This window comes from Paenibacillus sp. GYB003 (assembly GCF_036577625.1).
Taxonomy (GTDB): domain Bacteria; phylum Bacillota; class Bacilli; order Paenibacillales; family NBRC-103111; genus Paenibacillus_AB.
The window spans coordinates 56,073-112,781 of the sequence record NZ_JARBDC010000032.1; the positions used below are offsets into that span (position 1 = coordinate 56,073).

55 protein-coding genes, 1 tRNA gene, 1 pseudogene and 1 other annotated feature (2 of these 58 running past the window's edge) are annotated in these 56,709 nt (G+C 57.1%); of the genes and pseudogenes, 17 read left to right on the forward strand and 40 right to left on the reverse strand.

Going from position 1 to position 56,709, the window contains the following annotated elements; genetic code table 11:
* From PV407_RS11110 to PV407_RS11120, 3 genes are all read right to left on the reverse strand, one after another.
* Positions 1-329 carry the 5' portion of a helix-turn-helix transcriptional regulator gene (locus PV407_RS11110; protein ID WP_442951646.1) on the reverse strand. 292 nt of this gene lie to the left of the window's left edge, so the window shows 329 of its 621 coding nt (coding positions 1-329); its start codon is at positions 327-329; its stop codon lies beyond the left edge, outside the window.
* 172 nt (positions 330-501) lie between these two features.
* Positions 502-933 carry a DUF86 domain-containing protein gene (locus PV407_RS11115; RefSeq protein ID WP_332089989.1) on the reverse strand — a complete coding sequence of 144 codons (432 nt, stop codon included), beginning with the start codon at positions 931-933 and terminating at the stop codon, positions 502-504.
* 10 nt (positions 934-943) lie between these two features.
* Positions 944-1,084 (reverse strand): hypothetical protein, encoded by a 141-nt coding sequence (locus tag PV407_RS11120; RefSeq protein WP_332089990.1) that lies wholly within the window; start codon positions 1,082-1,084, stop codon positions 944-946.
* Positions 1,085-1,537: 453 nt separating this feature from the next.
* On the opposite strand from PV407_RS11120, the gene PV407_RS11125 reads away from it, so the two are divergent.
* Positions 1,538-1,972, forward strand: coding sequence for a LytTR family DNA-binding domain-containing protein (locus PV407_RS11125; protein WP_332089991.1), 435 nt, complete (start codon positions 1,538-1,540; stop codon positions 1,970-1,972).
* Positions 1,973-2,025: 53 nt separating this feature from the next.
* On the opposite strand, the gene PV407_RS11130 is transcribed toward PV407_RS11125, so the two are convergent.
* From PV407_RS11130 to mobA, 3 genes are all read right to left on the reverse strand, one after another.
* The gene (locus PV407_RS11130) at positions 2,026-2,202 is read right to left on the reverse strand and encodes a hypothetical protein (protein WP_332089992.1); all 177 of its coding nucleotides are present in this window, start codon (positions 2,200-2,202) and stop codon (positions 2,026-2,028) included.
* A 144-nt stretch (positions 2,203-2,346) separates the two neighbouring features.
* Positions 2,347-2,748: a phage holin family protein gene (locus PV407_RS11135; protein WP_332089993.1), complete on the reverse strand. Its 402-nt coding sequence runs from the start codon at positions 2,746-2,748 to the stop codon at positions 2,347-2,349.
* A 221-nt stretch (positions 2,749-2,969) separates the two neighbouring features.
* Entirely contained in the window at positions 2,970-3,584 is a 615-nt protein-coding gene (mobA, locus tag PV407_RS11140) for a molybdenum cofactor guanylyltransferase (RefSeq protein WP_332089994.1), read from the reverse strand.
* Between the two features lie 213 nt (positions 3,585-3,797).
* Here mobA and ilvD point away from each other — a divergent pair, with 213 nt between their 5' ends.
* On the forward strand, positions 3,798-5,483 hold the full coding sequence (gene ilvD / locus PV407_RS11145) for a dihydroxy-acid dehydratase (protein ID WP_332089995.1): 1,686 nt from the start codon (positions 3,798-3,800) through the stop codon (positions 5,481-5,483).
* Positions 5,484-5,547: 64 nt separating this feature from the next.
* On the opposite strand, the gene PV407_RS11150 is transcribed toward ilvD, so the two are convergent.
* Positions 5,548-6,042 carry a hypothetical protein gene (locus PV407_RS11150; protein ID WP_332089996.1) on the reverse strand — a complete coding sequence of 165 codons (495 nt, stop codon included), beginning with the start codon at positions 6,040-6,042 and terminating at the stop codon, positions 5,548-5,550.
* Between the two features lie 214 nt (positions 6,043-6,256).
* Between PV407_RS11150 and PV407_RS11155 the strand changes: the two genes are divergently transcribed.
* A tRNA-Ala gene (locus tag PV407_RS11155) sits at positions 6,257-6,329 on the forward strand.
* Positions 6,330-6,816: 487 nt separating this feature from the next.
* Here the strand turns inward: PV407_RS11155 and PV407_RS11160 are convergent.
* Entirely contained in the window at positions 6,817-7,542 is a 726-nt protein-coding gene (locus tag PV407_RS11160) for a transcriptional regulator (protein WP_332090084.1), read from the reverse strand.
* A gap of 487 nt (positions 7,543-8,029) precedes the next feature.
* On the opposite strand from PV407_RS11160, the gene PV407_RS11165 reads away from it, so the two are divergent.
* From PV407_RS11165 to PV407_RS11175, 3 genes are all read left to right on the forward strand, one after another.
* Positions 8,030-8,461, forward strand: a complete 432-nt coding sequence (locus PV407_RS11165; protein WP_332089997.1) for an SRPBCC domain-containing protein — start codon at positions 8,030-8,032, stop codon at positions 8,459-8,461.
* A complete protein-coding gene (locus PV407_RS11170; RefSeq protein ID WP_332089998.1) occupies positions 8,458-9,042 on the forward strand; it encodes a DUF1697 domain-containing protein in 585 nt (194 codons plus the stop codon). The genes PV407_RS11165 and PV407_RS11170 overlap by 4 nt, the downstream gene beginning before the upstream one ends.
* 487 nt (positions 9,043-9,529) lie before the next feature.
* A complete protein-coding gene (locus tag PV407_RS11175; protein WP_332089999.1) occupies positions 9,530-9,913 on the forward strand; it encodes a DoxX family protein in 384 nt (127 codons plus the stop codon).
* Between the two features lie 185 nt (positions 9,914-10,098).
* Here PV407_RS11175 and PV407_RS11180 read toward each other — a convergent pair whose 3' ends face one another.
* Positions 10,099-11,010: a LysR family transcriptional regulator gene (locus tag PV407_RS11180; protein WP_332090000.1), complete on the reverse strand. Its 912-nt coding sequence runs from the start codon at positions 11,008-11,010 to the stop codon at positions 10,099-10,101.
* 132 nt (positions 11,011-11,142) lie between these two features.
* On the opposite strand from PV407_RS11180, the gene PV407_RS11185 reads away from it, so the two are divergent.
* Complete coding sequence (locus PV407_RS11185; RefSeq protein ID WP_332090001.1) at positions 11,143-11,814, forward strand: O-methyltransferase; 672 nt, start codon at positions 11,143-11,145, stop codon at positions 11,812-11,814.
* A gap of 107 nt (positions 11,815-11,921) precedes the next feature.
* On the opposite strand, the gene PV407_RS11190 is transcribed toward PV407_RS11185, so the two are convergent.
* Positions 11,922-12,596: a cupin domain-containing protein gene (locus tag PV407_RS11190; protein WP_332090002.1), complete on the reverse strand. Its 675-nt coding sequence runs from the start codon at positions 12,594-12,596 to the stop codon at positions 11,922-11,924.
* Between the two features lie 281 nt (positions 12,597-12,877).
* Here PV407_RS11190 and PV407_RS11195 point away from each other — a divergent pair, with 281 nt between their 5' ends.
* From PV407_RS11195 to PV407_RS11205, 3 genes are all read left to right on the forward strand, one after another.
* Positions 12,878-13,417, forward strand: coding sequence for a PadR family transcriptional regulator (locus PV407_RS11195; RefSeq protein ID WP_332090003.1), 540 nt, complete (start codon positions 12,878-12,880; stop codon positions 13,415-13,417).
* Positions 13,418-13,419: 2 nt separating this feature from the next.
* Positions 13,420-14,592: an MFS transporter gene (locus PV407_RS11200; protein WP_332090004.1), complete on the forward strand. Its 1,173-nt coding sequence runs from the start codon at positions 13,420-13,422 to the stop codon at positions 14,590-14,592.
* Positions 14,593-14,719: 127 nt separating this feature from the next.
* Positions 14,720-15,766, forward strand: coding sequence for a YkvI family membrane protein (locus PV407_RS11205; protein WP_332090005.1), 1,047 nt, complete (start codon positions 14,720-14,722; stop codon positions 15,764-15,766).
* A 42-nt stretch (positions 15,767-15,808) separates the two neighbouring features.
* Here the strand turns inward: PV407_RS11205 and PV407_RS11210 are convergent, their stop codons facing one another.
* From PV407_RS11210 to PV407_RS11235, 6 genes and pseudogenes are all read right to left on the reverse strand, one after another.
* Entirely contained in the window at positions 15,809-17,401 is a 1,593-nt protein-coding gene (locus PV407_RS11210) for an alkaline phosphatase family protein (protein ID WP_332090006.1), read from the reverse strand.
* Positions 17,402-17,539: 138 nt separating this feature from the next.
* Positions 17,540-18,130, reverse strand: coding sequence for a C39 family peptidase (locus tag PV407_RS11215; protein WP_332090007.1), 591 nt, complete (start codon positions 18,128-18,130; stop codon positions 17,540-17,542).
* Between the two features lie 250 nt (positions 18,131-18,380).
* A complete protein-coding gene (locus tag PV407_RS11220; RefSeq protein WP_332090008.1) occupies positions 18,381-18,593 on the reverse strand; it encodes a hypothetical protein in 213 nt (70 codons plus the stop codon).
* Positions 18,594-18,614: 21 nt separating this feature from the next.
* Positions 18,615-19,196 carry a YhcN/YlaJ family sporulation lipoprotein gene (locus PV407_RS11225; RefSeq protein WP_332090009.1) on the reverse strand — a complete coding sequence of 194 codons (582 nt, stop codon included), beginning with the start codon at positions 19,194-19,196 and terminating at the stop codon, positions 18,615-18,617.
* Positions 19,197-19,285: 89 nt separating this feature from the next.
* Complete coding sequence (locus tag PV407_RS11230) at positions 19,286-20,896, reverse strand: 2-hydroxyglutaryl-CoA dehydratase (RefSeq protein WP_332090010.1); 1,611 nt, start codon at positions 20,894-20,896, stop codon at positions 19,286-19,288.
* 31 nt (positions 20,897-20,927) lie between these two features.
* Positions 20,928-24,399, reverse strand: a pseudogene (locus PV407_RS11235) (BadF/BadG/BcrA/BcrD ATPase family protein).
* A 207-nt stretch (positions 24,400-24,606) separates the two neighbouring features.
* Between PV407_RS11235 and cls the strand changes: the two are divergent.
* The gene (gene cls / locus PV407_RS11240) at positions 24,607-25,971 is read left to right on the forward strand and encodes a cardiolipin synthase (RefSeq protein WP_332090011.1); all 1,365 of its coding nucleotides are present in this window, start codon (positions 24,607-24,609) and stop codon (positions 25,969-25,971) included.
* A 50-nt stretch (positions 25,972-26,021) separates the two neighbouring features.
* Here the strand turns inward: cls and PV407_RS11245 are convergent, their stop codons facing one another.
* A complete protein-coding gene (locus PV407_RS11245; protein ID WP_332090012.1) occupies positions 26,022-27,029 on the reverse strand; it encodes a metal-dependent hydrolase in 1,008 nt (335 codons plus the stop codon).
* 143 nt (positions 27,030-27,172) lie between these two features.
* A complete protein-coding gene (locus PV407_RS11250; protein WP_332090013.1) occupies positions 27,173-28,033 on the reverse strand; it encodes a DUF421 domain-containing protein in 861 nt (286 codons plus the stop codon).
* A 207-nt stretch (positions 28,034-28,240) separates the two neighbouring features.
* Between PV407_RS11250 and PV407_RS11255 the strand changes: the two genes are divergently transcribed.
* The 3 genes from PV407_RS11255 (at position 28,241) to PV407_RS11265 (ending at position 31,186) form a co-directional block, all read left to right on the forward strand.
* The gene (locus PV407_RS11255; protein ID WP_332090014.1) at positions 28,241-28,447 is read left to right on the forward strand and encodes a DUF1657 domain-containing protein; all 207 of its coding nucleotides are present in this window, start codon (positions 28,241-28,243) and stop codon (positions 28,445-28,447) included.
* 92 nt (positions 28,448-28,539) lie between these two features.
* Positions 28,540-29,229, forward strand: a complete 690-nt coding sequence (locus PV407_RS11260) for a class I SAM-dependent methyltransferase (protein WP_332090015.1) — start codon at positions 28,540-28,542, stop codon at positions 29,227-29,229.
* A gap of 94 nt (positions 29,230-29,323) precedes the next feature.
* Positions 29,324-29,556, forward strand: a binding site (T-box leader).
* Positions 29,557-29,653: 97 nt separating this feature from the next.
* A complete protein-coding gene (locus PV407_RS11265; protein ID WP_332090016.1) occupies positions 29,654-31,186 on the forward strand; it encodes a 2-isopropylmalate synthase in 1,533 nt (510 codons plus the stop codon).
* 72 nt (positions 31,187-31,258) lie between these two features.
* Here PV407_RS11265 and PV407_RS11270 read toward each other — a convergent pair whose 3' ends face one another.
* The 7 genes from PV407_RS11270 to PV407_RS11300 form a co-directional block, all read right to left on the reverse strand.
* The gene (locus PV407_RS11270) at positions 31,259-31,474 is read right to left on the reverse strand and encodes a CLC_0170 family protein (protein ID WP_332090017.1); all 216 of its coding nucleotides are present in this window, start codon (positions 31,472-31,474) and stop codon (positions 31,259-31,261) included.
* A 54-nt stretch (positions 31,475-31,528) separates the two neighbouring features.
* Positions 31,529-32,710, reverse strand: coding sequence for a Ger(x)C family spore germination protein (locus PV407_RS11275; protein WP_332090085.1), 1,182 nt, complete (start codon positions 32,708-32,710; stop codon positions 31,529-31,531).
* A 28-nt stretch (positions 32,711-32,738) separates the two neighbouring features.
* On the reverse strand, positions 32,739-34,025 hold the full coding sequence (locus PV407_RS11280; RefSeq protein WP_332090018.1) for a GerAB/ArcD/ProY family transporter: 1,287 nt from the start codon (positions 34,023-34,025) through the stop codon (positions 32,739-32,741).
* Positions 33,973-35,676, reverse strand: a complete 1,704-nt coding sequence (locus PV407_RS11285; RefSeq protein WP_332090019.1) for a spore germination protein — start codon at positions 35,674-35,676, stop codon at positions 33,973-33,975. Before PV407_RS11285 ends, PV407_RS11280 begins: the two co-directional genes overlap by 53 nt.
* An 893-nt stretch (positions 35,677-36,569) precedes the next feature.
* A complete protein-coding gene (locus tag PV407_RS11290) occupies positions 36,570-37,625 on the reverse strand; it encodes a CobW family GTP-binding protein (RefSeq protein ID WP_332090020.1) in 1,056 nt (351 codons plus the stop codon).
* 210 nt (positions 37,626-37,835) lie between these two features.
* Positions 37,836-39,491, reverse strand: coding sequence for a DUF4179 domain-containing protein (locus PV407_RS11295; RefSeq protein ID WP_332090021.1), 1,656 nt, complete (start codon positions 39,489-39,491; stop codon positions 37,836-37,838).
* Complete coding sequence (locus PV407_RS11300) at positions 39,481-40,002, reverse strand: RNA polymerase sigma factor (RefSeq protein ID WP_332090022.1); 522 nt, start codon at positions 40,000-40,002, stop codon at positions 39,481-39,483. Before PV407_RS11300 ends, PV407_RS11295 begins: the two co-directional genes overlap by 11 nt.
* A gap of 173 nt (positions 40,003-40,175) precedes the next feature.
* Between PV407_RS11300 and PV407_RS11305 the strand changes: the two genes are divergently transcribed.
* A complete protein-coding gene (locus PV407_RS11305; RefSeq protein ID WP_332090023.1) occupies positions 40,176-40,361 on the forward strand; it encodes a hypothetical protein in 186 nt (61 codons plus the stop codon).
* A gap of 409 nt (positions 40,362-40,770) precedes the next feature.
* Here PV407_RS11305 and nrdR read toward each other — a convergent pair whose 3' ends face one another.
* Entirely contained in the window at positions 40,771-41,244 is a 474-nt protein-coding gene (gene nrdR / locus PV407_RS11310; RefSeq protein ID WP_332090024.1) for a transcriptional regulator NrdR, read from the reverse strand.
* Positions 41,245-41,454: 210 nt separating this feature from the next.
* Between nrdR and PV407_RS11315 the strand changes: the two genes are divergently transcribed.
* A complete protein-coding gene (locus PV407_RS11315) occupies positions 41,455-41,673 on the forward strand; it encodes an alpha/beta-type small acid-soluble spore protein (protein WP_332090025.1) in 219 nt (72 codons plus the stop codon).
* Positions 41,674-41,777: 104 nt separating this feature from the next.
* Here PV407_RS11315 and PV407_RS11320 read toward each other — a convergent pair whose 3' ends face one another.
* Genes PV407_RS11320 through PV407_RS11330 form a run of 3 tightly spaced genes read right to left on the reverse strand, consistent with a single transcriptional unit; the run spans position 41,778 to position 43,690 of the window.
* Positions 41,778-42,371, reverse strand: a complete 594-nt coding sequence (locus PV407_RS11320; protein WP_332090026.1) for a lytic transglycosylase domain-containing protein — start codon at positions 42,369-42,371, stop codon at positions 41,778-41,780.
* Complete coding sequence (gene coaE / locus PV407_RS11325) at positions 42,368-42,964, reverse strand: dephospho-CoA kinase (RefSeq protein ID WP_332090027.1); 597 nt, start codon at positions 42,962-42,964, stop codon at positions 42,368-42,370. The genes PV407_RS11320 and coaE overlap by 4 nt, the downstream gene beginning before the upstream one ends.
* A gap of 15 nt (positions 42,965-42,979) precedes the next feature.
* Positions 42,980-43,690: an MntP/YtaF family protein gene (locus PV407_RS11330; protein WP_332090028.1), complete on the reverse strand. Its 711-nt coding sequence runs from the start codon at positions 43,688-43,690 to the stop codon at positions 42,980-42,982.
* 213 nt (positions 43,691-43,903) lie between these two features.
* On the opposite strand from PV407_RS11330, the gene PV407_RS11335 reads away from it, so the two are divergent.
* Positions 43,904-45,010 carry a hypothetical protein gene (locus PV407_RS11335; protein WP_332090029.1) on the forward strand — a complete coding sequence of 369 codons (1,107 nt, stop codon included), beginning with the start codon at positions 43,904-43,906 and terminating at the stop codon, positions 45,008-45,010.
* Positions 45,011-45,060: 50 nt separating this feature from the next.
* Here the strand turns inward: PV407_RS11335 and PV407_RS11340 are convergent, their stop codons facing one another.
* The 11 genes from PV407_RS11340 to polA all read right to left on the reverse strand — a co-directional run.
* Positions 45,061-45,678, reverse strand: coding sequence for a PulJ/GspJ family protein (locus PV407_RS11340; RefSeq protein ID WP_332090030.1), 618 nt, complete (start codon positions 45,676-45,678; stop codon positions 45,061-45,063).
* Positions 45,679-45,683: 5 nt separating this feature from the next.
* Positions 45,684-46,103 carry a type IV pilus modification PilV family protein gene (locus PV407_RS11345; protein ID WP_332090031.1) on the reverse strand — a complete coding sequence of 140 codons (420 nt, stop codon included), beginning with the start codon at positions 46,101-46,103 and terminating at the stop codon, positions 45,684-45,686.
* A 16-nt stretch (positions 46,104-46,119) separates the two neighbouring features.
* Positions 46,120-46,947, reverse strand: a complete 828-nt coding sequence (locus PV407_RS11350; RefSeq protein ID WP_332090032.1) for a hypothetical protein — start codon at positions 46,945-46,947, stop codon at positions 46,120-46,122.
* A 7-nt stretch (positions 46,948-46,954) separates the two neighbouring features.
* Positions 46,955-47,542 (reverse strand): PilN domain-containing protein, encoded by a 588-nt coding sequence (locus PV407_RS11355; protein WP_332090033.1) that lies wholly within the window; start codon positions 47,540-47,542, stop codon positions 46,955-46,957.
* Between the two features lie 3 nt (positions 47,543-47,545).
* The gene (pilM, locus tag PV407_RS11360) at positions 47,546-48,637 is read right to left on the reverse strand and encodes a type IV pilus biogenesis protein PilM (RefSeq protein WP_332090034.1); all 1,092 of its coding nucleotides are present in this window, start codon (positions 48,635-48,637) and stop codon (positions 47,546-47,548) included.
* A gap of 40 nt (positions 48,638-48,677) precedes the next feature.
* Positions 48,678-49,454: a prepilin peptidase gene (locus PV407_RS11365; RefSeq protein WP_332090035.1), complete on the reverse strand. Its 777-nt coding sequence runs from the start codon at positions 49,452-49,454 to the stop codon at positions 48,678-48,680.
* A gap of 90 nt (positions 49,455-49,544) precedes the next feature.
* Positions 49,545-49,979 carry a type II secretion system protein gene (locus PV407_RS11370; protein ID WP_332090036.1) on the reverse strand — a complete coding sequence of 145 codons (435 nt, stop codon included), beginning with the start codon at positions 49,977-49,979 and terminating at the stop codon, positions 49,545-49,547.
* 56 nt (positions 49,980-50,035) lie between these two features.
* Positions 50,036-51,247, reverse strand: coding sequence for a type II secretion system F family protein (locus PV407_RS11375; RefSeq protein ID WP_332090037.1), 1,212 nt, complete (start codon positions 51,245-51,247; stop codon positions 50,036-50,038).
* 285 nt (positions 51,248-51,532) lie between these two features.
* Positions 51,533-53,197: a GspE/PulE family protein gene (locus PV407_RS11380; RefSeq protein ID WP_332090038.1), complete on the reverse strand. Its 1,665-nt coding sequence runs from the start codon at positions 53,195-53,197 to the stop codon at positions 51,533-51,535.
* A 102-nt stretch (positions 53,198-53,299) separates the two neighbouring features.
* The gene (gene mutM / locus PV407_RS11385) at positions 53,300-54,148 is read right to left on the reverse strand and encodes a DNA-formamidopyrimidine glycosylase (protein WP_332090039.1); all 849 of its coding nucleotides are present in this window, start codon (positions 54,146-54,148) and stop codon (positions 53,300-53,302) included.
* 21 nt (positions 54,149-54,169) lie between these two features.
* Positions 54,170-56,709, reverse strand: partial view of a DNA polymerase I gene (gene polA, locus PV407_RS11390; protein WP_332090040.1) — the 3' portion only. The gene runs 118 nt beyond the window's last position; the window shows 2,540 of its 2,658 coding nt (coding positions 119-2,658); its start codon lies beyond the right edge, outside the window — the gene reads right to left on this strand; the stop codon is at positions 54,170-54,172.

Here is a 56,709-nt window from a genome sequence, read left to right on the forward strand (position 1 = left end):
TTGTGAAGCAGCCGCTCCTTCCGCTTGCCGAACAGCTCGGCGACAAGCCCGCCGTCGATCTCGCCCAGCAAATCGAGCGCCAGCGTATGGTAATTTTTCGGGAACAAATCTTCTGCCGCTTCGGTCAAACGATATACGTGCATCGGCCTGCCCATGCTTTGCCGAACGATATGCGAATCGATATAGCCGTCCCGCTCGAGCGTGTTCAAGTGGCGCCGTACGGCCATCTCGGTGATAGCCAGCCGTTTGGCCATTTCGCTTACGCCGAGGGGTCCGCTGGTCTTGAGCATTTTAACGATCGTTTTTCTGGTGGAGGATTCCTGTTCCATATCCAACTCGCTCACGCCCCCCCTTGTCTGCTGGCGCACCCGAACAGGCGGATACGCGCTTATCGTCATTTTACCGCAAAAACGGACATTCGTAAATTAGTAAACAACATTGTTTCAAAAATAGGCGGAAGCGGAGGCGCATCGCCTCGGATGCATGCCCGCCGCTGCCCTTTTATGCCAATTCTTTCTCGATAAACCGCCGGACCGACTCGCCGAATTCGGTCAACAGCTCCGGCAGCCGGGCCGTAAGCGGATGAAGCTTGTCCCTTTCGGCGCGGGCGTATTCCTGCACGAGCGGCTTGCGCAATCGAACGAGCTGCTGCAGCGGCTCGTACAGCTCTTTCGCGAACACGCCTTCTCCGTAAACGATATCCACGATATCCTCGTAGCTGCTCGCGTCCCGCATCAAAAAACCGTCGATCAGCAAGCTGCCCACATCGGTTACGAGCTCGACGGACAAGTGCAGCACGCGCTCCTGCGCCAGCATCCGGATCAAGTCCGGCCGGTCGCCCTCCCATTCCGCCGCCAGCCTTTCGGCCGCTTCGGACAGCACCGGAATCATATTCAGCCTTTCGCCGATCTGCTCATGATTGACATAATACATACCGTTCCCCCTACTTTCCGCCGCGCTTGCGCTTGTTCCATTTGGCCCATACGATGACCGCGATAAAAGTAAGCGCGATAATGAGCACTACGAACATCGCCTGCCCGATGTCTTCCATTTCCAGCTTCGCTGCCGCCGGCAACCCGTACATTCGTTTCACCATCCTACCGATTGAAAAGCGGCCGATCCGTCGAAAAAGCCGCTGTCGTCTTCATCAGTTTAGCTTTGCCGGTTGCCGTCGTCAAGAAAACGCGCGAGCGCCGGACCGCGCGGAAGCCGTCGGCGAAAACGGCGTTTTCGGCGTCCCGTCTTCGCGTTCCGTCCTGCTTTTCGCTGTAAATCTACCTTTTTTAACAATTATCGTGTATAGTTAAACTAGAACATTCGCATGCGGCACGAGGAGAGGGAAGCGAAGAATGGTCGGAATTTGGGTGTTGCTCGGCATCATGACGGTCGTTATTATCGGCATTTTCATCTATGCCTTGAATAAAGGGTACTCGAAGAAATGGGACGAATGAACCGCAAAAGCGCCGATCGGGGATTGTCACACTTTGGGAATTGTTGTAAAATAGAGGCGGAATAGACTTTAACGGAGGAAAAAGCCATGATGATCCCCGTCCTGAAAGCAAAAAACGAGCAGGAAACGGAGCTCGTAATGCTCGACTTAAACGACGTTTTGTATATCAACATCGAGAAACGAAACATCGTCTACCATACGCTCGACGAGAAATATTACCATCTGTCCACGTTGTCCGAGCTTTACGATCATTTCTTCGACTGCGGCTTCGATCTGCTGGACAAAACGAATCTCGTCAATTTGAATAAAATCAAAAAGCTCGACAGCAAGCAGGGCAAAATTTACTTCGAAGAACATCCGACCAGCGACAGCAAATACGCCACGGTAGCCTTCATCAAGCAAAAGATGTTCCACAACGTCATCTCCCGCGCAATCGCCAACAATACGAACACAAGCCTGGAGTACAGCGCCAAGCCGACTGGCGACAATTTCCGCATCGTCCCCCGAACTTCGGAAGACTAATCGAGCAGACGCCCATTATGCGTAAAAAAGAACCTTTCCGAAGAAAGGTTCTTTCATTTTGTTTCCGCGAGGCTGCCGTTCATGTAGACGGTCCGGATCGGCTGGGCGGCCTCTTTCATAATTTCCAGCTGCTTGAAGCAGCGGCTGAGCACGAGCAGCTTCTCCTCCGCCTCGTGCTTCGTCAGCGGCGAGCCGAGTTTTTTCCCTTTGTAGCTTATGTAGTAAGGCATGCTCTCCAGCCTCCTTTGCATTCTTTCTTTCAAGCGGCTCTGATGGTGACCTTCTACTAATGTATACGTGCGCCGAACGAAAAATGTTACCGTAGCATAAATATTTTTTTTACGTTTTTTGATATATTTCGACATTCGTTCCGGTTATTTCGTGTCGTCCTGCTTATTTTTCAGCACTTCGATGAGCTTGCGTACCCGGTCCGGCAGCGGCAATCCCAGCTTTCCGCAATTTTCGGTTATCGAGACCAGTTCGTTAGCCATATAAAAATAAATAAACCCGACCATAAACAGGTTCGTGCCGAGCAGCAAATCGAACCGATGGCCGATCATGACGATGACGACCATCAACCCTTTTTTCCATATGCCCCAAAACCCTTTCAGGCTGTTCAATCCTCTTCCTTGCTTTAACGAAGCGGCTATTCCCGTCGCATAGTCGACCGCGATCAATAGAAAAAACAGCTGCACCAACTCACTCCAGCCCCCGAACATGTAGTTTAACGCCGCTCCGACGATGCCGACCGCACTGCTGAAGCCGAATTGCTGCATGGCGACCGATCCCTCCCCCCGCCTTGTTTCTATCAGAATATGCGCAAAATAATAGAAACGTGACGGGTTCTCCGGCGGAAATCGACGCCTTCGCGCCGCTTTACGGCCGAAACGAAAAAAGCTTTGTCTCTCAATGGAGACAAAGCTTTCAACTTCCCGGCTTTATGACGTTTGAAACAGGGCGGCCGCCGGTCGCCGGTCGGATGCGCCGCCGCAGCCGCTCAGCCGCGCCGCGAGGCGTCCGCATCCATCCGCAGCGCTTCGCTCCACTCCTCGGGCGTATTCGCGTTGACCGCAAACCGCGAATCGATGCCGCGTTCGACGAATTCGTCTTCCTCGGCCGCCTCCCAGCGAACGGCATCGAGCAGCGCCGTCACGCGAAGCGTCCCCGCCTCCAGCAGCTTGCGAACGGCCGCCGCGCACGCCGTTCGATACACCGCATGGAGCGGCTGCAGCCGGCCCGCGATTCGCGGCACGACGGCGTCCAGCTCCGGCCGCAGCCGGCTCCGCATGTACGCGGCGGCGTCCGCCGAAACGAACGGCATGTCGCAGCCGACGATCCATGCGCATTCGCCGCGGGCGGCGGACAGCGCCGCGTGAATGCCGCCGAGCGGGCCCGAATCGGGGTAGACGTCCTTGGCGACCCGCACGGATTCGCCGGCCAACCCCGCAAACGGGCCGCCGTCGTTCGCGACGATCACGATTTCTCCGCATACCGGAGACATCAGGCGAATTTGCCGCTCGACGAGCGTTTCCCCGCCGATCGTCAGAAGCGCCTTCGGGCGCCCGCCCATTCTTCGGTTTTTCCCGCCCGCCAGCACGACTCCGGTCAGCATGCGCGAGTCTCCCCTTTCGTGTTCGATTCGATAGAATCTATTTCGATTTGATCTCCGCTTGTTCCTGCGCTGCCGCCGAACCCGCTTCCCGAATAAAACTGTGACGGAAATAGAGCATATTTCGCTTTTTTTTGATAAGATAGAATATAGTTATTTTATTCGACGCATCCGTGCCGAACTACTTCATGTTGGAATCGAGGAGGAACATGCTTTATGTCTAAAGCCAAAATGAGATCGGACATGATCAAGCGGGGATTCGACCGCGCGCCTCACCGCAGCTTGCTGCGCGCCGCGGGCGTTAAGGAAGAGGATTTCGACAAACCGTTTATCGCGGTATGCAACTCGTATCTCGACATCGTACCGGGTCACGTCCATTTGCAGGAATTCGGCCGCATCGTCAAGGAAGCGATTCGCGAAGCGGGCGGCGTTCCGTTCGAATTCAATACGATCGGCGTCGACGACGGGATCGCGATGGGCCATATCGGCATGCGCTACTCGCTGGCGAGCCGCGAAATTATCGCCGACTCCGTGGAAACGATGGTGAACGCGCATTGGTTCGACGGCATGGTGTGCATCCCGAACTGCGACAAAATTACGCCGGGGATGATGATGGCCGCCCTGCGCGTCAACATCCCGACGATCTTCGTCAGCGGCGGGCCGATGAAAGCCGGACGGACGAAGGACGGCCGCGCCATCTCGCTCACCTCCGTCTTCGAAGGCGTCGGCGCTTACATGACCGGCAAAATCGACGAGAAAAGCTTGGAGGAGCTCGAGCAATACGGCTGTCCGACGTGCGGCTCGTGCTCGGGCATGTTTACCGCCAACTCGATGAACTGTCTCGCCGAGGTGCTCGGCCTTGCGCTGCCGGGCAACGGCACCATTCTCGCCGTCGCACCGGAACGCCGCGAATTCGTGAAAAAATCGGCGAAGCAGCTGATGGAGCTCATCAAGCTGGACCTGAAGCCGCGCGACATCGTGACGAAAGCTTCGATCGACAACGCGTTCGCGCTCGACATGGCGATGGGCGGCTCCACGAACACGGTGCTGCATACGCTCGCGCTGGCGCGCGAAGCGGAGATCGACTATCCGATCGAGCGCATCAACGAAGTGGCGAAGCGCGTTCCGTACTTGTGCAAGCTCGCGCCGGCATCCGACCATCACATCGAAGATTTGCACAATGCGGGCGGCGTCAGCGCGATCATCAACGAGCTGTTCAAGAAGGAAGGCGCTCTGGACGGCAGCGTGATGACCGTATCCGGCAAGACGCTTCGCGAAAACGTCGCCGGCTGCGACATTACCGATCCGACCGTCATCCGGTCGATCGAGGATCCGCACAGCAAGGAAGGCGGCCTGTCCGTCATGTTCGGCAACCTCGCCCCGAACGGCTCGATCATCAAAGTCGGCGCGGTCGACAAATCGGTCGGCGGCTACCATCGCGGACCGGCGATTTGCTTCGACTCGCAGGACGAAGCGCTGGCCGGCATCGCGAACGGCAAAGTGAAGGAAGGCCACGTCGTCGTCATCCGCTACGAAGGGCCGAAAGGCGGTCCGGGCATGCCGGAAATGCTCGCCCCGACGTCGCAAATCGTCGGCATGGGCCTCGGCACGAAGGTCGGGCTCATCACGGACGGCCGGTTCTCCGGCGCCTCCCGCGGCATCTCGATCGGCCACGTTTCCCCGGAAGCGGCCGAGGGCGGTCCGATCGCGTTCGTGCGCGACGGCGACATGATCGAGCTCGACATGAACAACCGGACGATTACGCTCGAGGTCAGCGACGAGGAGCTGGAACGCCGCCGCGCGGAGTGGAAAGGCTTCGAGCCGAAAATCAAACGCGGCTATCTCGCCCGTTACTCCGCTCTCGTTACGAACGCCAGCCAGGGCGGCGTCATGAAAATGTAAGACGAAATGGAAGAACGAATTGCAAAAACCCGGCCAAGCCGGGTTTTTTGCATTCGCCAAGCCATCAATTCGCCCCCTTCGCTTTGGTCTCTTGCCGCTTGGCCAAATGGCGGACGATCGGGTACAGCGCGTTCAGGTCGTCGATCGGCAATCGGTCGATCAGCAGCAAAAGCTCTTCCTTGATTGGAAGCTCTTTAGGGCCGGATTCCTTCCCGGCGGTCGATTCCGGGTTATGCTTGTCCGTCTGCCCGACCGAAGGTTCCGCATGCTCCTGCTCTTGCTGCTCCTGCCGCTTCTTGCTCCCGTCCTCGGGTCGAACCGATTCGCCGACGTCGGCCTCGGTCCGCTTCGTTTCGGCCGACAGCGCATCCTCGATTTGCGTCAGCGAAATATTTTCGACGCTTTTTTTATCCTCGTCGTAAAACAAAATCGTTTGCCGTTCCGCATCGAACGAGTATACTCTCCCATGCGCCACTTTCTTGTGCCCGGCATGGATGTAGTGCATCTCGATGATGCATTGCGAATTTTTCCATTGGTTCAATAAATCCAATATGCCCATTCGCCGCTACCCCGCTTGCATCCAGTTTCTATTGCTATTTTACTATATCATTCCCGAATCCAATGTAAAGATTGGAAAGCATTTTACCGGTCCGAAGACGAGCGATTACGGTCATTTCGGATTGGGAAAACAAACTGTCAAAAACCAGTTGCAAACGATAGGACGGATGTTGTATACTAAAAAAGTCGCTTGAACGAGCAGCATCAAATCGCCTGGGGCCATAGCTCAGCTGGGAGAGCGCATCGCTGGCAGCGATGAGGTCAGGGGTTCGATCCCCCTTGGCTCCATAACAAACGAAAGCTCCACTCGAAAGAGTGGGGCTTTCGTTTGTTACAGAAGTTGGGGAGCGAACCCCTGCAGGGGTTCAGACCGCGCGGACGTAGCGTAGCGAAGGAGCACGGCATCGAAATCTTCCGCTGCGATCGGCTTCGTCGAAACCGCATCTCCGCAAAGTAAATCAGGATTCTCGATATCCCCCTTGGCTCCATAACAAAAAACGCGGACCTATTGGTTCGCGTTTTTATTATGTCCAAGGGCCGGAGCGAACCCCTGCAAGGGGTTCAGACCGCGCGCACGCAGCGTCGCCGAAGAGCGTAACGGACACCACGGACGCTAATATGCGAAAAACAGCCGATTTCAAATTTTAACGGTCACCACAGCGCTTATTCATCCCGAAACGGTGACGAAAGAAGCATTTTTCACGAAATAGCTGCATCTGTGTCCTTTAAAACTCAAATTTCTCGAAAATGGCCTCAATAGCGGCCGCCATGTCCGTTAGCCCCTACCCCTAGCCCTTCCGCCTTCCGCCTTCCGCCCTGCCCCGTCCCGCGTTCGGTTTGCTTCGGCGCTCTCCTCCAAACGCAGCCGATAAGTGCGATATCGCTGCCTGCCGCTGGCAACCGACAGCATATTTCGCTCGACCAGCCCATGCAAAATACGCCGGGTATGCCGCTCGGAAAGCCGAAGATGACCGGCAAGATCGGCTGCGGAAAAAGAATGCGGCAAACGGCGAGCGAAGCGAATCGTTTCCGCTTCGGCCCAATCCAAATCGGACGACAGAGGGGTGGAGACGAACTTTCCGATAAAGGCCAGTATGAGCTGCTTGCAATATTCCGGCTCTTCGACTATGGAGAGATAGGCGACGGAGAGCAGGGTCCAATCATCAAGCACTAGCATCGAATGCTTTTTGCACAAATCTTTGAAGCGGGTAACCCCGATATCCCGGGCGTGCGATCGAAAGTCTTGGATCTCGATGCAGCCTTTGGCGCCCCCCGGCATATACGCAAGGTCGAGATAACGAACGGCGTTGTACATATCCCGGACCTCCCATTCGGGGTACAGATGGTCCAAATTCCCGACGGCCGGGAACCAACAGGATCGCAGAAACTCCACGGTGCCGTGAGTCAAACCCTTTTCGAGAAGCTCGCGTCTTCTCTGATTTTTCTCGTCCGCCATGTTCCGCTGCAGCCACTCCTCGTACGTTTTCGCAAATAGGCTCATTGCCCAAATCCCCCTTTCGCCGGCAAACAAAAAAGCCGCTTCAATACGGCAGCCTCAGATGGATGCTCGTATTCAAGCGGCATGTGCTTCACGCCGATACCCGTTACGATAAAAGTATACACGATTCTTTAAAATACCTCAATACGCCGGACACCTCGCAAGGTTTTGACGCGAATGGGGTCAACAATCGTTGTTGTCTCGCAGTAGGGATCACGACGAAGAGACCGTGCTCCGGTTGTGGCGCGAGGCGGTCGAAACCGGCGGCTCCTTCTTTAACGGCCCGAACAGCGTCGTCAGCAGGGTGAACTTAAAGCGGCGGTTGCGGGAAGATGGCGGCCCCGTCGAACCGAGGTTCGCGCCCCCTTCTCGCGTTGACGGGGCGTTTCGTGGTAACATGAAACAACCGGTACGAACCGATCCGGCATTATACGATGCAAAGGATGTGAGCATATGGTCAACCACGAATCCGGCGGCAACAGCTTGACTTATGAGGTGTCGATCGCCGCCGGGCCCGGAGCGGGTATGGGAGGCGATCGCAACTTCCGAAGGGACCAAAGCGACGTTGTTCGGTTGCCGCATCGAGTCCGCTTTCGAACCCGGCGCGCGGGTCGAGTTTCGCGGTCCCGGCCCGGACGGCGACGACACGCTGCACGTGTACGGTTTCGTTAAGCGATTCGAGCCGTGCGTCGAATTCCGCTACGAGCAGCATCCGGCTCCGGCTTACAACGAGCATCACGAATCCGTATTTTGCGACATGACGTACAAACTGATCGCGGAAAACGATACGACCCGCCTGCTCCTGACGTGCGAATGGTCCGCCGGGAACCCGGGGTACGAGCATGCGAAAGCCGAATATCCGGCGTCGTCCTATATGGATGCGATCAAGCGGTTCGCCGAATCGAAGGCGGCGACGCCATGACGATCCATATCGCGCTGCTTCGGGGAATCAACGTCGGCGGCAAAAACAAGATCAAGATGGCGGATTTAAGGGAAGCGCTCGGCAAGCTCGGGCTCGCCCGGGTTCAAACGTACATCCAGAGCGGGAACATCTTGTTCGAATCGGACGAGGACGAAGCGGCGCTGCGGGAGCGGATCGAACGGGGAATCGAGAGCTCGTTCGGCCTTCCCATCAAGGTCGTGCTGAGAACGTCGGAGGAACTTGGCAAAATCGCCGCAAGCCGCCCGTTTTCGGACGAGCAAATCGCCGAGGCGGACGCCTCCGGGGAGGGCGAAAGCTTGTACGTCGCGATGCTGGCAAGCGAGCCGCCGACCGAGCGAATCGGCAAGCTTAAAGCCGCTAGCGACATTACGGGCGACCTGTTCCATATCGAGGGCCGGGATATCTATTTGCTGTTTCGCGGCAGCGTCCGCGATTCGAAGCTGATGGTCCCGGTGGAGAAGCTGGGCGTAACGACGACTACGCGCAACTGGAAAACGGTAAGCAAGCTCGCGGAACTGGCAGGCGAAATGGCGCGCGTCGCGGCGAAGCAGCCGACATAGACGCTTCCCTGCGGACAGGCTGCCCGGGTGCCGGCTTTCCGAAGCCGGCAATCCGTGTTGCCGGCCGCCGACGATCGGGCAACGACCTTTAACGAACTTAGCGATCGTTATCGGGGCCGAATGCGGGGGTTGCATGTTGTAATGAACCCCAATAACGCTATTTCCGGCAAATCGGACCGTTTTCTTCCATTTTCGGCTCAATACCGATATCCCGGTTCGTTAGCTTGGAAAAACGATCGTTTTTCCGCCCATAAGCATCTTAGGATTCGTTAGACATCGCTCCGCGCGCGCTTCCCCAGCCTCCTTTTGCGACCGAATGATTTTGAGCGACGACCGGCGCTCCGTTGGCGGCAGCGGCGGCTCGTAGACCATTGCGGCGTCGTCCGGACGGCCGGCGGGCAAGTTGCGAAAATGGCAATCCGGAAGAAATATCGCTTCTTCGTTTATGCTACGATTAACGTACATTACTCGAAAAGGTGGATAAACGATGGGAAACACGAATTCGAAAGGCCGGCTTTGGACCGGCCGCATAATGAGCGGCATCGTCATTTTGTTCATGCTGTTCGACGGCATCTCCAAGCTGTTCAAGCCCGCCGTCGTGGTGGAGGGGACGACGACGCTCGGGTTCGCCGAGCATCATATCGTGCTGATCGGCATTCTCGCGCTGATCCCGACGATTTTGTACGCGATCCCGCGTACGTCCATTCTCGGCGCCGTGCTGTTGACCGGATTTTACGGAGGCGTTATCGCGACGCATGTTCGCATGGACGCCCCGCTGTTCACGCATACGCTGTTCCCGGTTTATTTGGCGATTCTCGCCTGGGTCGGCTTATGGCTCCGCAACGAAAAAGCGCGCAGCTTCTTGTCGTAATTCCGGCTTTGCCCGACATTCGATTATACCGCGCCCTTTTGGAGGCAGCACGCGACTCGCCGCGAAGCGAGCGCGCGCATGCGCGGCCGAGGCCGAGGCGGCTTGCCCGTCCCGAACGAAACGAGCTCTCTCCCGAGAGCTCGTTTTGCCGTTATATGGCGCTTGCACCGGTTCGTCTTCGCCGTTTACCGGCCCGATCCGGATTTCACGTACGGGTTCGCCCGAATCATCCCGATGAAATTCGCCGCCGCGGCGGACAGCGGCTCGTTTTTGCGCGTGCAGACCGCGATCGTATTTTGCAGCCGGATGTCCTCGACGTATACCCGGCTCAGCAGCCCGCGTTCCACGTAATCGCGCACGACGAGCGACGAGACGAAGTTCGCGCCGTAACCGGCGATCACGGCGGTAATCGCTTCGTGCAGGCCGTTGAACTGCAGGGCGATTTTCGGCGGAGGCGCGCTGTACGTCCGGCATAAGGCGAACAGTCTTTCGCGCGTCGAGCTCCCTTCCTCGCGCATGACGAACGGCTCCTTCATCATCTCCGCCAACGAAACGTGCCGGTCGGCGTATCGATGCGTCGGCGCGACGACGAACCAGAGCTCGTCCCGAAACAGCTCCTCGGTCTGCACCGTATCCGGGTAAGCTTCCGGCAAGCCGCCGTAAACGGCCGCATCCGCCTCCACGTTCAGCAGCTGCTTCAGCGCGTCGCTCGAATTGGTCGTCGTGATCGTCATTTCGACGCGCTCGTATCGCCGCTTGAACTGGGCGAGCCAGGCCGGGATTAGAAAATGGGCCGGCAAATACGTCGCCGCCAGCCGGACATGCCCGCCGGCGCCGGTCCGGTATTCCTCGGCGCACTGCGCGATTTGCCGCTCGACCGCGAACAGCCGCTTGGCGAGCAGGGCGATCCTCGCGCCGGCATCGGTCAGCGCCACTCCCCGCCCCGCCGGCCGGAGCAGCTCCGTGCCGAGCTCCTTCTCGAATTTTTTCACTTGCGACGTAATCGCCGGCTGACTGATGCCGAGCTGCTCGGAAGCGCGCGTGACGCTCCCCGTCTCGGCGATCGTATGAAACAGCCGCAGTGCATGCAGGTTCATGCCGCTCCTCCCCTGTCTCCCGATTCATTCACCAAATCTATAAATGGCATATAAAGATATATTATATCTATGATTATAAATCGGATACAATCGAATCGGAAGGCGATTACGAACCGAGGAGATGTGGCGACGATGAATCAGACGCATTTGTGGAACGAAGTGGACCGGTACATGGCGGATCGGCTCATTCCGCGCGACGACGTGCTGGAAAGCGTGCTGGAGGCGAATCGGAGCGCGGGCTTGCCGCCGATCGACGTGACGCCGGCCCAAGGGAAGCTGCTCCATATTCTCGCCCGCATGCAGGGCGCCAAACGGATGTTGGAAATCGGCACATTGGGCGGGTACAGCACGATTTGGCTGGCGAGGGCGCTTCCGGCGGACGGGCGGCTCGTCACGCTCGAATCGAATCCGCTCCATGTCCGGGTCGCGCAGGCCAACCTCGCGAATGCCGGGCTGGACGGCATCGTCACCGTCCGGGCCGGAGACGCCCTGGAGCAGCTCGCCCGCATGGACGAGGAGCGGACGGAGCCGTTCGATTTCATCTTCATCGATGCGGATAAGCCGAACAATCCGGGCTATTTGCAATGGGCGCTCCGTTTTGCCCGTCCGGGCACCGTCATCGTCGGAGACAACGTCGTCCGCGACGGGAACGTCATTCGCGAGGACAGCGACGATCCGCGCGTACAAGGCGTGCGAACGTTTTTCGACATGCTCGCGGACAACCCGGCCGTTACGGCCACGGCCATTCAGACGGTCGGCAGCAAAGGATACGACGGCTTCATGATCGGCATCGTGAGCGGATAAACAAACGAAGCGCCGTCGAAGGCGGACAATAACCCGCCTCCGATCGATCGAACGCGGTATGCCGCGGAGCCCGGGGGGCTGCGGATTTCGTGCGGCGTAACCGTTCGTCAGCGGCCGCTGCCGCTCGGGTACGTTTTACCGTTGCCGATGACGCGGCCCGGTCCGTACCGGTAGCTGGACTGCGGGTTGACGTACGGAGCGGTCGGCTTCGATTCCGCCTGCGTCGCCGTCTGCTGGACCTGGTTGTAGGCGCAGTCGTTCGGCGGACCGATGAAAACCGTCCCGGTAATGGGCGCGAGCGTATCCTTCACCTTCGCTTCGTCGAGACAATACGTATGCGCGAACACTTTGGCCGGCGTTAACCGCAGCAAGTCGGAGCCGCCGATAAATTCCGGAACCGGCGCGTCGAAGACGGCGAGCAGATGAGTGCCGTCGACGGTCGCTACCTCGTAATGCCACCAGCCTTGCGGCACGTTCGCCACCTGGCCCGGTTGGATCGGAACGTTGAGCAGCGTTTTCGTGAACGGGTTGACGATCGAGACGACGGCCGCTCCTGCGATGCAGTATACGAGCTCCGAGGCGTTTTGATGGTAATGCGGCTCGATTACGTTGCCCGCACTCAAATAAATATCGAGCAGCGAAACGTTGCCGAGCGTGTTCAACTGCATGACCGACAGCTCGTTGATATAGTTCCGGTCGTTCTTTTTGAAAAATAAATTATCGCTCAAATCGTAAAAAAATTGCACGGACGACGAAGTGAAGTCCATATACGAAACAGCCATTGGATTGCCCTGCCCTTCTGCTCATCGATATAGGCTGACGCCCTTTTTCCGGATTATCGTATGCGCGCGCCCGGCGCGATGTGATATGCGGAACGCCGGCTGCGGCGTCGGGCTCGAAGACAGTCCGTTCTTCCCGTTCCGAACGACCGGTGCGGCGGGAAAGGGCTGTCTTTTTTTTGCGCTTTCGATTGACAACTATATCGAGCCGACATATGATGGGACGTAGAAAGATATATGTCGATTCGATATATCGAGCGGACATAAAGAGACGGAGGCTGACGATGTACGAACTGTTCGTTTTGGGCGAGCTGATGACGGGCGAAAAGCACGGCTACATGCTCCAGGACATATTGAAGACGGCCGGCGGGCCTTTCCGGCAAATGAGCTCCGGCACGCTGTACCCGCTGTTGGCCCGGCTTGTCGACGGCGGCTTGATCCGGCTTCGGCAGGAAGAAACGGAAGGCGGCCGCCTGCGCAAAGTGTATGCGATAACGGAAGCGGGACGCGACCGGTTTCGCCGGCTGATGAGCGAGCCGCTCGCGCATGACGCCGATATCGAGCAGCTGTTCCATTTCAAGATGGTTTATTTCCAATACGTCGGGAAAGAAACCCGGCTTGCCTGCATGGAGCAGTACCTGGATTACCTCCGCTCGGTCCGCAGCTATGTGGCGAACCTCGATGCGCAATTGAAGGCGTTCAAGCCGGAACCGGCCAAGCAGCGCATCCAGCTTCTCAAAGTGTTCGAGCACCGATTGCACGTCGGCGCGGCCGATATCGATTGGATCGAGCGCGAAATCGAGCGAATAAGACGGGAGGAATAAGCATGGAACGATTATGGACGAAACCGTTCGTGCAAACGACGGTCGTCGCGCTGTTTCTGTTCGCATCGCTGTACTTGCTGCTGCCGACGCTGCCGCTGTTTATCAAACGGCTCGGCGGCAGCGAAGCCGAGGTCGGTCTGGCCGCGGGCGTATTTACGCTGACCGCGGTCGTGTTCCGCCCGGTCGTGGGCGGCCTGCTCGACCGATACGGCCGGCGGCCGTTCCTGCTCGCGGGGCTGCTCGTCTTCGCCGTGTCGATGGCGTTGTACGACTGGATCGCCGGCGTCGCCGTTTTGCTGGCGCTGCGCGTTTTGCACGGGGCCGGCTGGGCCTTTTCCTCGACCGCCGTCGGCACCGCGATCACGGACGTCATTCCGGCAAGCCGGCGCGGCGAAGGGATGGGCTGGTTCGGGATGGCGATGACGCTGGCGATGGCCGTCGGTCCGACGCTCGGCATATGGGCGATGGAGCGGCTGACGTTTTCCGGTCTGTTCGCGCTTGCCGCCGTCCTCGCCGCCGCGGCGCTGCTGCTTGCGCTTCGGTTGAACGTCCCGTTTCAGCCGAATCGGGCTCCCGGCGGAGGCTGGAGAGCCTTGCTCGATAAATCGGCATTGCCGGTTACGGCGACCGTCTTTTTTCTGGCGTTCGTCTACGGCGGCATTACCGCATTCACGCCGCTGTTCGCGGAATCGGTCGGCGCAAACCCCGCCACCTTTTTCCTCGTCTATGCCATCGCGCTGACCGCGATCCGGCCTGTCGCCGGCAAGCTGTCCGACCGTTACGGGACGTCGGTCGTCATCGTGCCCGCGCTTGTCGTGACGGCGTCCGCGCTGCTTGTGCTCGCCGCCGCAGGCGGAACCGCCGGCATCGTCGCCGCCGCGGTATTGTACGGAATCGGCTTCGGCGCGGCGCAGCCCGCCCTGCAGGCGGCCAACCTGCTGCTGGCCCATCCCGAACGGAGGGGCGCCGCGACCGCTTCGTTTATGACCGCCTTCGACCTCGGCATCGGCATCGGCTCGATCGGTCTCGGCTCGGTTTCCCAATATGCCGGGTATCCCGCCCTGTTCGCCACGGGCGCCGGCTCGGTCGTCGTGTCGTTCGTCATTTTCATCGTGTTCGCCAGAAAAGCGCTCGCGGCAAGCCGGGCCGTGCGGCAAAGCGCTCCGCTCCAATGAGCGGAGCTTTTTCGCAGGCGCGAACGAACCGGCCGCATCGATTCCTTTTTTTTACATACCGCAGCATACGTGAGCGATTCGGACATATTCTGAATTAGAACGATTCCGGACATGCGGGGGGCCATCGATGCGCGGCGGTTGGATTTCGATCATTCAAATTGCGGCAACTTATATCGGGACGGTAGTGGGCGCGGGGTTCGCTTCCGGTTTGTCCATCGTGCAGTTTTTCACCCGCTACGGGATGTATGGCGTCGCCGGCATTCTCGTCGCCACTTTTCTTTTTACATGGCTCGGCACAAAGATGATGGTACTGTCCCATCGGATCCAGGCCTTTTCTTACCAAGAGCTGAACGTTTATTTGTTCGGCCCGTTTTTCGGAAAAATCGCGAATGCCGTCAGCTTCGTCATTTTATTCGGCGTTACGTCCGTCATGCTTTCCGGCGCGGGATCCATCTTCGAAGAGCAGCTGGGCCTGTCCGAGCAGTGGGGAATGCTGACCAGCTTGTTGCTCATTTATTTGGTGCTGATTCGGCAGCTGAAAGGGATTCTCGCCATCAATACGCTTGTCGTTCCGATGATGCTGTTTTTCTCCGCCGTCGTCGCCTTCGGGTATTTATCGGTCGACCATCCGTTCGGCGCCGATCCACGGCAAGCGGGACGATGGCTCGATTGGGGCTGGACCGTCAGCCCGTTCGCTTACGTCGCCTTGAATCTGGCCACTCTCCAAGCCGTTCTGGTGCCGCTCGGAAGCGAAATCGAACGGGAACGCGAGCTGACGCTCGGCGGAATGATCGGAGGCGTCGGCATCGGAGTCATGCTCCTGATCAGCCATCTCTCGATGAATTCGATGATGCCGGACATATTGAACTACGACATCCCCATGGCCGAAGTCATTCGGGATTTCGGGCGATTCATGCATGTTTTGTTCATAGTGGTCATTTATTGCGAAATATTCACGACGCTGATCGGGAACGTATTCGGCATGACCCGCCAAATCCGAAGCATGTATCGCTCCCTCCCGAACCGCTTGGTCATCCTGACGATATTGTTTTCCTGCTACGCGGTCAGCCAGATGAGCTTCGCGGTGCTTCTTTCCCGGCTGTACGCCGTATTCGGCTGCGTCGGACTGGTTCTGCTCCTCTTCCTGGCGGCGAAACGGATACCGGAGAAATAGCGGCGGTTTCGATGGAATTTGCCGGGCATGGAGGGTCGAATATCAGCGGCCCGCCATTTGCAAAATCCATTGCTTCAAATCGACGGTTCTGAGCGATTTCGGCCGCGAATCCGTTCCGGCCGCGATCAACGGAACGACGGAATCGACCTCGTGCAAGGAGCCGTGCGAGCCCCCGCCGCGATGAGTCGGGGAGCTTTCGCCGACGAGCTCGTATCCCGGCTTCACCGTGACGACCGCAAATTGGCCTTCGTGAGAATGGAGCGCGCCGTACAGCCGGGCGAGGACGTCCGGAAATTTGCCGTAACGGATGCTGTGATCTTGAACGAAAATATCGGGAATGACGGGATCGCCCGACAACGACCAGGTTTGACCGTATTCGTCCGAATACTCCCCGCCCGGCCGGTACAGCAGCCCGTTTTCTCCTTGTCCTCCGGCCGTCAGCCATACGGAGCCTTCCCGCTTCGCCGCTATGATGTCCAGCTTGTTTTCCGCTTGCAGCCGTTTGACGATCTCGTCGATTTTCAGATCGGGCGAAACGGAATAAACGTAAGCCATCCGCTCGTTGGGGGCGATGACGATCTGGTCGTCCCCGCCTACGGGCCGGCCGAGCTCGGCGATCCGGTACTCGCTCAGCAGCGGACGCAAATCGACTTTGAATTCGTCCCGCCTTTTCCGCACATCGCTTTGAGCGCTGTCGCCGAGCACGACCCAGGTCGCTTTGCCGATCGCCTCCTCCCACGAGCCGTAAGCGTTCAAAACGTGCTGCAGCGCGCGATCCGCCCTTTCCAGCCCCCGGAGCTCCCTCGAGCCTTTTCGGTGATGAACGCTGTCGTTTTCCGGAAAATAGGCGATCGTCAGCTCCGGCAAACGCCCTTCCTTGATCAAATACGCGATATCCCGGGCGGAAAACATGTCGTTCATGCCGTATTTTTCCCACGCCGCCGTATGACGGTCGTTCTCGGGGTTAAGCCGGGCGAACATGGCAAGCGAAAACAGCTCCGGCACGGTTACGTTGTAGCGGTCGGGCAATCGGGTCATGTTCGCCATCGTCTCGGGCAGACGCAGGCCGCGTTCCGTCTTCCCTCTGAATATGACCGCATTGATCGATGCCGAACGTTTGCCGGATTCGGCCAGCTCCTCGTGTACGGTTTTCACGTTTTTGCTCAGTTGAACCTGATTCAGCTGATAGACGCTGTCCGTCAATACTTGCAGCTGATCGATTTTCAGCGCCTCTTTCGCGCCGTTGCCGTAAAAGATCATCCGTTTTTCGCCGTCGCTGTACCAAACAAGTCCCGGAACCCGGTGCCCGTCCGCATACGTTCCCGTCAAAAACGTGCTGTCGATCGTCACCGACATCGTTGGAAACGAGCTTACCAAATTCGGATCGTAAGTCCCGTGATCGATCAGGAATTTCAAGGCGGGAGCTTTACCTTGCTTCAGCGCGTCCTGCAGCGTATGATCCATCAAGGAATCTATAATAATGGCCACGACGGGCTTATGAGCCGTCGCCAAAGCTTCGGGCTTCGATTCCGCCTTCATTTCTGCGCCGCTTCCCGATTTGGCCCGGCACCCCGTAACGATCAGTACGAGAGTCAAGCAACATGCCGCGAATATCGCTATTTTTTTGGGTGCCATATTCGTCCTTCCTTCTGTTTCGGGTTGTACCGCTTTTGTTAGTTTGTGAAAAAAGGGTACCGCCAATTCCGCTCGACCGGAAATAGCAAAAATCCCGTCTCGGGTGGCGATGACGGGATTGCTTCGCGATTCGGATTATTACCGGTAAGACAATGCCTGTTTGCCGAGCGCTTCCCAAGCGTCCAGGAACGACTGCTTGTCCACGGGATGGGACTTTTTTCCGGTTAACGGATCGTTGACATAAAAAGGGGCGGAATCGAAGCCGACCAGGACGACGGCATGCAAATCGAGCGGCGTACGAATTTCCTCGATTCCGTGGCGCCACGATTCCCAGCGATCGGGCAGCTTGTAATCGCCCCGTGGTCCAGACGACGACAGGCTTTCGGTCGCGAAGCTGCCCAATATGTCATCGAACGGTTTATCGGTCAAGTTGACGGTCCGGCCGGGCATGTACCGGTTCATCAATTGTTCCAGAGGAGCTGCATAAACGGCGTATCCCATCGTTTTGCCGGTAATATCGCCGACGAATCCGTGATCGGGATTGCCCCAATGTATAATATCGCCGGACTCGCTTTTTACCACGGGATCTTCGTCTTTCGGCAGCTGATCCGCAAGCCGCATTTTATCGACTTCGATGCCGGCATACTGCAATAGCATCGCCAAGCTCGTCACTTCGCACCCGTATTTCAGCTCCGGATTTTGGACGATGATCGGCACGTCCATCATCATTTCATGAATTTCCGTTTGAGCCGGATTCGTTTTTGAAATGTTTGAAACGTTTGAAACGTCGCTGTTTAAGTTCCGACTACGTTCCGTTTTATTTTCGGGCGAACCGGAGATCGGCGCCGGTTCTTGTTCTGCGGCCCCGCCTGAACAGCCTGCCAAAGCCAAAACGATCGTCGCGCTAATGAATCGTTTCATCATCCCCCGCCTTTTAAAAAAACAGCTATGTTTCATCGAACATAGCTGTTCTTCCGCGTTACGGCGTTTGCTTACCGTTCGCCTGGTAAGCCGATTGGACTTGACTGATTACCGTTTGAGCTTGCGCAATTTCATTCGCGGCTTGTTTCAAAGCTTCTTCCGAAAGCATCGGATTGGCGGTCGACTGTTCGATCGCCTGCGTAATCATATCTTTGGCAAGCGAGACGGCAACCTCCGCTTTTTTCAATGTATTCCCGTCGATTTGCGGCATTTGTCCATGTCCTCCTATTCGTTAACGCGCGTTAGGAAACAGTTTTTGAGTCATTTCGTTGAACTGGTCGAAAAATCCGGCTACCGGTCTTCCCTGTCCCGCTTCGGTTACGTACGAATTCACCCGATCCACGAATTGGGGATTGGTGGATACATAGACGTTTTGAATATTGGGGTCGTCTGCCCGAACTTGATCGGCAATTCGCTTTTCAATCTCGCTTGTCAATTGCTGGTTCGTGTCCATCGACGCCGCTACGTATGCATTCCGATTGGTGACCAGTACGTTCGCTTGGTTGACTCCGTCGATGTCGGCAATTTTTTGCGCTGCCTGATTGGCGATTTGGATTCGGTTATCCATGTTGCCGAGCGGCTGAGCTTGCTGATTTTGGTTTTGCTGATTTTGGTTTTGCTGATTTTGGTTTTGCTGATTTTGGTTTTGCTGATTTTGGTTTTGCTGGTTCTGGTTTTGCTGATTCTGGTTTTGCTGCATTTGCGTCCCCTGCTGGCGCATCTGACCGTTATTTGCATTGTTGGCGCACCCGGCCGCGAACATCGACGCGGTTACAAGCACGGTAGCGATCGCTGCAATGCTTTGTCGTTTCATAAACACACTTCACCTCTTTCGACGATTTTTCTTAGTATGCTTGCATCCCTTACTCGTCATTCGAGCAGCTTCACGAATTTGTTCCGCGTTTACCGCCAGGAATACCGGTTGAAAAATCCGCGCAAGCCGTACACCCAATTGGCGGCCGTGCATGCGACGACGTGCCGGCTTGTCAGAAGCGGACGGGCGAATTTCGAACGACTCATGATCGTTTGAAGCTGATCGGCGGTAAGTCTTTTTCGGCTTAACGCCTCGTCGAATTCTTTTTGCGCCGCCTGCTTCGCTTTGAACAGCATCATCTGTACCCGGCTGTAGACGTTGATCGCTCCGTCCCCGGTCGTTTCGATCGGGAGAAAGATGGCGTCCGGATATTTCTCCGTAATGAGCGATTGCACGCCGTCGGATACGCCGGAAGACGGCATGCAGCCGAACGGCTTGACGGATATCGTCATATTGACTTTCCGCTTCTTGACGTTCAGGATCAGCTTCCCGACCTCCATATGGCCTTCCCCGCCGCGAAGATGGTTGTTGTAGTGCTCGTGGGCGACCCGAGCGATTTCCTCCATATTCGGCAGATGGTAATGGTACAGTCCGACGGCTCGCGCATACATTTGGAACATCGCGCGAAGGACGCGGTCGGCCAGCCACAGCATGCGCAGACGCCTCGATGCCTGTACCCCTTTGAGGCCGTATTTGCCGGAATCGGCTTCGCGCAGATTCATCCGCTTCTTCGTATCGAAACGACCCGCCCAAATAAGAAACAAAATCCATGCCGTCACCGATTGCACTTCCACCTCGGCCCCTTCGCTTTCCAGAAACCGCTGCAGCTGATAGTTGCCGTCCCCTTCGGTCGTCATGGCCCAAAATTCGCCGATGATGCTTACTTTCGGTTTCACTTTCGTGCGGTCCACCCGAACGGCCTGCAGTTCTTTGCGGCTTCGGATCAATGCCGGTCTCAGCCGTTTGCGCTCGCTCAGCGCTTCGTATATATATTGCTTGCACTTCTCCAGCGCGGCGTCCGTCGAACCGGCCTCGACCTCGTACGGGCGGATGCGGTAGGCGAGCGCGTTCAAGATGTCCCCCAGCAGAACGGCCTTCAAAAAGCTGAGAAAAAACGACGTATCGAGCTTCAGGGCGGATTCCCCTCCGGTCGCCTGCTTCAGCCCGTCCGTCTGCTGGAACAGCAAAACCCGAAATCCGTCGAAACCCGCATCGCGCAAAGCTTTCCGGTACTCCGTCACGTACGTGCCGAAGCGGCACGGCCCGCAGGAGCCGCTCGTAATGAACAGGTAGTTGCGGATGATCTCTTCCTTCGATTTCCCTTCCACGTCGCGAAGGTGATGCAAATATTTGATCAAATTGCCGACCGTAAAGTACGTCGGATTGCATTGCCCGCGATTGCCGAACTCTTTGCCGAAACGGAGCGACTCGTTGTCCGGGCAATCCATATGCTTCACCCGATACCCGAGCCCTTTCAGCGCTCCTTCCACCAAGTAATCGTGGGCCATCGTCAAGCCGCCGAACAGAAGAGTCGTGGTGGACTTGTCTTTGGCCAAAAACTGACGCGGAACGGGATCGAACCATTGATGTTTCGTCTGATCGAGACCCAGCTCCTGTTCCTGCTCCTTCTGGAAGCCGAGCAGCAGATCGTCGAGAGACGACCGGTCCTCGGCCTTTTCTTTGCCGTTCGCAACAGCCATTATCGATTCACTCCTTCGCTTCGTATGTTTGTTAGGAAATGGCCCCGGCGCGTTCGATCTGCTTTCCGCTCGCAAGCTCGGCTCGTTTCTGTTCGAGACGCAGCTGCAATTCCGCTTTTTTGACGGCAAGATCGTGCAGCCGTTCTTCATGAAGCCCCAAACTGTGGGCGTACGTTTTGACCCGGATTTTGATCGAGCCGCCCGGTTTGTTCGCATCGATATCGTGCAGCGCCGAGTACGGAGTGCCGGCCGCGGTAATGATCGAGTCGATCAACCCGTAGGTCGGCGCATCGTGTCCGCACTTGAAGCTGGACAAGTCCAGCACCGCCACGTTCGGGTGGCGCGCGGCGAATTTGGCCGCCCATACTTTTTGCACGCTGTTGGAGCTGAAATTTTCCGGCCACACATCGGTGACTTCCAGCGCGTATTCCACCCGGCCGCTGGCCAGGTCGTCTTGGAAAAAGCGGCGCAGCCAGCCTTCGTCCTTCGGAATGGAGCGCATCGACAGAATCGGATAACCGAGCACCTGGAACTCTTCCAGCACGCCGTGATTCATGCCCGGATCGGAATGGTACGGACGTCCGATCATCAGAATGGCAAGCCGGTTTTCCCGTTCGACCTGCTCCAAAATCATCCGGCCTTTCTCCTGCATTTCGGCATCGAACGCATCCAGCGCCTTCCGGCCCTGCTCCGCGGCAAAGTCGCTTTCATCCTCGGTGATCTGCAAATGCTCGGCAAACGCTTCGAACAGCTGCTTCTTCATCATGTTCGGTTCGGTGAACGTGACCGCGGGGTCCAAATAAACGATCCCTCTCGTCTCGAAAAAATTCACCTCTTTGGTGAACGCGGCTTTGATTACGTTCGGAGCGCCGGCCACAATCGGGCAGCTGGCCGAATCCATCACATTTTGCAGGTGAGTCGGAATATGGGTGATGCACGGGAAAACGATATAATCGAGCGCCTTCTGCTCATGGTGCTTGAACAGCAAATTGTGCACGTGAGCCTGCGCTACCTTCGAAGGGTAGCATGGGTCGATCGATCCGTATTTGCCGCCTTCCTGCCACATTTCCTCGCTCGTGTTGTCGCTGAACACGATGTTCCGTCCGTCGATGCCGAGCCGTCTCGAAATACGTCCGCCAAAAGGGAGCGGTAGACCAAATGTTCAGCACTTTCGGAATGCCGATCCGAATTCGGCCGCGCCGTTCCGCAGCCTCGGCGGACGAACGCGAGAACGGCCTGCTGGTCGGAATTTTGCGCAAGCCGCCGAACCATCCCCGTTTCACCCGGACGTCGTCCACAGCCCGATCGGGTTCGGGCATCGGCTCCGCGTCGTAAAAATGCTGGAACATGCGGCGCGCCTCGTATTCGACGAGATTCGGATAATGCTTTTTCAGCTCCTGGCGCTCTTTCGTCAGCTTGACGACCGCTTCCTTGTCTTCCACGGTTCCTTTTTCGCAGGAAAATCCGGAAATGTACCGGGCCGTTTTGCCGTCCGGCGTTTCGGAATCGATAAAGGTCCGGCTGCAGTGATTGGGGCAAAAATTGCAGCGGGTCGATTCGTCGTTGCGGCTGACGTAACGCAGACCGATGGCGGCATCCATGCCGAGGAAAGTGGAATATCCCCGGCGCTTCACGACGCGCAGCGTTTCCATGGCGGCGCCGATCGCCCCCGCTTCTCCCGGATGCGGATGAACGTAAACTTCGGCATCGGGAACGCGCTGCTTGATATAGTCCACCTGCGCCTTGACCGCGGCCAGGTTATATTGGGTGCCGCCCTGCAGGACGAATTTGCGGCCAAGCTCGGCCATGCGCGGAATTTGCACCACGTATTGCCATACGTTTTTCGGCAGCACGAGCGCGAGCCCGGCGAGCAGCTCTTCTTTGGAGTAGCCCTCCTTCTGAAAATTGACCCGGTCCGCGTCAAGAAACACGGCGCAGCCGTAGGAAAATTTGGGGCTCAGCTCCGCGCTGAACGCCGTATCCGCATACTCCTGAACCGGGATGCCGAATTGATCCGCCATCGCCTGCAGCAGCATGCCGTTTCCCGCCGAGCATTGGTTGGACAGCTTGAAGTTGCGGATATCCCGGTTTTTCAGAAAGAGCACCTTGATATCTTGTCCGCCGATGTCGCAGATGACGTCGATGTCGCCGAATTGGTGAACGGCGCTCATCATATGCGCGACGGTTTCGACGATATTGACGTCCGCGTTCAACGTTTTTTCCAAAACGTCCGCGGCGTATCCCGTGGCGCCGAAGCCGATGATTTCCAATTCGGCTCCCTGCCCCTTCACCTTCTCGCGGATTCTCAGGAGCATTTCTTTCGTATCCTCGAGCGGATTGCCTTTGGAGAGCTGGTATTCCTTAAGCAAAATGTCGCCCTGCTCGTCGACCAGGACGGCTTTGGACGAAGTGGAGCCGCCGTCGAGTCCGACAACCGCCCGCACTTTCTGCCCAGGCGCAAAGGTCGCCGGGGTATATCGGGGAATGCTGTAGCTGCGGCGAAATTGGTCCAGCTCGTTGTCGCCGCCTGCCAAAGGCGGGCCCGCCTTTTCGCCCAGCTTCGCTTTCCGGCCGTGCGCAATAAATGCTTTAAGCCCTTCCAGGCCCGAGTATAATCCGACGTCGGCCGGTTCGTGCAAGCCGTACAGGACGGCGCCGTAAGCCGCATAATATTGCGAATTGTCCGGGACGAAGATCAATTGTTCGATCGGCACGTCTTTCGGATAATCGTACCCCCGCTCCTGCCACGTTTGGGGAATTCGTTTGCGCCAGCATTCCTGCAGGAAAGGCAAATAAGTGTTCGGACCGCCCAGCAGCAGGACGCGATGCCGCAGCGTATTCCCTCGGGTGAGGACGGAGAGGTTCTGCATGACGATGGCGTCCGCCAGGGAACACATGATCTCCGCGGACGGGATGCCGCTTTTCACGAGATTGACGATATCCGTTTCGGCGAATACCCCGCACTTGGCGGCCACGTGGTGCAGCTTCGAATCGTCGAAGTGCAGCTTCCCCACTTCTTCCGCGGGCATCCCCACTTTGATCATGCACTTGTCGATCGTCGCCCCGGTGCCCGACGCGCACTTGTCGTTCATCGAAGTGAGCGCCTGCTTGTCGCCCGTTTCAACGTTTTCCTTGAAAATGATTATTTTCGCGTCTTGTCCGCCGAGCTCGATGACGCTCCCGACATCGGGATGAAGATGCTCCACGGCCATGGTAACGCTATTGACTTCCTGAACGAACTTCGCTCCGATATGCGGTGCGATCGGGCCGCTTCCGGAGCCGGTCGCAAAAACGCGAACGTTTTCCCGCCCGACGTCCGGAAATTCGTTGCCGATGGCAACGAGCAATTCTAGCACTTTCTCCGCTTGCTTCGTATGGTGCCGCTGATAGTCCGACCAAACGATCCGTTTCGTTTCCGGATCCACCGCCGTCGCTTTGACGGTCGTCGAGCCCACGTCGACTCCGATAATCAAGGAGTTTAACCCCCGGTTCACGTCGTTCATAGCGTTGCCCCTTACTCCGATTTAGGTACGAAGTTAATTTGTACTACCATTGCGATTTTTATCATGCCGACATACAAACGATCCAACGATTGCCCTTCCATATTCCTCCGCGGCCGTCCGCTCATATCGAAATCCGCGCAAGGCATTCTATAACGGATAGCGTTTAGATAACCGGCCGATCATGCCGCGAGGAGGCGTGCCAGACAGTTGCTTTGGATCGTTATAGCCCTTATTTTGTTTATTTTGCAGATCGCGGCCGTTATCGTCGTCGAGTTTCGCCGCCCTCACAAAGCGATCGCCTGGCTAGTCGTTTTGTTTCTTTTCCCCCCGATCGGCTTCGTGCTGCATTATTTCGTGGCGAAAGAATATTGCCCTTCCCTTCGGCGGAAAGAAGTCCGGTATTGGGACCGGATGAAAGAGACGCTCCAGATCCGCAGCCGGCAAAGACGGCTGCAGGACGACGACCGGCTTGCGCCGTTCGGCCCCGTTACCGCGAACAATGAAGCGACCGTTTACAGCGAAGGCGAGCAAGCGTTTGAAGCGATGCTCGATTCGATCGCCGAAGCCGAGCATCACATTCATATCGAATTTTATATCGTCCGTGACGACCGGCTCGGTGCCCGGTTTGAGCGGTTGTTGGTCCGAAAAGCGCAGCAAGGGGTAAAGGTGCGGTTTATATACGACGGAATCGGCAGCCGGCGGCTTGGAAAAGCGTACTTGCAACGGCTGCGGGACGCCGGCGTGGAAACGGGCTGCTTCTTCCCGATAGGGGCCGCTTTCTTCGCGAAGCGGCTCAATTATCGAAACCACCGCAAAATTATCGTCATTGACGGCAAGATCGGTTTCTTCGGCGGCTTGAATATCGGGGACGAGTATTTGGGGAGCCGTCCGAAAACCGGTTATTGGAGAGACACTCATTACCGCGTGAAGGGCGATGCCGTACTTTGGCTCCAATATACGTTTTTGAACGACTGGTGCTTGGTCAAAGGACAAACCGTAACGGACGCCGCCTATTTTCCGGTTCAGGAATGCCATGGAAACGAACGGGTGCAAATCGTGAAAAGCGGCCCCGACGAGACGATAATCGAGCTGATCTTCACGCTCATCGTCTCGGCAAAAAAGCGGATCTACATCGAAACGCCGTATTTCGTCCCCGACCCCGGCATCATGCTCGCTTTGAAAACGGCCATTATGAGAGGAGTCGACGTCCGTGTCATTTTGCCGGGCATTCCGGACAAATATATCGTTTATTGCGCTTCGTTGTCCTATGCAAAGGAATTGATGCGGGCGGGGGTCCGGTTTTACGGCTACAAAAAAGGCTTCGTCCATGCGAAGGTCATGATATGCGACGACTTGGCATGCTCCGGCAGCGCCAATATGGACATACGGAGCTTTTGCGGCCAGTTCGAAATCAATGCGATCTTTTACGACGAAAACGTCGTCGGCCGGCTTGTCCAAGATTTTTACCGGGATCTTGAGGAAAGCGAACAATGGCTGCCCGCGGATATCGGTACGCGGAATATGCAAAGGCTCGGAGAAATTTTCGCCCGATTGCTTTCGGCGTTGTTTTAGGCAGCAAAAAAAACGGAGGGACTCGTCCCTCCGTTTTCGTTTTATTCGGGTCATGCTTCGACGCCGCCGTAAGTTCGTTGCGCACGGTTGCGGTTGCCTCTCCAAGCCAAAAAGTCGGACACCAAATTGCCTTCCCGATCGAACTCGAGAATGGCCTTGAACGGGTAATAGTTGCCGAAACGGAACCGCAGGTCCGTCCATATGCAGCGGACCGTCTCGTCCGTCTCAATCCGCTCGTGACGAATATGCCCCGCGATCGAGAAAAAGGTGTCCGCAGCCGGACTTATGCGCTTTAACGTCTCCCGATCGGGAATTTCGAACCGCTGTTCGGAATCGTTGTACGAACGCTTCAAGAGCCGTTCCGTTTCCCGGTAACGATTCCCCTTCCATTCGCCCAAAACCAGCTCCGAATCGGTTTCCGCGATTGCGGTCCATCGGTTGAAACGAAACGTCGGCAATACGCTTACGGCTTTAGCGGTCTCATAGCGAGCCGCCAGAAGCCGCACGTACCGGCGATGCAGGGCGAACCTTACGGCAATGTAGAGAACCGTGCAGCCGTTTAGGATCCCGAACAACGGACCGGGCGGGAACACTCCCATCCACCAAAGCGCCGCACCCGCAACCTGCGTAAACAAGATGATCGGATCGAGGACCATGAGAACGTCCCGCGAAAGCCGTTTATTGGAAAAAGGAAGCAAAGCCTGGGTTCCGAACGTGTTCAACGCATCCAGACCGACATGGACGAGAACGGCGATGAAGCTCCACAACCAAACCCATCCCCATGCGAGATTGTCGAAAAAGGGCGTCATGCCGAGCGTAATCACGCTCGGCCACAGCAACCAGGCCATGACGGAATGCGTGAGTCCCCGGTGCTTTTTCAGGTAGACCGCATCCCCCTTGGTCAGCTTATGAAAATAGTCGATATCCGGCGCTTCCGAAGCGAGCGTCGTACCGATCGTAACGGCTAGCGCCAAAGCCGGGTCGGCTCCGATCTCCGGCACATTGCATGCCATAGCTCCGAGACCGAGACCGATGAACAGATGACTAACCGTATCCATATCGGAATTCCCCTCCTCCTAAAGTCATGCTTCATAAGAATCGTTCTTCAACGTCTAAGTTTAACGCAGAAACGATTCAAATCTGAAGCCAAACTTTTTGGAAAAGGAGGGACTTTCGGCTAAAAGCGCGATTATGAATCCACTTACCGGTGCAGCATCGGCTTTAAGTCGGATATTAAGGTCTGCAGCTGTTTCGAGCATTTCTCATACATCTTTTTGGCTTCTTTGCTGTCGGTTGCAATGCCGAACATCTCCAAATCGGCTTCGCATTTTTTCAAGGTCGCGAACAATGCCGCTTTTTTTTGCGGCTCGGGCACCTTGATTTGATCGTCATACAAGTCTACGTAAAGCTGCCCGTAGGCATCCACTTGGCCAAGGTACACATTTTCTACGGTTATGCCCGTTTTTTCCAGCTCGGCGGACAACCATCCCCTGCTCAAGCCGATCGTGGCGAGCGGTTCGTCCATCACGTTGCCGTCCATGATTACGATTTGCGGCTCTTGCTCGGGCGCTACTTGAATCCCTAAATGTTTGGAAGTAAGCGGCTGATGCTCCCGATTAAACAACACATTGATTTCGCCGCTCGGCTCCATGATCGCGAATTCGACGTCTGCAACTTTAAACGCATTTTTTCTGCGCAGCTGTTCCATCAATTCGTCCGTCGAGATTCGTTCTTTCAGCAGGTTGTCTTCCAAAATTTTTCCGTCCTTGATCAGGATCGTTCCTTTGCCGTCGACAAAATCTCTGATTTTTTTGCTTTTCAGCTGCAAAAATTCGATGGCCAGCGAAACCGCAACCCAGACGCTTAAAGCGACAAGTCCCAAATACCAGTCTGCTTCCATATCCAATGAAATGTAAGCGGCAAGGCTGCCGATCGTAATGCCGGTAATGTATTCGAAGACGGAAAGCTGGGTCACCTGCCTTTTTCCCAACAGCTTTGTCATGACAAAAAGAATACCGACGGCCATCAAAGTACGCAATGCGATTTCCAGCCATTGCGGCACATCCGATTCCCCCTTAATCAATTCCGTTTCCTTCAGATCAAATTATGTGTCGAAACCGACAATGGAAATGCGACAATCTTTTTTCCTCCGGAAGCCGATCGTTAGCGAAACCTCCTGTTAATTCCTTGTATATCGTCGAAACGTCGGAGATACATTATTTTCGTTGCTTCCGCTTCACTTAAGCTTGCTCGGGAGGAGGTGATAGACGTGACAGTAGGATCTCAGGTCAAAACATGCGTCGCTTCTTTGAAGAGCGCCCAAGCGAGCCTCGAACAATTCGCTCTGGAGACGCAAAATCAAGAAGCCAAAACGCTTTTCACGAATGCGGCCGCTCAAACTCAGCAAATCGTTCAACAGGTGGAAGGCCGTGTCCAACAGCTGGAAAACGAAGAGCCGCAATATAAAGGATTTTAACGATCGGCCAAAGGGGCTCCCGCTTCGGGAAGTCCCTTTTCTCATCAATCTTGGATGCTAACCGTTTTCGCGGGATCGATTGTCTATGCCTCATGGCGCAAATCGGTTTCCATTTTTTATTTCGATTTTTTTTCGAATGCAAGAGACAGATTATTGTTGTCACTTCATTCAGAAAGAGGGCGGTCTCCTTAAATACTTCGTACTCCCCCAAACTTTATCATTGGTTCGTCCGTCCGAAATGGTTTACGAAAAAATATATTCACGATCACATCCAATCCCGGTTTTTGTTTGACGGGAAGCATGTGTTGGACTTCGGCTGCGGTACGGGAGCCAATTGCCCGATGTTTCTGCCGGATCAATATGTAGGCATCGACCCGGACGTCAAGCGCATTGATTTTGCAAAACGGTTGTATCCCGACCACGATTTTCAAGTTTTTGAAAACGACCGGCTTCCCGTTCATGACGAAAGCATGGATTACATCGTCATCATCGCCGTGCTGCACCATATTTCGTCCGACGATATCGCCCGCTATATGAAGGAATTCAAACGGGTGTTAAAACCGAACGGAACGATTGTCGCGATGGAGCCTTGCATTTGCGAGAAGAAGCCGTTATGCAACTGGTTTATGAATTGGTACGACAACGGCGACTATATACGGAACGAAGAGCAGTATTTGCGGCTGTTTCGGGATCACGATTTCCGTCCCCAACCTATCAACCGGTTTCGAAAATGTTTTTTGTATCACGAACTGTTTTTTTCGGCGCAGCTGCGTCCGGGATAAGGAAACGATGACCCGTCTCAGGCATAAAAAATAAGAGCGGCACCGTGTTGACATTTCGTTAGGCCGCGCATATAATAACCAGTAATTCCATATTCGAAATGTTGCGATTAGAAATAGTAGAAGTGAAACGACCTTTCAGAGAGCCGTTGGCTGGTGCGAAACGGCAGCGCCGTTCATTTCGAACTCATCTATGAACAGCTGCCCGAAAAGCACGTAGGGTAAGACGGAATTCCACCGTTACAGGGATAGATGGTGATGGCCATCGAAAAAGATCATTTCGCACGAAATGAATTAGAGTGGTACCGCGGGTTCAACCTCGTCTCTATACGGAGACGGGGTTTTTTTGTTGATTAAATTCCGGGTTTAATCAACCCCGCTTCACATATAGATCCAAATATGACTGCCGCTTGGGAGGAACATACCGATGAACCGTAAAATTATCGTATTGGACACGACGCTGCGGGACGGCGAACAGGTGCCCGGAGCCAAGCTGAACGTACATCAAAAAGTCGAGATCGCTCAGCAGCTGAAGCGACTTCATGTAGATATTATCGAGGCCGGCTTCCCCGCCTCCTCCGCCGGAGATTTCCAGGCGGTGCGGCAAATCGCCCGTACCGTCGGCGATACCGTTTCGATCACCGCGCTCGCCCGCGCCGTCAAATCCGACATCGACGCCGTCTACGAAAGCATCAAAGAGGCGCGGCAGCCGCTCATCCATATCGTGCTTGGCACGTCGAACATCCACGTGGAGAAAAAGTTCAACCGCTCCAAGGAAGCGGTGCTGCAAATGGGCGTCGACGCGGTCCGCTACGCCAAAACGCTGCTGTCCCACGTTCAATATTCGACGGAGGACGCGTCGCGGTCGGAATTCGACTATTTGTGGAAAACGATCGAGTCCGTCGTGAAAGCCGGCGCGACGATGATCAACGTTCCCGATACGGTCGGCTACGCCGTTCCGGAACAGTTCGGCGAGCTGATCCGCAAAATCAACGAGAGGCTGAAAAATCTGGACGACCGCGTCGTCCTCAGCGTACACTGCCATAACGATCTCGGTCTGGCGACGGCCAATACGCTCGCCGCGGTCAAAAACGGCGCCGACAAAGTCGAGTGCACGATTAACGGCCTCGGCGAGCGGGCGGGCAACACGTCGCTCGAAGAAGTCGTCATGGCGCTCAAAGTGAGAGAGAATTATTACGGCTGCCGTACCGATATTCAGACGAAAGAGCTGCTTCGCACGTCCCGTCTCGTCAGCCATTTGACCGGTCTCGACGTGCAGGTGAACAAAGCGATTACCGGCGAGAACGCGTTCGCCCATTCGTCCGGCATTCATCAGGACGGCTTGCTGAAGGATAAGCAGGTGTACGAGATCATGTCGCCGGAGGAAGTCGGAGCCGAAAGCATGGAATTGATCCTGACCGCCCGTTCCGGCCGACACGCTTTCAAAAACGCCGTTGAAAAAATGGGCTTCGACACGTCCGACGCCGCCGATTTCGAAACGCTGTTCCAACAATTTTTGGCGCTCGCCGACGCCAAAAAAGAAGTGTACGACCACGACGTCTTTTATTTGGTCACGAATCACCGGACGATCGAGCCGAGCGACGCCCACCTGTACGTGCTGGAATCGTTCCAGGTCATAAGCAGCGACCAGACGCCGACGGCGACGGTCAAATTGAAGAAGGGCGCCGAAACGATCGTCGGCAGCAGCGTCGGAGACGGGCCGATCGACGCGCTGTACGGCGTCATCAAATCGCTCGTCGGAATCGACGTCCAGCTGAAGGATTACAAAATCAGCAGCTTGTCCCGGGGCAAGGAAGCGATCGGCCGGGTGAACATCCGCATCGAATACGAAGGCAAAACGTATTCCGGCCGGGCGATGGACACGGACATCGTAAAAGCGAGCGCCAACGCCTTCCTGAACGGCATCAACGCCGTCGTGCTCGATCTGGCCAAAGTATGACGGCGGCTGTACGGAAACGGAAAGGGACACCGGAACGTCCGGTGTCCTTCTTATCCGTCGCAGGCTTGCCCGTCACCATAAATATCGTTTGTAGATCCAGCTTCCGATTAGAACGACGACGCCGAGCGAGATGTTGAGCCAGCCCGAAAAAGCGGCCGCTTTTCGTTCCTTCTCCCGGTTCCGGTCCGATCTGTAATGGCCGGCGTCGATCCATAGCACGAATACGCCGGAGGCGATAAACAGCCAGATGATATAATTTAAATAACCGATGTACGTGGTTCCCGCCATTCGAATCACATCCGTTTCCGTTTGCGTGAAGCTTGGGTCCGCGCCGAACGCGGTTTACGTCGTTTTGCCTCCGATTCTTCGGATGCTGTTGGTCACCTGGATTTCGACTTTAATGTCTTTGTACATTTCCTCCCATTTCTCCTTGGTACGGATATGCTTGTTCCAGTAACCCGGTTCCTTCGCGCGCACGTATTCGCCGAAGCCGAATATGTCCGACCCTTTCTGCTGCGTCTGCCGGATCAGCCTGCCGTACGTTTGGGTCCCGCCTTCCGTGATCTGCTTTTCGATCTTGCCGATTATATCGGTCGACAGCTGCACTTCCTCGTTCGATTTTTCCAGCAGATTCCCTTCATTGTGGATTTTCAGCTGAATTTCCGGCCTGCCGTTCGCGATCGCCACATCGATGCGCGATTTTCGATGCGTTACCTGAAACAACGCGGCGGTGTTCGTATCGGGAATTTGCACAAGCACCGCATAACCGGCGCGCTGCACGTTGCGAATGCCCATATAAGCGCCGATTTCAAGCGGAGTCGTTGTCCCGACGAGCCGGTCCGACCGGAAATAGGCCAGCCCGGCGATCTGAATTTTGTTGTCGAGCAGCTTCGTATAGATCAGAAAAGGATCGGTTCCTTTGGAGGTCGAGGCGGTCCAGTACATGCCGGCGAACGCATTCGGCACTTTGCCCATCTGCACCGCATGATCCATCGTGCTGAGCAGGTACAGAATCGGAACGCGCTCGAGCTGCGGCGTAATTTTCATAAATTGAGCCGCCTCGTCCTCGGAGATGACCATCCAGGACGTCCGGCGCACTTCCGGATTGCGCCGCAAATATTCGTTTATGTTCGTCAACCCTTCTTCGGCGACCTCTCTGGATACGACGATGACCCGCAAGTGCCCCCAAAACAGCCGGTGCGCCACTTCCTGCTGAATCGTGTTGAACGCATCGTCGATCGTATAGCCGGAGGCGCTCTGCACCCATACCGGCTTCTGACCGGGCTTGGCGCCTCCGCCGGCATCGCTCGGTCCGAGCGGTATGCGTCCCGGCACGGCGATCTGAACCGTTACCCGAAGCGGGAGCGTATTCGTCTTCGGGGGTTCGTCGCTTATGAACGACAGCTTTCTCGCCAGTTCCAATTCTTTCGGGGACGCCTTGTCGATGCTGATGCCGAGAATGACGGCGCGTTCTTCGATTTCGAGCCGGTCCCAGCATCCGGTCAGCATCGTAGCCATCAGGATGAGCGAAGCGAGTACGAGCGGGCCGGCTTTACGTCCCGGCCGGCTTGCCGTCGGCGCCGTTCGAGCCGTTGGCGCCGTCCGAGCCGTCCGAGCCGTTGGCGCCGTCCCGGCCGTCCGGGCCGTCCGGGCCGTCCGGGCCGTTGGCGCGTTTTGCGCCGTTTGCGCGTTTTGCTCTTTCCGTATCGTCCCCGCCGTCTCCGTTGTATGAGGATTGCGGCCGTTCACCGGCGTTCCCTCCTTTTTTGCGCACGATCGCGACGAGCAGAAGCAGAAACGGGTAACCGATCGTAATCAATAGCCCGATTCGGCCGACGATCGATATGGTGTAGTACATATCGATCACGTTTTTAGGCATCATCGCGAGCGTAAAAACGTAAGGCATCAGCAGCAGCGAAAACAGCTTATGATCTTTCAGCTGCAGCAGCTGGCTGATCGAATGGATCGTGAAATAGTAGCCCGAAAACATCGTCGTAAAGACGGCCGTCACCCAGATGGCCAAAAAAGCGGCGTCCAGCCGTTCCAATATGTTCGCGGGCAGCGACGTTACTTTGGCCAGCTCCAGCGTCGGCCATAAGAGCAGCTTCGTTTCCTCCGGTCCGAACACCGATATGGTGGCGGTTACGATCAGAAAGTAAACGCCTCCGGCGATGCACATGCCCCATACCGAAGCCCGTACCGCCCTCGGCGGATTGCGCATCGCCGGGATGATCATCGTCATGACGAAAGCGCCGTTGAACAGCGACGCGATCGTGCCGAGCTCCCGCATGACGTTATGCATGTCCTGGCCCCAAACGGGCTGCAGAAAGAGCGGGTTGGCGTTTTTGAGCGAGAGCGCGATAATGATCAGGCTCGGAAACAGGACGAGCGGCACGTAAAACTGGTGAATATAGACGAACGACGTGATGCTCGCCCGGGTCGAAAGCGCGGCCAGCAGCAGCATGACGATGACCGTCACGTCAAGCGGCGTTCGTTTCAGGACGGACGTAACGACGACTTCGCCGAACTCGCGGGAGGTGAGCGCGGTCAGCTCCCCGAAAAAAACGATGATAAGCAGCGCGCCGAGTCGGGCCGGCCATTTGCCGATCAGCTGCCCGCTGTATTGAATGATCGTTTGATGCGGAAATCGCTGCCCGAGCTTCGTGACGAAATAAAGACCGGCGAAGGCGATAAGGATAGCGCCGGCCGTCAGCAGCGGAGCCCCCGGCCCCGCCCCTCTGGCGGCGAACAAAGGCAGCGGCAATACCCCTACTCCGATAATCGTACTAATGAGTACGGTCGCCGCCTGAATCGCCGTCACTTGACGAGGATTGTCCATCGCGTTCCCCTCCTCCAAAACGGTTTCCGACCGTCAGCGGATCGAGCGTATTGTTTTTCGTTTGATCCAGCTCGTTGTAGCTTTTCGTGCCGATTCTCGTCTTATCGGGCGTATGCAGCAGCGCCGGACGCCGTTTCATCCACCATAGCGGAGCGCGGAAAACCGTATCCTTGAAGCCCTCGAAATTGCCGGGCACGATCGGACTGAGGTACGGCACGCCGAACGATTTGAGCGTCAGCAAATGGTTGGCGATCAAGATGAGACCGACCATGACGCCGTATAGACCGAAGGTGCCGGCGATAATAATGATCGGAAACCGGAGCAGCCGCAGCGCCAGTGCCGCGTTGTATGCCGGCGTGGCAAACGATCCGATCGTCGTCAGGGCGATGATGACGACCGTGATCGGGCTGACGAAGCCGGCCGCGACGGCCGCCTGGCCGACGACCAAAACGCCGACGATCGACAGCGCGCCGCCGACCTGCTGCGGCAAACGGATCGTCGCCTCCCTCAGCACCTCCATCGATACTTCCATGACGAGCACTTCGACTACGGTAGGAAACGGAACGCCGGCTCTCCCGCCCGCGACGGCTACGGCGAATTCGGTCGGGATCAGCTCGGGATTGAACGAAATGACGGCGACGTACAAAGCGGGAAACACGAGCGAGAAGACGAGCGCCACGAGCCGCGCCAGCCGAATGAAGCTGACGAGCACGAACCGTTCGGCGTAATCTTCGCTCGTTTGGTAAAACTGGCTGAAGACGGTCGGCGCGATCAGCGCGATCGGCGAGCCGTCGACCATAATGATGACGCGGCCCTCCAGCAAATTCGCGACCGCTTTGTCGGGACGTTCCGTAATTTGAATTTGCGGAAACGGCGAATAATGATTGTCCTCGATGAACTGCTCCAAATAGCCGGAGTCGAGAATGCCGTCGATTTCGATTTTCGACAGACGCCGCTGCACCTCTTCGACCAGAGCGGGGTTGACGATGCCTTGTATATAGAAGACGGCGACGCACGAGCGCGTATATTTGCCGATTTTGTTGATTTTGATCCGCAAATCGGACGTTTGCAGCCGGTAGCGGATGAGCGAAATGTTCGTCATCAAGTTTTCGATGAAGCCCTCCCGCGGTCCCCGGATGACCTGCTCCGTTTCCGGCTGGTCGATCGAACGCCGCTCGACGTCGCGCGTGCAGAAGACGAACGCTTCCCGCATCCCTTCCACGTGAACGATCGTGCTCCCGTTCAGCAGCTCTTCGATAACGCTGTCAAGCGTCGCTTCCGTTCGGCCGTCGCAGGAATACAAGAAGTCGTTCATCAGCTCCCGCTTCAAATCTTCGTGCGGGGCGCCGCGCATCCGGCTGCCGATCGTCATGAACGACCTGATGGCCGGCTGATGCCCGCCGTTCGTCAACGACGGAAAATACAGGGCGACCGCAGGAACGTCTCCCATCACCTGAAGCCGCCGAATGATGAAATCGTCGCTGACGTCGAAGCGGTCCCGCATAAACGAAATCGTATGCTCGATGCTTTCGGTAAACGGCTCTTTGCTTCCGTCATCGTTTCCGTCTTTCCTCCGGCCGCCGCCTGCATTCCCCCGATTCCTGTCATTCGCCCTTTGCTGCTTTCGTTTGCTCCAAGGAAATCGAAACACGCGAGAACCCCCCTTCGATATGCGTTCAGTTCAGTTCAGCTCAGCTCGCGCAGTTATGAAAAACGAACCACATTTGTTGTTAGTATGGTGACTGAGCGAACCGGATATGCATAGGCCGCGACCGATAAGCGATCTATCGGTTTGGTGCTGCGGGCTGAGTAAAACGTCTCTCGACGTATTTCGGGGAGGAGCGAAAACAATCGGCTTCCGAAACGTAACGGACGCCACGGCGCTTATTTCGCGAAAATCGGCCGATTTCCAATCGTAACGGACACCACCTGCGCTTATTGGCTCCGTACCGCCGTCCAAAAGGGGGTTTTTCGCCAAATAGGTGCGCCTGTTTCCGTTAGAAAATAATAAGCCGAAATGAGGCTCATAGCGGCCGCCGTGTCCGTTAGACACTTGGAACTTGGGCCCGTCCCGCCTCCTATGCCCGCCCTCGCCCCCGCTTCAACTCCCGACGACGCCGGCGCAGGTCATACGGGCCGGTATCGCCGTTTCCCGCTGCCGGCAGCGGGAACCTGCTCCGGCTTTGGCGCTAAAGCGAAGCTCGGGATTGGCGGGCTTTTCGGTGCAAACCGAATCTTTTTCATGCCGAAACGGCGGCGGATCGGGAAGCGAGATGGAAATGCTCCCGCTATTTTCGGTCGTTTCCCGTTTGCGGGGAGAACAACGGGAAAACGTCCCGCTAATGTCGACCAAACCGCGCTTTTCGCCGATTCGACGCCGTTTTATCGGGAGCTTTTCCATGTATTTCAAAACGATGCCTATCGGAGAGCGAGTTAACGGGAGGTTTTCCCGTTCGTGCGATTCGATTGGCCCTAAACTCTATAAATCGTATCGAAGCCGAGGCGGGGGTTTGAAATGATAAAAAAAAGACGACTCGGGCGCTTCTAGTAGCGCTCGGAATCGTCTTGGAGGCGGCTGTCCGATCGTTCGATCAGGCGATCGATCGCTTCCGCCAGCTTCGCTTTATCGAAATGCTCGCCGATAAATACGGCGACGTCGGGCACTTCGCCCTGCGGATCGATTTTCATCAAGTCCAGCTGCTTGTACGCGTATTGAAACATAAAGCGGGACGACGTATCGGTAAACGATAAAATACCTTTCGCCCGGTAAATGTCGTCCGGCAGCCCGCCCATCATCGCTTCGAACGATTCGCTGTCGACCGGGCGGTCGAAATAAGCCGTATAAGCCATGACATGCGAGTGCGTATGATGCGGATCGGCGTGTCCGTGACCGTCGCGACGGTCATGTTCGTTCGCATGGGCGCATTCGTCGCCGCAGCCGCATGACCGCTCCGGGCCGACGGAGGGACGGTCCGCTTGCTCGGCGCCTCCGCCCTCGAGCAGACCGATGTCGACTTGCGCGGAGACGGTCCGGACCAGCGTCGCGAACGGGTTCCAATCGCGAATGGCCGTCTCCAGCTCGTCCGCCTGCGCTTCCGTCACGAGATCGATTTTGTTCACCAGCACGATTGTGGCGCAGCGGAGCTGCTCCTTCATGAGCCGGAACGTCGGGCCTTTCCCTTTCTCCAGCTGTGCCTGCAAATGATGCGCGTCCGCGACCGTCACGACCTGCTTCAGCTCGACCCGCTTCAGCATCGACGCGTCGCCGACGGCGTCGATAATGTCCAGCGGATTCGCCGCTCCCGTCGATTCGATCAGCAGCAAATCCGGCTCATGCTCGTCGATCAGCTTCATCATTTCGTAGCCCAGATCGCCGCGGACGGTGCAGCATATACACCCGCCGAGCATTTCGGCCATATGCACCTGCCCGCCGAGCTGGATGCCGTCGAGATTGACGTCGCCGAGCTCGTTCATGATGACGGCGGGCTTCCGCCCTTGGCCGTTCGCCTTTTCCAGCCACCGTTTCAACAAAGTCGTCTTGCCGCTGCCCAAAAAGCCGGACAGCAAATAAACCGGAATCGTCCGCTGCTGTTCTGCCATTGTTCGTCACCGTTCTTTCCAGGGAAACTTGGAGGATGAATCAGGAATCAATTACGCAATCATCTTGCTTCTGCCTATTCGACTTTAACTGTAATGCACAAACGAAGGCAAGTCAATTATATGTAATTATTACGTATATAATCGATGGAAACCGCCGGAGACAAACGCTTCGGCGGTCCATCGACGTACAAATCCAACGCAAGGCTAACGTTATTCCTGCAGCTGCACCTGTTCGCTTCTTTCCGGTTCGAGCAGCACGTAAGAGTTCGGGTTCAGCAGCAAATCGCCGTCCGGCACGTTTTTGTACGTCTCGACCTTCCGATTAAAGCCATTGCCCCCCGGCGGCGTCGGATTCATTTCCGGATAAGCCCGGCCGCCGTTTACCTGCAAAAAGCTTTGCGTAATGCCGCCGAAGGAAGGCGACGGAGATTCCGACTGAACAACCAATTTGCCATCCTTCTTGAAGTAGGTGAAGCTCACCGGCAGTCCGCTTAGCGTTGTTTGCACCGTTTGCGGATGTTCGGACGGATTTGTCAATTGGATAAACTCGTCCTTGGCGGCTAGCACCCCGATTTTCGCGTCGGACAGCATCAGCTTCATCGGTACCTTCGACCAATCTTTATACCATTCGGGCGATTCGAATTCGAGATAGCGATCGCCGTTTTGCTTTGCTTGCAAATATCCGCGAATGCGATGTCCGCCCAATTCCAAATACGCGTTCTCGTAATGAACGGTCGACGTTCCGGCCTGTTTTTTCCATTTGTCGTCGAAGTAAAGACGAATGCTCATCGGGGTGACGACAAGCCGGCGCAATTCCATATCCGAATCGTTGACCGCCTTGTCGGCTTCAAGCCGGCGAATATATGTCGCCTGCGCAGCCTTTCTTCCGTCAAATTCAAACGAAGCGACCCAATGCCCGGGGATGACCCGGGTTTTCTCCAGGAAGGCGAAGCCGAAGGATATACGGCTCCATTCTTCGGGAGCGATGCGGTATGTCGTCTGCTGTACGATCGTATCGTCGCGTTCGGACGGAAGTACGGCGCTGTAGGTTGGTTTGACCGTCTCCTTTCCGGAGTGAAGCGTCAGATGCGGATCGGAACGGACGGACTCTTTGCCGCTGGCCCGAATGCGATATTTGATCGTAACGATATCGTCCTTGCTCATGACGGATTCGATCTCGATGCGCGAAAAGGGCTGCTGCGGAAAATCGGCGCTTGCTTTGTCCAACTGATCCGGCTTCCAATCCAAAGCCGAATGACGGTAGCCGTATACGATCAAATTGCTTACATCCAGCTTCAATTGCTGCTTCTTTCCGCCCGCCCCGTAATTCGCTTCGAAAAATCCGCGAAGCTTGCCGATATCTTGCTCGTCCCGCCGGAAAATACCGAGCAGCGGAATTTGCTCTCCCGATTCGTATTGCAGCGTACTGCGCTCGAATTCCAAAATGCCGTCGCTCGGAAGGCCGGGCACGTCAAGCGTAAACAACACGTTGAGCCGCTTGTCGTCGGCTACGGCCCCGTAAAGCTGCATCGTCGTCCCTTCGCTGGAAATCGTCTGATCGATCCGTTGGCCGAACCCTTGCTCCATCGCCGTTCGTATGCCGATTCGGCCCAAAACGTCGGACCATTCGAACGAATATCCGGCTACGACCGGAGTCGCCGCGAGAAGCAAAGAAGCGGCGACGACGATCGGCAATATACGTCGTTTACGCGTTCGAGACGAACGCCGCATACGGTGCGATGCGTCCCCTTTTACTGCAACCTGTCGCTCGATCCGTTCCCACATCGTTTCGAAATCGGGCAGCTTCGGGCGATTGCCCCTTATCAGATCGAACAATTGCTCGTCCGGTTTCCTGCTACGGCTCATAGCATTTTTCTCCTTTCAATTGCACATATGTCGTTGTCCCCAGCTTGCGTTTCAGTATCGTATGAACCCGGTTCAGCCTGGATTTGACGGTCCCTTCCGGAATGCCGACTATTTCCGCAATTTCTTGCAGCGTCAGCCCGTTCACGTAGCGCAAGCTTGCCACGATCCGGATTTTGACGGGAAGAAGCGCAAACAAGCCGATCATTTCGTTCTCTTCCTCGCTTCGCTCGACCGCTTCCTCCGGCGTTTCCTGGCGCGTTCGGTTCAGCCAGTAAGCGGCCGCTTCTTTCAAATTCTTCCTCTTTCGCCGGCTCAGCTCGTTTTTGCACAAATTGGCGGCAATCCGCATCAGCCATGGCTTTATGCCGGTTATACGGCTTCGGTCCGTTCGCAGCGCTTGTACGAATGTTTCCTGACAAATGTCTTCGGCATCCGATCGGTTGCGCATCATATAGTAGCACAAATAGTAAACGTCATTCCGGTACGTTTCGAACAGCTCCCGGTCTTCCATTCCGTCCCTCCTTTCCCGTTTCTATACGTATTAACAAACAACCGGGTCATTTCGTTCGCATTCGGCCCAAACTTTTATTCGGGACTTGCCGGATCGGCTGCTAAAATCCGGCCCGCATACGTCCTCCCCGATCGGGAAGCCTACAAGCATACCGGACAAGGAGGCTTGACGACATGGACGAGGAAGAAATCCGCGCGCTCGAACCGAAATATACGGGCAATACGCGCCATCTGACCGAAGGGGAAGCTTACGCGATCAAAAACGATCCGAACTACGAGGACGATGACGATTCGCTGCTCGAAAGCATCCCCGGCATTTTGCTGGCGGGAACGCGGGGCGGACCGAACGAGCCGAGGTAGCGTCCGGGGGATCGGTGCGAACGCTCAAGTCGCCGTACCGTTCCTTACACCCCGACATCGATGGGCCTGTCTACGACAAAAAAGAGCCCTTCCTGTTCGCGAAAGGCTCTTTTTTGTTTGCCCGCGCCGCGGCGGGCCATTTGCGGGAAAAAGGCTCCCTATAATATTGTCGATCGCGATATCTTCGCCCGGACCGCGCTTTACTTCATCGCAAAGCCGATATACCGGGAGCATTTCCCGTTAATCGCTCCGACGCCAGGCAGGTGAGCCAATTAACGTGAGGTTTTCCGATTCATCTGCATCAGGCTGCCGGGAAGCACGGCGATATGTATGCCGGATTCGGAAACGAAACGGGTATGCCGCGCCGTCCTCAACCGCCGATACGGTTGTCCAAGCGCCCCGCGGCGAGCTATTTGACGGAGGGATCGGTATGCTTGCCGAGCAGCTGGTTCAATTCCTTCATGAACATGTTGATGTCCTTGAACTGCCGATAGACGGAGGCGAACCGGACGTACGCCACCTCGTCGACCGGATACAGCTGCTCCATGACGAGCTCGCCGATCTCCCGGCTCGCGACCTCGGCGTAGGCGTGGCTTCGCATTTCCTTCTCCACTTCCGAAACGATCGCTTCCAGCTGCTCGACCGATACGGGCCGCTTCTCGCACGCCCGAATAAGGCCGCGCAGCATTTTGTCGCGGTTGAACTCTTCGCGGCTGCCGTCTTTTTTGATGACGATCAGCGGCGTTTCCTCGACCATCTCGAACGTGGTAAAGCGGCGCTGGCATTTCTCGCATTCCCGGCGGCGCCGTATCGATTTATTGTCGTTGGCCGGACGGGAATCGAGCACTTTCGTACCGGAATAATCGCAATAAGGGCATTTCATCGGAGTCCCTCCTGAGAGCTTTTGCGATGCAAAAGCTGGCTTCGAAAGCATAAGCTGAGCTTTTGCGAAGCCAGTGCTGGCTTCGAAAGCAAAGGCCGACTTCGAACGCGCAGACAAAGCTTTTGCGCAGCAACTTACCATACACTACCTGTTATGTTCGGCCGTTTTCCGCACATAATACAATTACCATCGACAAGGAGGTGAAACGAAATGGCACAAGGACAACAACGTTCCAGCAACCAGCTTGTAGTTCCTCAAGCTAACGCCGCTCTCGACCAACTGAAATACGAAGTAGCTCAAGAGCTGGGCATTGCGATTCCGCAAGACGGTTACATGGGCAACATGGCTACCCGCGACGCAGGTGCAATCGGGGGTCACATTACCCGCAAACTGGTTCAAATCGCCGAACAACAACTTGCCGGCCGTTAATTTTACCTATGATATAAAAGCGCTGGACAGCTCCTGCCGGAGCCCGTCCGGCGTTTTTCTTTCGGCAACCGTTTGACCGCGTGAACCCGGCGGCCGAACGCCGATTATCTTTTCGCCGGCTGCGCCGCGGCTTCGAGACGTTCCGCGTAGAGCTTGGCGTATTTGTCGTAGTAGTACAGCACGCGCTGTACGTAGTGCCTCGTTTCGCCGAACGGAATTTGCCCGATATTTTTCAGCGTGCCGTCCCATGTCCCGTTGTCGAGCCATTTCCGCGTATTGCCGGGGCCGGCGTTGTAGGCGGCCAGCACGGCGAACCGATTGTTGTCGAACTGGGTGAAGAGCGATTTCAAGTACCAGGCGCCCACTTCGATATTGACGTCCGCGCGGTGCAGCGATTGGGACGTTTCTTCCGCATAGCCCGCCTTCTTCACGATCCATTCGGCCGTATCCGGCATCAGCTGCATGAGCCCGATCGCTCCTTTTTTCGACAGCTTGTCCGGGTTGAAGTTCGTCTCCACGCGTATGATCGAAGCGATCAGCACGGGGTCGACCCCGTACGCTTGCGCGCTCAGCGCGATATCTTGCTCGTACCGGATCGGATACAGCCACTTGCCCAACCATTCCGAATTATAAAATAAAAGGAAGAGAAATAAAACGAACAGCAGCGCAAATACCCGCTTTTTACGTAAAAACGTCATTCCATTCCCTTTCGTTTGCAATATTCGTCCACTTGGCGCCGCGTCTCCTCGAGCTCCCCGCTGTTGTCGATGACGAAATCGGCTAGCTCCCGTTTCGCCTCGATCGGCATTTGCGCCGCCAGCCGGCTTTCCGCCTGCCGCTCCGTCAGTTCGTCGCGGGCCATCAGCCTGGCCAGCTGCAAGCTTCGAGGAATGTAGACGAGCACCGTTTCCTGAAACATCGCCTGAAGCTTCGACTCGAACAAAAGCGGGACGTCGACGACGACGAGCTTGTCCGGCGATTGGCGTTCGTGCGTCTCCATCCTTTCGCGCATCAGCGCGCGAATGCGGGGATGGAGAATCGATTCGAGCTCTTTGCGGGCCGCCTCGTCGCCGAACACGATCTCGCCGAGCGCTTTCCGGTTCAAGCTGCCGTCCGGCAGCAGCACGCCGGAGCCGAACCGCTCCGCAACCTGCTCCAGGGCGGGGGTGCCGGGAAGCACGACTTCCCGGGCGATGCGGTCGGCGTCGATCAGGACGGCTCCGCGTTCGACGAGCATGGCCGCGACCGTGCTTTTCCCGCTGGCGATCCCTCCGGTCAATCCGATATTCATGTGCGTTTTCGCCCTTTACATTAATTTCATAATGCCCATCGCGATCAAAATGCAGCCCGGCAGCACCGACAACCGCTGCAGCCATCGCGTATCGGCGAACGACAAGCCGACCTTCAGCCCCGAGGCGATGAACAATCCGCTCGCCAGCGCGATGACGGCGGCCGTCGCCAGCGGCGCGAAGCCGATGAACGCCGCGCCGATTCCGGCGCCGAACGCGTCGAGAGACAGAGCGACGCCGAGCAACACCGCTTCCGAGGAAGATATGTAGCCCGACCGGTCGACGTCCGCGAGCGAAGGCGTGCGCAATATTTCGATCACGAGCCCGAGCCGCCTGACTTCGATGCGCACGACGGTCCGAATGCCGCCGTTCGCCCCGGCTTCCGTGCGCCGTTCTTCGCAATGCCGGTCCGATACCGGCGGTTCGCGATCCGGCTCGCCGTCGGCGCCTTCCGGCCCCGGCCGCTGCCGCCACATTTGCACGATCGCCCATAGTCCGATGGCGATCAAAATGACGGCGCCGACCGCCGACGCCACGGACGGGGACAAAAACTTGGCGATCAGCGCCCCGATCTGCATCGAGGCGAAAATAACGACGCCCGAGCAGCACGATATGATGGCGATCGAGACGGGCGGGATCCGGATTTTGCGAAGTCCATACATGACCCCGACGCCGAAACCGTCAAGACTGACCGCAAGCGCCAAAAAAGCCAACGATACGATAGGCATAAGCACCCTCCCGTCAAAGCTTCGTCCACAGCGAGCATGGTCGCCGATACGATTATCCTATGAAGCTTGACGGGAATGGGTGTCTGAACGCGCCTCCTGCGCGTCCCCGGCGTCCGGACCGGCTCTCTATTAAAGTTTAACCAATCTCGCGCGAAATGTCATTACAACATTCGTTCGGACGTTTATAATAAAGGATATCGGGGAGTGCTGCAAATGAAACGAATCGCGAACGAACAAGGAGCCGCACTGCTGTACGTTCTGCTTATAGCCGCGGTCGTCGCCGTTTTCGCGCCCGTCGTCCTGAACCTGGCTTATGCCGCAAATGCGGCGGAGACGAAACGAATCACGCAGCAGCAAGTGACGGATTTGGCCGTCGGAGGGATGGAGTCGCTCCTGAGCTACTATTCCTCGTATACCGGAACGGCGAAGCTGGATCATTTCAACGCCTATCCGGGCTGGGGAGCGAAAACGATTGCGAGGCCGGACGGCACGACGATCGACTATCGTTTATACGTCGTCGATCCCGCCGCGGTGAACACGACGGATGCGCCTGCCGCCGTTCAGCCCCCGCTGCTGGCCGCGGGCAACCATATCGCCAAAATCGTCGTACGAGTGGGCGATTATTCGAAGTCGATCAAATACGAAATGCCGGCAGGCAACGGCGGTACCGGCGGCGGAACGACGGTCGACAACCAGGTCACCGCCGAAAACAACAGTTTGCTTCATGCGATCGGCCCGAACGGGGCGGGAACGGAAATGATTACGTCCGGCGACAATCCGGCCGCCTACCAGGAGGCGTACGAAAATCTTCAGGCGACCTCCTACGACAAGACGTATACGAGCGCCGGCAGCTTTATAAGCGGAGTCGCCAGCTTCGTCAACTCGTTTTCCCCGGTCAGTCCGTACGATACGATTACGATCAAATGCGCCTGCACGGGAAATATGAGCATCTTGAACAACCTGGTGCTGCCTTCGAACAAAAAGGTGATGATTCACCTGGCTCTCGGCGACCCTCCGAACGAGCTGTTCATCCAGAACTCGATTTTTCAGCTGAACGGCATGCTTCTGGTCGACGGCAACCTGAGACTGGAGAAGAAAGGGAACGAAACGACCCAACTGATCGCGTCGAACGTGATGCTGACCGGAGAGGCCTATTACGATCCGCATAACAACAATACGGACGTTGTCGTCCAGGGCACGTTCGCGTCGGGGACCGGAGCGCTCCAGAACGACCATTCTCCGCAAATTACGCCGAGCAACAACCAGTACATCTACCCGAACAAGTATCGGGTATCCTCCGGCACCGTTTCGAGAAAATAAACGGAAGCCTGTTCGTCCGAACAGGCTTTTTGGCCGTCTTCTTTCGCATGTCAAAGCTTGAAAAGCTTGATCGTTACGTCCTTCCGCTCGTCGATCGCCCTTTTGCCGCCGCTCGCGCCCGACAGCTCGTAACGGAACGGAATGGAGATACGGATCAGTCTTCCGTTCGATACGATCGTGCCGAGCGGAATCGGTTTATCGGTCGCCGCCGTTCCTCCGCCGTTCGCGACGGACTCGGTGACGGTCATATCGGACGAGGGATGGACGTTGCGGGCAAGTACCGTTTTTTTCGAATAGTTTGCGGGATTGGCGTACTGGATCGCCGTTTTGGCGTTGTAGGCGGCTTGGCCGATTTCGTACAGCGTCAAGGTCCCGGCGGTTTTATCGTAGACGAGCGCTTTATACAAAAAGGAGGAGGGTGCCCCCTCGCCGGTAACGATCCGAAGCTCGTTTTCCGAATATTTATACACCTCGGCGCAGTCCGTCAAATTTTTGCTGATAGCCGTCATCGTGTCGTTGATTTGCCGCTGCGCATCGTAGTTTTCGTTCGAACGGGCGAATTCCAGGTGCGCGGAAGCCAAAAACAAGTAGAGGACGATCATGACGATCGACAAAATCGTCAGCGTCGCCGTCACTTCGAGAAGCGTCAGCCCTCTTTGATCGTTCATCGCGCTCACCCGCCCCATGAAACCGTAACGGTCAGCAGCCTCGGCAGCATCGCCATCAAATTCGAGGCGTCTTTGACCAGGACGACCGATTGGACGAACACCTGCTTCGGGTGGGCGGGAGCCGCATAGACCGGAGAAGACGTTAAGTCCGACAGTTGGATCAGCACCCGATAAAAGCCCGATGTCGTATCGGAAACGACTTGATTGCCGGATACGGCCGAAACGGCGGGAACCGAATGGTAGTACGCCCGTTTCAGGTTCAGCTGTTCTTCGGCCAGTCGAAGTGCTTCCGCCCTTCTTTCCTGCTCCAGCTTCGCTTTGGCGTTGAAATGGGCCAGGTTGAGAAATCCGATGACGAGAAAGCCCAAAATCGCCGTCGCCGCCAATATTTCCAGCAAAGTTACGCCTTTCTCATTACGTATCATCCCGGTTCGCAACCTTTTATTTCGATTTCGTCGACTGCAGCATGTTCCAATAAAGCTCGTCCGCGACGATCGGGCTCGGTTTCGGACCGGGCGGGCTTGTCGGAATCGCCGGCAGCGCGGGGAATGTTTCCGCATATTGCCCGGCGCTGTACAGGACGATCGTCAAGGCCGCCTGAAGCAGCGGCTGTCCGGACGGCCCCGTTTCCCCCGCCGGATCGATTTGCCAGCCAGTAATGGAGACGATTCGTTCCAGCCGATGCAGGCGATCGAATAAATCGACGACCTGGGCATAAGCGCCTGTCCCGACAATCGTCGCTTTCGTTTCCTGAAAGGGGACGCCCGCGGGAGCGGCCCGGTTCGTTTGCGGCGCCGGTGCGGGCGCCGGGCTTGCCGGAGGCGCGGCGTTCGTTCCGTCCGCGGCACCGGCCGACGGCTGGCTCGATTTCAGCTGGTTTTGGATGAACGCCATCAAGTCGTCGGGCTGCCCGTTCGTTTTGTCGCCGCCGAATTGGATCGACTTCAGCACGACGCCCGACTGCCGCTCGATCTCCTTCAGGCTTACCAGAAACGAGGCGATTTCCTCTTTCGTCGGGACTTGCCTGACGAGCTTCTCGATATTCGGCTCCGACGCCGGCTCCGGGATCGGGCTGCTTTCCATCGCGGCCAGCTGCTTTTCCAGCTGGTTGTACTGCAAATTGAATACGACGCGCTCTTGAAACAGCGGCATCAACTTGTACGAAACGATCAGGACGTTGACGGCGATTCCCGCGCATACGGCGAGAAGCAAGCAATAGCCCGGTTTGCGGAGCTTCGACAGCCGGCTTCTCCAATGCTGCGTGTTCATAGGTTCCCTACTTACCGTTCGATAGTGGTTGAAGCGTAATTTGGATGGCCACGTTATAGGATGCCGCGCTTCCGGGCGGATTGACCGGGGGAGAAGAGACGGCCGGCGTCCCTGCATGCTTTTCCTGCCTTTCGATGCCGCTCACCCGCACCGCGGCGATCAGCCCCGATTTTTGCAAATGGACCGTATATTCGGCGATTTGCGTCAAATCGGCAAATTCCATGCCGAGCGCGATCCGGTTTTGCTCCTTCGCCTCCATGGCGACGATTCGAGCCGTTTGCGGCACGTAACGGGATACAAGCTCGAATACCGGGCTCCAATCTCTGCGGCTGTCCTTCAGCTTCGCTACGCCGGCCGTCATCGCATTGTAGTCCTGCGTCCGCCGGTCGACTTGCCTTGCCGCCGTCGCACGCTGCAGATCCAGGCGCATTCGTTCGATTTCGGCGGTACGACGTTCCAAATCCCCGTCGTACCGGACGACGAATATGGAAACGAGAGCGGCGGCAAGCAAAGACGTTCCGATCGCAGCCGACAGAAGGGGGATAAACGCTTTTTCCAAAAAAGGCTTTTTCGGTATCAGGTTCATGTCTTTCAACGGTTATCTCTCCCTGAGCGCCAATCCGATCGGAACGCTGTAGGCGGCCGCGTCTTCGCGAAACCGTTGTCTCGGCTCGTACCGGTCGTACAGCAACCTGTCCACTCTCACGTTCAGCCTTTCCCGCATCGCTTCCGTCATGGCGGCGACGGCCGGCGAGTCGCCGGACAGCAGTATCGCCTGAAATGGCCGATCGCGGTTGTTCAACGTATACCGGTAAAAATTCATGACCCGCTCCAGCTCGTCGATGAATTCCGCGCTTGCATCTTCATCGCGGACCGGCTCCAGCGGAACCGATCTCGTCATTTTCAGCCTTCCCTCCCCGAAAATGCTTATATCGGCCGCGGACTCGTTCACATCGACGAGCAAAAGCGTGCGTCCCGCTTCTTCTCCATTCCAAAGCCCGATCAAACGGAACAGCGACAACGCTTTGATTTCCATACTCGCCGGTACGAGCCCGGATCGCTCCGCAACGGCCGCATAGTCCTCGACGAGCGGCTTCGGGACGGCGACCAGCAGGACGTCGCACAGCCGCTCCGAACTTGCCCGATCGTCCCCCGTTTCTTCCGCCGGCCGGAAATGCCGGATCTCGCCGCCGGCCGCCGCCTCCTCCACAAACATGCGATTGTCCGGGCCGGCATCCCGCCGCTTGCGGCGAAACCGGGCCGGTTCCGTGCCGCTCGCCCCGTTCAGCTTGCAGTAATCGTAGTACGGCTCGTCGAACGGCAAATGAACGTTATGGTGAACTTCGAAGTCGACGATCTGTTTCAATTCGCGGTCCGGAATATCCGGGAGCTTCAGAAAGCGGACCATGACCGATTGGCCGGGAGCGGCCATATGCACTTTTTTGCGCCGCCAGCCGTTCGCGTGGACGATCTCCCGCATCGCCTCCGCGACGAGGGCGACGTCCCGGATTTTGCCGTCGACGATCGCGCCTTCCGGCAATCGCCGCGAAGCCATTTTATAAATTTTCGGAAGCTTGCCGGCCCTTTTTCGCAGCTCGATCATTTTAATCGAACGATCCGTCAATTCAAGGCCAAGGGACGAGCTCGGCAACTGAAACAAGTTCCGGTAAAGGCGGTTCAGCTTTTCCATCGGCCGGTTCCCCCTCGCAAGAAGCTAATCGCTTTCCTCGTCATGCCGGAAACGGCGGCAGCCCGAGTACGGCCAGCATCGGGCTTCCCCATAAATAGACCGGTAAGGCCGCCGTCGCGATAAACGGTCCGAAAGGAACCGCCTGCTTTCGCCGCAGCCGGCCCGCGAGCAGCATTCCGACGCCGTACAGCGTGCCCGCCAGACTGGCGGCAAAAAGCGCAAGCAGCGTCAGCTTGAGCCCCAGCAGCAAGCCGATCAGCGCAAACAGCTTAATGTCGCCCCCGCCCATTCCTCCTTTGCTGACAACGGCGAGCAGCCATAAAATGCCCGAACCGGCGAAAAATGCGGCGGCGTAATCCCACAACGGCAGCGGATGCACGCCAAGCCGGAGTACGGCGGCCATCGCCATGCAGGGGAATACGATTCGATCGGGTATGATACCGCTCTTCAGGTCGGTCACGACAACGGCCGCCAGCACCGAGACGAGCAGGAAGCCGGGAAGCAGCTCGGCGCTCCAGCCGATTTCCCGATAGATCAAGGCGAACGACAGCGCGACGGCCGCCTCGACCGCGGGGTATACCGGCGAAATGGGACCGCGGCAATAGCGGCATTTGCCTCGCAGAAGCAAATAGCCGAGCAGCGGAATCAAATCCGTCGGCTTGAGCGGATGCTTGCAGCGAACGCAGCGGGAAGGCGGTAAAACGATCGATTCGCCGGTCAAGCTTCGGAGGGCGACGACGTTCAGGAAGCTGCCGGTCAGCAGACCGAGGACAACGATAAACGGGAACAAAAGCATGTACAGCGTGTACGGATCCATGGCAACCCCGTTCGGCAAAAGGTGAAATGCGCGAAATGAAATCCGGCAGTTGAGCAAAAGCGGCTCATTCGAATAGGTATAAAATAAAACTTACGGGGCCGTCGTCGTCGTGCCCAAATTGCCGGCGCCGATTTCCCATCCGTTCGCGGCGGAGTACGTTACGGGAATCGTGCTGTACCATGTCGGAGTGGATTCGGATTGTTTTCTGGGGACGCTTCTCAAATAAGACGGAACCAGAGCGGTAACGTTCAGCGTTCCGGCCCCGCCGGAAAGTGTCAGTACGGGCGTTCCCGAGCTCGTATTCCCATCCCCGTCCGGGTCGAGGTCCGTCAAGTACCGAAGGGCGGTATCCTTGATCAATTGTTCCGTTTGCGTATCCGCATTCTCCCTGGAATTTTTAATCACCCCGCCGATCGCCGGCACGGCAATCGCCGCGATAACGCCCAAAATGACGATAACGGCAAGCAGTTCGACCAAAGTAAGTCCTTTCTCGTTATGAATCGGATTTCGGATGGCTGTCCGCATGTAGGGCTCTCCTTTTCTTCGGTTCGTCTATAGTAACGGTTCATTACTATCAACCCTTAATTCAACCCTTGCATCAGCCCGAACGTGGGGAGCATGACGGCCAGCACGATTCCGCCGACGATGCCGGAAAGCAGGACGATCATGAGCGGCTCCAGCAGCGATTTCAGCCGCTCCGCCATCGCGTCGACGTCGGCCTCGTAAAAGTCGGCCACCTTATCGAGCATGCTGTCCAGCGATCCGCTCCTTTCGCCGATCGCGAGCATCTGCACGACCATCGGCGGAAACAGCCGGCTGTTCGCGAACGGCTGCGCGACCGAATCGCCGTTTCGCAGCCCTTCCCGGGCTTCGCGGACCAGCCGGCCCAGCGCTTCGTTGCCGACGACGGTCGAGACGATCGTCAATGTCTGCAGCATCGGGATGGCGGCGGCATGCAGCGAACTGAACGTGCGGCTGAACCGGGCGATCGACTGTTTATGTGCCAGCTTGCCGAATACGGGAATCCGGATCCGGAGCAGGTCCCAATAATACAAGCCTTTCGGCGTTTTTTTCGCCATGCCGAGCAGAAGCGAGGAGCCAAGCGGCAATACGGGAAGGAAGAACCAGTACGAACGGATGAATTCGCTCAAAGCGACGACGATTTTCGTCGGCAGCGGCAGCGGAATGCCCATCGACTCGAAGTTCGATACGTATCTCGGAATAACGAAGGTCAGCATCATCGTGACGACCAGCACGGTCGCGACCGCCATCACGGCCGGATAAATCATCGCCGACTTTACTTTCTCGCGGGTGTAATGCTCTTTCTCGTAAAAGACGGCCAGCCTTTCGAGCATGTCGTCCAAATTGCCGCTCGCCTCGCCCGCGCGAACCATGCTGACGAAGACGGAAGCGAACATCGTCGGATGCCGGGCCGCCGCTTCCGAGAGCTGGTCACCGCCCTCCATGTCTTCCGCCATCTCCGACAGTACGCCGCGCAGCGCCGCGCTTTCCGTCTGACGGGACAGCAGTTTGATCGATTCGACCATAGGGACGCCCGACCGGTACAGCGTGGACAGCTGGCGGCAAAAAACGGTGAAATGCTCCGTCTTCGCTTTCGGACCGCCGAGCTTGATTTCTTTATGCCAGATGCTGGCGCCCGGATCGGCGAGCTTCCGGATCCAAAGCCCCCGCGCCTTCAATTCGTCCATCGCCTGGACGTACGACGGGGCTTCCAAAGAACCTTTGCAATATCGCCCGCTATCGTCGACCGCTTTGTACGTATACTTGGGCATGATCGTTCAACTCCGCTAAACATGAGGCTGAAAAAGGGGATTGGGTCAATATTCCTATATTACAGTCATATTATACTATATTTTCGATTATGATAGTAATTTTTTTAGGTCTTTTGAACCATTTTTTTTAATGCGGCGATTCAAACGGCGATTAGAAGCGGAGTCGACGGCTCCCTATGGAATGCAAACAAACGAAAACGTTGCGCGGAGAACTTTTTCGGAGGAATAAGGTTTGCCATCGTTTCCTATCGAACTGTAGCGTCGCGGAAAACAACGGCCGCTTCGTTACTCCCTGCCCATGACGCGGAATATTTCCGCCACCGTCGTTTGGCAGGCCGCCGCTTTGCTTAGCCCGTCCTCCATCAGCGAAACGAGGCCTTGCGTCCGCGCGTATGCGCGGTATTCGCTGTCCGACCGCTTCTGCAGCATCATCGAGCGGAGCGTATCGTCCACGGACAAAATTTCATGGATGGCGAGGCGGCCTTTGTAGCCGGTGCGTCCGCATTCCCCGCAGCCGCGCCCTCTCCGCAGCGTTCGGACGCGGAGACCGTACGACTCCAGCAGCTCGCTTTCCTCGCGGGAAGGCTCGTACGGTTCCGAGCAGTGCGGACATATTCGGCGGACGAGCCGTTGGGCGACGATGCAATGGACCGACGACGAGACGAGGAACGGTTCGACTCCCATATCGATCAGCCGGGTTATCGCATTGACGGCGTCGTTCGTATGCAGCGTGCTCAAAACAAGATGCCCGGTCATCGCCGCGCGGACCGCGATCTCGGCCGTTTCCGCGTCGCGAATTTCCCCGATCATGACGACATTCGGGTCCTGCCGCAACATGGCGCGCAGTCCGCGGGCGAACGTGAGGCCCGACGCCGGCTGCACCTGAACCTGGTTGATTCCCTGCAGCTGGTACTCGACCGGGTCTTCGACCGTAATAATATTAACGTCGTCCTGGTTCAATCGGGCCAAGGCGGAGTACAGCGTCGTCGTTTTGCCGCTTCCCGTCGGTCCGGTAATGAGGACGACGCCGTGCGCGCGGCGGATTCCTAGGAGAAACCGGGAAAGGTTATGCTCGGACAAGCCGAGATTCTCGATTTGCTTCAGCGTGCTGCCGAGATCGAGAATGCGCATGACGATTTTTTCCCCGTGAATGGTCGGGAGCGTCGAAATCCGAATGTCGACTTTGCGATACTCGATGTCCAGCTCCACGCGCCCGTCCTGGGGCAGCCTTCGCTCCGCCACGTTCAGGCTGCCCATCACTTTGATCCGGGCCGCGATGACGTGGCGCATATGCGGGGGAAGCGTCCGCTCCGTCCTCATCAGCCCGTCCACCCGGTATCGGATGCGCAGACTGTCTTCCTGCGGGTCGATATGAATGTCGCTCGCCCCGATTTGAACGGCATGCGCGATCATTTGGTTCACCGTCTTGACGACGGGCGAATCGTCTTCCTCCGCGGCGGCTTTCGTCTCCTCCTGCTCGCGGTGCTGCAAAATTTGGCTGATCTGCTCCACCGACTCCTGAAGGCCGTAATATCGCCCGATCGCTCTCTGGAGCTCGTTCCGCGCCGCGATATGAGGCTCGACGCGCATCCCCGTCGTCATCCGCAGCTCGTCGATGGCGAAATAATCCAGCGGATCGGCCATTGCCACGATCAGCTTGCCGCCTTCGGCGCGCACGGGCAGCACTTGATGACGCTCCGCCAGCCGCTGCGGGATCATGTTGATGATTTTCGGCTCGATTTTTTGACGATACAGCTGGATATGCGGAATGCCGAGCTGCAGCTCCAGCACTTCGATCAGCTGCTGCTCCGTGATGTAGCCGCGGTTGATCAAAAATTCGCCGAGCCTCGTTTTCTCCTCTTTTTGCTTCGTCAGCGCCTCGGCCAGCTGCTCGTGTGTCAGCAGTCCGCTCTCGACCAGCAGGTCGCCGATTTTTTTGCGGAGAGCCATGCTTCCATTCCCCCAAAGGCATGTCGTGGAAAAAAAACGACCCGGCTTCTCGCAAGTCGGGTCGGCAGAGCCGGCCGGCGCCGGTTGTCGTTCTCTCTTCTGTTATCGGTTCCCCGCTTGCTTCCGCTCCGGCTGGCAGCGGGGACAATAATGGGTGCCGCGGCCGCCGAGCACGATTTTGCGGATCGGTTCCCCGCAGCGGCGGCACGGCTCGCCCTTCCGTCCGTACGCCTCCAGCCGCTGCTGAAACATGCCCATTTCGCCCTGCCCGTTCACGTACGATTTGATCGACGAGCCTCCGGCTTCGACCGCTTCCCGCAGCGTCTTGACGATCGCCTCGTGCAGCGCGGCCATCTCCCGCTTCGACAGCGAGTCCGTCGTCCGCTCCGGATGAATGCGCGCTTCGTACAGCGCTTCGTCCGCGTAAATGTTGCCGAGTCCCGCCACATATTCCTGATTCAGCAGGAACGGCTTCACCTTCGTCGACTTCCCCGCCGCTTCGCGGCTGAACGCCGCCAAGGTGAAATCGGGGCCGAGCGGCTCCAGCCCGAGCTTGCGCAGCGGCAGCTCCGCCAAGTCTTCGCCGCGCGGGAACAAATGCATCGTCCCGAATTGACGAACGTCCTTGTAGCGCAGCTCGGTGCCGTCGCCCAAATGAAAAATGACGTGAGTATGCTTTTCGACAGGCTCGCTCGACGCATAGACGCCGTAGCGGCCTTCCATTCGCAAATGCGAGACGAGCACCAGGTCGTCCAGCATCAAACGCAAAAATTTGCCGCGCCGCTCCACCGATCGGATCGTCTGCCCCGCCAGCATCGCGGCGAACAGGTCGCAATCGTCCGGCCGCTGAATGATGCGCGCCAGACTGACGGTGACGCGTTCGATCGTTTTACCGGCGACGAGCGTTTCGAGCGTTCGGCGAATCGTCTCCACCTCGGGCAATTCCGGCACTTTCGTTCCCTCCCTGATGCGTTACTTCGCTTCGTACCAGTTGTCGCCGTAGCTGACGTCGACCTTGAGCGGGACGTCGAGCTTCAGGGCGCTTTCCATCACTTCCGGCACGAGCCGCTTCATCGTCTCGAGCTCGTCCTTCGGCACCTCGAAGACGAGTTCGTCGTGCACCTGCAGCAGCATCCGGCTGCGCAGCTTGTCCCGTCTCATCCGTTCCTCGATCTGCACCATCGCCATTTTGATAATGTCGGCGGCGGTTCCCTGAATCGGGGAGTTCATCGCCGTCCGTTCGGCGAACGAGCGCAAATTGAAGTTCGACGCGTTAATGTCGGGCAAATAGCGGCGGCGCTGCAGCAGCGTCGTCACGTACCCGTTCGCCCGCGCCTGCTTTACGATATCGTCCATATATTGGCGAACGCCCTGGAACACGGCGAAATATTGCTCGATAAACTGCGCCGCTTCCTTGCGGGTAATGTTCAGGTTTTGCGACAAGCCGTAGTCGCTGATGCCGTACACGATGCCGAAATTGACCGCCTTCGCCTGGCGGCGCATGTTCGCGTCGACCTCCGACTCCGATACGCCGAACACGTCCATCGCCGTCTTCGTATGGATGTCCATGTCGCCGAAAAACGCTTCCTTCATCTTCTCGTCGCCGGATATGTGCGCCAGCACGCGCAGCTCGATCTGCGAATAGTCGGCCGCGAGCATCAGCCAGTCCGGCTCGCTCGGCACGAACACTTTGCGGATTTTCCGCCCTTCCTCGAGCCGGATCGGAATGTTTTGCAGGTTCGGAAACTGGCTGCTGAGCCGGCCCGTCGCCGCGATCGTCTGCTGGTAGTACGTATGCACCTTGCCCGTTTCGCCGCGAATTTCTTTCAGCAGTCCTTCCACGTAGGTGGACTGCAGCTTCGCAAGCTGGCGGTAAATCAAGATGCTGGAGACGACTTCGTGATACGGCGCCAGCTTCTCCAGCACCTCGGCGTCCGTCGAATAGCCGGTTTTCGTTTTTTTGATGACCGGCAGGCCGAGCTTCTCGAACAAAATGTCGCCGAGCTGCTTCGGCGAGTTCAGGTTGAATTCGACGCCGGCTCCGCGGTAAATGCCCTCGACCAGCTGGTCGATGCTTTTGCCGAGCTCGCCGCCGAGCTGCTTCAAGCCGTCCGCGTTCACCCGGACGCCGCGCTTCTCCATCGAAGCGAGGACGCGGGCGAGCGGAAATTCGAGCTCGTAATAAAGCCGGTTCATTTCGCCCTTCTCCAGCTCGCCGCGCAGCACCGGCTTCAGCTTATGAAGCAGCGCCGCCTTGCGGCCCAAATGCTCGCTGAGCGGCCCCGCTTCGGGCAGCTTGAACTTCGCGCCTTTGCCGAAAACGGCTTCGTCCGCTTCGAGCGGCGGGAGGCCGTACCGTCCGGCCAGCTCGCTCAGCGTGTGCGTCGATTCGGTCGGATCGAGCAAATAGGCGGCGATCAGCACGTCGAAATCGACGCCGCGCAGCTCGATGCCCCGCCAGTGGAGCGCCACTTCCGCGCGGTGCATGTCGTAGACGATTTTGCCCGCGTTCTCGTCCGCGAGGAAGTCGCGCAGAGCGCCCGCTTCGGGCGTATCGAGCAGCTCGGACGCGACGAACAGCGAGGCGCCGTCCTTCGTATGGAACGCGAGGCCGATCACGTCGGCCATATGCGGGTTTTCGCCGACGACTTCGATATGGACCGCCTCGACGTCTTTCAGCTTGTCCGCGAACGGGCCGCCGAGCGTCTCGCGCGTTACGATCTCGACGTCGATCGCTTCGCGGTCCGCGCGGCCTTCGGACGACGCCCCGCCGAACAAATCCATTTTGTCGAGCAGCGATTTGAACTCCAGCTTGCGGAACATCGCCCCGAGCGTCGGGCCGTCGAAGCCGTCGTACTGCAGCTCGTCCAGCTTCATCTCGATCGGCACGTCGCGGAAAATCGTCGCCAGCTCCTTGGACATCCGCGCGTCGTCCGCGTGCTCCTTGATTTTGTCCTGAATTTTGCCGGAAATTTCGTCCGCGTTGGCGAGCACTTCCTCCACGGTGCCGTACTGGTGCAAAAATTTAAGCGCAGTCTTCTCGCCTACGCCCGGGATGCCCGGTATATTGTCGGAGGCGTCGCCCATGAGGCCCTTCAAATCGATGATTTGCTTCGGGGCGAGCCCGTATTTGTCTCGAATCGCTTCCGGAGTGAACCGGTCGACCTCGCTGACGCCTTTGCGCGTGAGCGCGATCGTTACGCGGTCGGATGCGAGCTGCAGCATGTCCTTGTCGCCGCTTACGACGACGACGTCCAGCCCTTTCTCGTCGGCGAGCCGGGTGAGCGTGCCGATAATGTCGTCCGCTTCGTAGCCCGGCAGCTCGAACTGCTTGATGCCGAACGACTGCACGAGCTCGCGGATGAGCGGGAATTGCTCGGACAGCTCCGGCGGAGTTTTCGCCCGGCCGCCTTTGTATTCTTTGTAGCCTTCGTGCCGGAACGTGGCTTTCCCCGCGTCGAAAGCGACCAGAAAATGCGTCGGCTTCTCCTCCTCAATCAATTTGAGCAGCA

Excerpts from the sequence above, each read along its gene's own strand:
- PV407_RS11225 (WP_332090009.1), bottom strand. The coding sequence starts at position 19,196 with ATGAAACGACAAAGCATTGCAGCGATCGCTACCGTGCTTGTAACCGCG.
- PV407_RS11335 (WP_332090029.1), top strand. The coding sequence starts at position 43,904 with ATGAAACGAATCGCGAACGAACAAGGAGCCGCACTGCTGTACGTTCTG.
- nrdR (WP_332090024.1), bottom strand. The coding sequence starts at position 41,244 with ATGAAATGCCCTTATTGCGATTATTCCGGTACGAAAGTGCTCGATTCC.
- PV407_RS11135 (WP_332089993.1), bottom strand. The coding sequence starts at position 2,748 with ATGCAGCAATTCGGCTTCAGCAGTGCGGTCGGCATCGTCGGAGCGGCG.
- PV407_RS11330 (WP_332090028.1), bottom strand. The coding sequence starts at position 43,690 with ATGCCTATCGTATCGTTGGCTTTTTTGGCGCTTGCGGTCAGTCTTGAC.
- PV407_RS11210 (WP_332090006.1), bottom strand. The coding sequence starts at position 17,401 with ATGGCACCCAAAAAAATAGCGATATTCGCGGCATGTTGCTTGACTCTC.
- PV407_RS11215 (WP_332090007.1), bottom strand. The coding sequence starts at position 18,130 with ATGATGATGGACGTGCCGATCATCGTCCAAAATCCGGAGCTGAAATAC.
- PV407_RS11370 (WP_332090036.1), bottom strand. The coding sequence starts at position 49,979 with ATGCGGACAGCCATCCGAAATCCGATTCATAACGAGAAAGGACTTACT.
- PV407_RS11320 (WP_332090026.1), bottom strand. The coding sequence starts at position 42,371 with ATGACGTTTTTACGTAAAAAGCGGGTATTTGCGCTGCTGTTCGTTTTA.
- PV407_RS11115 (WP_332089989.1), bottom strand. The coding sequence starts at position 933 with ATGTATTATGTCAATCATGAGCAGATCGGCGAAAGGCTGAATATGATT.
- PV407_RS11280 (WP_332090018.1), bottom strand. The coding sequence starts at position 34,025 with ATGGACAATCCTCGTCAAGTGACGGCGATTCAGGCGGCGACCGTACTC.
- PV407_RS11125 (WP_332089991.1), top strand. The coding sequence starts at position 1,538 with ATGATGATCCCCGTCCTGAAAGCAAAAAACGAGCAGGAAACGGAGCTC.
- PV407_RS11350 (WP_332090032.1), bottom strand. The coding sequence starts at position 46,947 with ATGAACACGCAGCATTGGAGAAGCCGGCTGTCGAAGCTCCGCAAACCG.
- PV407_RS11130 (WP_332089992.1), bottom strand. The coding sequence starts at position 2,202 with ATGCCTTACTACATAAGCTACAAAGGGAAAAAACTCGGCTCGCCGCTG.
- PV407_RS11295 (WP_332090021.1), bottom strand. The coding sequence starts at position 39,491 with ATGAGCCGTAGCAGGAAACCGGACGAGCAATTGTTCGATCTGATAAGG.
- PV407_RS11265 (WP_332090016.1), top strand. The coding sequence starts at position 29,654 with ATGAACCGTAAAATTATCGTATTGGACACGACGCTGCGGGACGGCGAA.
- PV407_RS11120 (WP_332089990.1), bottom strand. The coding sequence starts at position 1,084 with ATGTACGGGTTGCCGGCGGCAGCGAAGCTGGAAATGGAAGACATCGGG.
- PV407_RS11375 (WP_332090037.1), bottom strand. The coding sequence starts at position 51,247 with ATGCCCAAGTATACGTACAAAGCGGTCGACGATAGCGGGCGATATTGC.
- coaE (WP_332090027.1), bottom strand. The coding sequence starts at position 42,964 with ATGAATATCGGATTGACCGGAGGGATCGCCAGCGGGAAAAGCACGGTC.
- PV407_RS11150 (WP_332089996.1), bottom strand. The coding sequence starts at position 6,042 with ATGGGCATATTGGATTTATTGAACCAATGGAAAAATTCGCAATGCATC.
- PV407_RS11180 (WP_332090000.1), bottom strand. The coding sequence starts at position 11,010 with ATGAACCTGCATGCACTGCGGCTGTTTCATACGATCGCCGAGACGGGG.
- PV407_RS11165 (WP_332089997.1), top strand. The coding sequence starts at position 8,030 with ATGAGGTGTCGATCGCCGCCGGGCCCGGAGCGGGTATGGGAGGCGATC.
- PV407_RS11160 (WP_332090084.1), bottom strand. The coding sequence starts at position 7,542 with ATGAGCCTATTTGCGAAAACGTACGAGGAGTGGCTGCAGCGGAACATG.
- PV407_RS11220 (WP_332090008.1), bottom strand. The coding sequence starts at position 18,593 with ATGCCGCAAATCGACGGGAATACATTGAAAAAAGCGGAGGTTGCCGTC.
- mobA (WP_332089994.1), bottom strand. The coding sequence starts at position 3,584 with ATGCTGACCGGAGTCGTGCTGGCGGGCGGGAAAAACCGAAGAATGGGC.
- PV407_RS11270 (WP_332090017.1), bottom strand. The coding sequence starts at position 31,474 with ATGGCGGGAACCACGTACATCGGTTATTTAAATTATATCATCTGGCTG.
- PV407_RS11195 (WP_332090003.1), top strand. The coding sequence starts at position 12,878 with ATGTACGAACTGTTCGTTTTGGGCGAGCTGATGACGGGCGAAAAGCAC.
- PV407_RS11185 (WP_332090001.1), top strand. The coding sequence starts at position 11,143 with ATGAATCAGACGCATTTGTGGAACGAAGTGGACCGGTACATGGCGGAT.
- PV407_RS11365 (WP_332090035.1), bottom strand. The coding sequence starts at position 49,454 with ATGGATCCGTACACGCTGTACATGCTTTTGTTCCCGTTTATCGTTGTC.
- PV407_RS11200 (WP_332090004.1), top strand. The coding sequence starts at position 13,420 with ATGGAACGATTATGGACGAAACCGTTCGTGCAAACGACGGTCGTCGCG.
- PV407_RS11315 (WP_332090025.1), top strand. The coding sequence starts at position 41,455 with ATGGCACAAGGACAACAACGTTCCAGCAACCAGCTTGTAGTTCCTCAA.
- pilM (WP_332090034.1), bottom strand. The coding sequence starts at position 48,637 with ATGGAAAAGCTGAACCGCCTTTACCGGAACTTGTTTCAGTTGCCGAGC.
- PV407_RS11305 (WP_332090023.1), top strand. The coding sequence starts at position 40,176 with ATGGACGAGGAAGAAATCCGCGCGCTCGAACCGAAATATACGGGCAAT.
- PV407_RS11345 (WP_332090031.1), bottom strand. The coding sequence starts at position 46,103 with ATGATACGTAATGAGAAAGGCGTAACTTTGCTGGAAATATTGGCGGCG.
- ilvD (WP_332089995.1), top strand. The coding sequence starts at position 3,798 with ATGTCTAAAGCCAAAATGAGATCGGACATGATCAAGCGGGGATTCGAC.
- PV407_RS11300 (WP_332090022.1), bottom strand. The coding sequence starts at position 40,002 with ATGGAAGACCGGGAGCTGTTCGAAACGTACCGGAATGACGTTTACTAT.
- PV407_RS11190 (WP_332090002.1), bottom strand. The coding sequence starts at position 12,596 with ATGGCTGTTTCGTATATGGACTTCACTTCGTCGTCCGTGCAATTTTTT.
- PV407_RS11230 (WP_332090010.1), bottom strand. The coding sequence starts at position 20,896 with ATGGCTGTTGCGAACGGCAAAGAAAAGGCCGAGGACCGGTCGTCTCTC.
- PV407_RS11205 (WP_332090005.1), top strand. The coding sequence starts at position 14,720 with ATGCGCGGCGGTTGGATTTCGATCATTCAAATTGCGGCAACTTATATC.
- PV407_RS11170 (WP_332089998.1), top strand. The coding sequence starts at position 8,458 with ATGACGATCCATATCGCGCTGCTTCGGGGAATCAACGTCGGCGGCAAA.
- PV407_RS11290 (WP_332090020.1), bottom strand. The coding sequence starts at position 37,625 with ATGGCAGAACAGCAGCGGACGATTCCGGTTTATTTGCTGTCCGGCTTT.
- PV407_RS11175 (WP_332089999.1), top strand. The coding sequence starts at position 9,530 with ATGGGAAACACGAATTCGAAAGGCCGGCTTTGGACCGGCCGCATAATG.
- PV407_RS11260 (WP_332090015.1), top strand. The coding sequence starts at position 28,540 with ATGGCGCAAATCGGTTTCCATTTTTTATTTCGATTTTTTTTCGAATGC.
- PV407_RS11245 (WP_332090012.1), bottom strand. The coding sequence starts at position 27,029 with ATGGATACGGTTAGTCATCTGTTCATCGGTCTCGGTCTCGGAGCTATG.
- PV407_RS11380 (WP_332090038.1), bottom strand. The coding sequence starts at position 53,197 with ATGGCTCTCCGCAAAAAAATCGGCGACCTGCTGGTCGAGAGCGGACTG.
- PV407_RS11340 (WP_332090030.1), bottom strand. The coding sequence starts at position 45,678 with ATGAACGATCAAAGAGGGCTGACGCTTCTCGAAGTGACGGCGACGCTG.